We start from the raw sequence: 56,952 nt of genomic DNA on the forward strand, positions 1-56,952 counted from the left end.
AACTGTAACTCCATTAAATACATCAGTATTCGTGCCGCCTACATATTTTTCCCAAGTTATACTGCCATCCGATGCAAAGAGAATTAAAGCGGCATCATTTTTACCTTTTATATCGGCAGGTTGAGGATCTATCTTTTGACTGTCGATAGCTCCTGCTGCAATCACCTCACCGGTAGTCTCCCTTTCTGCGGCATTAATGCTGTCGGCAGTAGTCTCTATACTAGCGCCGCCGTTTCTACCAAACATAGTTGTCCATTTTATAAAGCCTTCACCTGCAGCATTAGCTGGCTGCGCTACAAAACAGCATGGTGCTGCCACCGCACAGGCAGTTACAAAAGCTGCAATCCTCTTTTTAAGACTCGTTTTTCCTTTCATCCTGTGATTCCTTTCTTTTCTCTATTCTGTTAATAATTAGCATTGTCGTATCATATAGTTAGTTAATTTTAGTTAGTCTTTCCTAACTTCTTTATAATTTTAGCTACTTATATTCTCAAGCACAATTCATTTTTTGTTGCACTATAGCAAAAGAAGACCTTTTTAGGTCTCCTTGCATATCTTTTATATTCATGAGTTTAGATTTATCCAAGCATCTTTTTCAAATCTTCTGCAGGTGTGCTGATTGGCGATATATTATACTGGTCCACAAGCAGTTCCAATACCTTTGGCGATATAAATGCTGGAAGGGTAGGACCCAAATATATATTCTTTATACCCAAGTGAAGCAAAGTAAGCAATACTGCAACAGCTTTCTGTTCATACCAAGAGATTACCATGGAAAGCGGCAGTTCGTTAACCGAACATCCGAAGGCCTCCGCCAGGGCTACAGCCACTTTAATTGCGCTGTATGCATCATTACACTGACCCATATCCATTATTCTCGGAAGTCCTGCCACAGTTCCCAAGTCGAGATCGTTAAATCTGTACTTGCCACAAGCTAAGGTTAACACCACAGAATCCTTTGGTGTCATCTTAACGAATTCAGTGTAGTAGTTTCTGCCTGGTTTTGCTCCATCGCATCCACCTACCAGGAAAAAGTGTTTAATCTCTCCGCTTTTTACAGCTTCAACAACTTCCGGAGCTTTTTCCAATACCGTTCCGTGGGCAAAGCCGGTCATCAATGTGCTTCCACCGTTTATGCCTGTAAACAGCATATCTTCTTTATAGCCGCCAAGCTCAATGGCTTTTTCTATCACTGGAGTAAAATCTTTATCTTCTCCGATATGAACCATTTCTGGATATTCCACAACTTCCGTTGTAAACACTCTGTCTGCATAGCTATCCTTTACAGGCATTAGACAATTTGTAGTAAACAGCACCGCTCCCGGAATATCTGCAAACTCCTTTTGCTGATTTTGCCATGCAGTCCCAAAATTGCCTTTAAGATGAGGATACTTTTTCAGCTCCGGATATCCGTGCGCCGGTAGCATTTCTCCGTGGGTATATACATTTACACCTTTTCCTTCTGTCTGTTCCAGAAGTTTTTTCAAATCATACAAATCATGACCTGTAACTACGATAAACGGTCCTTTTTCAACCTTCATCGTTACTGCGGTAGGAATCGGGTTTCCGTACGTTTCTGTATTGGCCCTATCTAAAAGCTCCATACATTTAAGATTTATTTCGCCGGTTTTCATAACCATAGGCAGAAGTTTTCTCAAATCTGCATTCATATCTCCTATGCCTCTTAAAGCTTCAAAGAAAAATCTATCAACTACTGGCTCCCTATATCCCAAAACCGCCGCATGATAGGCATAAGCTGCCATTCCTTTAATTCCGAACAATATCAGCGACTTAAGAGATCTGATATCTTCATTTTCATTCCAAATCTTTTTCATATCAAAAGGCTCGTTGCCTCCGGCATTTTTTACTTCATCTATTAGTGTTTTTAGCGTTTCATCATCAAAATTGACATTTGTGATTGTAGTAAAAAGACCTTTTAAAATCAGTTCTGCAGTTTCTTCTTCCTTATCTTTTGGTGTATTCTTTGCCAAAGTTATAAGGGAGCCTGTCAGATTGTCCTGCAGATTTGCGGTTGTATTTTTCTTTCCACAAACTCCCGCATTAAAGGCGCATCCCTTGCCACCTGCCGTCTGCTCACACTGGAAGCAGAACATCTTTTCATTTATCATATTATTCATACCTTTACCTCATTTTCTTCAGAGCCTTTGCTCTGTTCCTTGTTTTAACTGTGCCCATTATATATCTTCTGACGATAAAGGTATGTTGTAGAAACAACGGATTAAAAATTTAGAAATTAATTTTTTCAGACCATTCTTTTATCAATCTATCAAGATTCCAAGCGGCATTTGCCGGACTGGTGGACGGCAGCTTTATTATATCAACTCCCGTGCTTTCCTTAATGAAGCGATCGTAAAGCTGACACGCCTTGGCACCATTGCCGTAGACTCTCTTTATCCCTGTCTTGTCAAGTAGACCCTTTATGTTGGCGGGAACCACATTCTTTATGGAACTATCATCGGAACCTATAATGTCACATTCGTCGATAACATCCCATATGGCAATACCTCCTTCAAGAAGCATCTTTTTCTTTTCCGCGACCGTTACCGGTACCGCTGCTCCCGTCAAAGCCGCTATCACCTGCCAAAATCTGTTTCTCCCATGACCGTAATAAAAGTCCGTTTCCCGGGACTTTACCGAAGGTAAAGTTCCCAGTATCAGGACTTTTGAATTTTCATTATATATCGGATTAAATCCATGTTTTACATGCACATACTCGCTCATGGCATCTACTCCACTTCACGACAGAGGATTTCAAAGTTTCCAAAAACGCTTTCAGTTACCACATCGCGCATTTGGCTTTTCATCATCTTTCCTATGGCCTTAGCTATTGGGTTGCCACCAAAGCCTATTTCCATTTCAAGATACAAAACAACTCCCCATTCTCCATCTTCCTCAAGGGAGAGTTTTATAATATCCTCTTCCTTTTTAGTATCCCTGTCTCCAATTACCGTTACACTGTGATTTGCTTCATCAAAGGTTGCCTTATATAGAGTGCATGCAGTATCTTTGCCTAAAAGACCTGTAGCATAGGCCTTCCATTGATCATCGGATATTATTTCAACACGGCTGCCCGGCTCTACATCAAGACGATTTACCATCTTTAGCGCTTGCCATGCTGTATCCATACTGTAGCTAAATTTTTTACTATCTTCAAACTTCATATTGCTTCTCCGCTTTGTTTTAAATGTAAATTTTATTTTGTATATTTAATTATATCTGATTTAAAAAGTCCTTTAAAGTGTAATGGTATATTAATTTTTTAATGTAGCGTTACAATAGATGTGAGACTTTCATGATAGAAAAAAGCGATTGAGTCCATTAGAATGGTTTTTACCACAAAATCATCTAACGAAAGGACTTTCAATCGCTATGAATAGTATAACACATTCTCAACGATATTTGCCCCATACAATTGATACCAGATTCCATGCTGTTAAATTGTATCGTGGTGGTAATTCTATACAATTCGTATGCCGTAGGTATCATATCTCCAAAGCCTCTCTGATGCGTTGGAATAAGCGTTTTGACGGTACCAGAGACTCTTTGAGAGACAAGTCCCACAGACCTATTACACCGCATCCAAATTCTCATACTGAATTGGAAATTAAATGGATTAAAGATCTTCATCGTAGAAATCCACATATTTCTCTATGCGAAATGTGCGGTAAGCTTCGTTCTCAAAAGGGTTATTCCAGACATCCTGGCTCTCTTTACAGAATATACAAGTCATTAGGATTTTCTTCTAAAGCCGTTTCTACCAAGAAGAAAAGAAAGCCTCAAAAATATCACACTCCTGATTCTTTAGGAATCAAATGGCAAATGGATGTAAAGTATGTTCCGCGTGTTTGCTATGTAGGTGAAATACCTGATAAGTTTTATCAATACACTATGATAGATGAAGCCTCTCGAGAAAGGTTTATCTATCCTTATCGTGAGCAAAGTGCTTACTGCACTATTGATTTTGTAAAACGAGCAATAGCTTACTTCAAATACAAACCTGAAACTATTCAGACTGATAATGGATTTGAGTTCACATATCCAAGAGAATACCATCGCATACATCCTTTTGATAAATTCTGTAAAAGCTATGGTATCAATCACAAACTGATTCGTCCAAGAACTCCATGGCACAATGGCAAAGTTGAACGCAGCCATAGAAACGACCAAGAAAGATTTTACAATTTCTTGAGTTTCTACTCTTACACAGATCTGAAAGACCAGATGTACAGATATATGTGCCGTTCTAACAAGATTCCTATGTCTGTACTTGGCTAGATATCACCTATTGAGAAACGTTCTCAACTTGAAACTTAATATCTATTAGGCTATCTTTATTTAAGCCATTTTAATGATATCACATGCCTTTTTTCTTTTTTTACGAATTAGGTCTCACATCATTGACTAATGAACAAGTGTAATGGTATATTGAATTTTTAAGGATTATCTATCGGAGGTATCACAATGGATAAGAAAGAATCTCGTGAAGCGGAACGCATCTGGCGTATCGTTAAAACAGAATACGAAAAATACATCAGTTATAGGGACAAAATAATAAAGTCAGGATTAGTTGCCTTACTTACCCTTCCATTTGTCTTTATGTTCCTGATGTTTTTTATGCCTAGCAAAGTTGTATTTTTATGCCTGTGGATCATTTCTTTCATAGCCATCGCCATCATGCTGACTTATGTAGAATACAAAGGCTATTATTACAAACGACTATTTGGCGACAGCGATAAAGATATCAATGCCGATGAAAAAGGAAAGGAGGTCTCCCTATGAAAACCGCATTAGGTATTTTTAAGCGTGATGTTAAAAGGCTTAAAACCAATATCATCGCCGTTATAGTGCTTCTGGGAATATGCATACTCCCTTCCCTTTACGCGTGGTTTAATATAGCCGCAGTCTGGGATCCATATGGCAACACCGGCGGCATACCCGTAGCAGTAGTAAACGAGGATAAGGGCAGCAGCCTTGAAGGCATAAATGTTAACGCCGGCGAAAAAATAGTAACAAACCTCAAAGGAAACCATCAGATGGGTTGGAAGTTTGTGGATAAGGATAAGGCTATGGACGGTATAAAGGAAGGAGACTACTATGCTGTCGTATATATCCCAAAGGATTTTTCCGAGGATATGATAAGCGTAGCCACCGGTACAATAACTCGCCCGGAAATAACATATTATGTCAATGAAAAGAAAAACGGAATAGCTCCGAAAATAACCGACAAAGGAGTCGAAGCGATACAAACTCAGGTCAACTCATCCTTTATAGGCACAGTGACCGGCTATATGACAGATATTCTTAAAGTTGGTGAGGAAAAAGCATCCGTCACAAAGGATGACATTGTGGCAGGTATCAACAAAACCCTGGATAATGCCTCTGCGGATTTGTCGGCACTGTCATCGGGCATAAGCTCATATCAGTCAACCATAGATTCGGCAGTATCTCTCATTGACGCCAACATAACCTTGGCAGGCAGTGTCGATGACAGCCTTTCAGGTGCCGAAAACAGGATAGAAGGTGATTTATCAAAGTTAAAAGAGCAACATGCAGCCATTGATGCCGACAAATTTCCAGATATAGATAAGCTGCTTACAAAGGTGGAAAACGGATTTGATAAGTGTTTGGATGATCTTAAACAAGCCGGTTCCATGTCCTCTGATGCTCAGGATGTTTTAACCAGTCTTAAATCATCGTTAAATTCCGTAAGCGACTCCCTTACCTCCACTAAGTCTGCCGTTGACGGAAGCATTGAGCGTATAGACACCTTTCGCAATAATGAAGATAGTCTGAATATTTCAGACGGATTTGTAGATATCATCAATAAAATAATTTCAAACCCTAAATCCGTCAGCGAATTTATGGCTTCGCCTGTAAAGATAAGTACAGAAAAGGTCTATCCGGTTGCCGATTACGGTTCGGCTATGGCGCCCTTTTATACAACTCTGGCCATATGGGTCGGCGGCATTATCATGGTGGCAATTATGAAAACCCGCGTCAGAGAAGATGATCAGCTTAGAAATATAACTCCCCGTGCGGCATATATAGGACGTTCTCTTATATTTATAATCACGGGCCTAGTGCAGGCATTGATTATCGGACTGGGAAATATATTTTTCTTGGGAATGCAGTGCAAAAACCCTCTGCTTTTCATGGTTACATGCCTCATTACATCCTTTGTCTTTACGCTTATAATATATACACTGACCGTTTCCTTCGGCAGCATCGGAAAGGCCCTCTGCGTCATATGGCTTGTGTTGCAGGTTGCTGGTTCGGGCGGAACATATCCTATTGAAGTGTTACCTCAGTCATTTCAGTATATGTCCCACTTCATGCCATTTACATTCGCCTGTGACGCCATGAGAGAAACTGTAGCCGGCGTTTATACTCCGGACTATATAACTGATATGCTCAAGCTTTTATGCTTTGTGCCTCTGTCACTGCTTCTAGGGTTAGTTCTTAGAAATCCTCTGCGCAGGTTAAACGAGTTCTTTGAGGACAGACTGGAAGATACTAAATTTATGGGATAAAAGCTACCTCATATATCACAAAAGAGAGCATTGGCGTGCTCTCTTTTTATTTTTGATATTTTCTAAGCTTTATTATCTGTTTTTTCTCTTCCCTGTCGCTGCAAAAATTACAGTGCCCAATGCCGATATTATTACAATACCACCTACAACAAGCGGTATACTTTCATCGGATGTTTTCACCGGTGTTTCTGTCACCTTAGCAGTTTCTGGCTTTGTCAGATCAACTGTACCGCCTGAGATTGCAGGAGGTTCAGGATTTACAGACTCACCAGGTTCTGTCGGATTTTGAGGGCTCTCAGGTTCTTGAGGTTTATCAGGCACTGGTGGTTCCTGAGGGTCATCAGGTCCTGTCGGTCCCTGAGCAGTGTCATCTTCTACAAATCGTATGTGGGCTGTAAATTCCGCTCCATTATCGCTGTAATTATATGATATTTCTCTTCCGGGATATACATCTTTAACTATTGCATTTTCAATAACTACACCATCCAGACCTTGAATTGACGAGCTATTTATTGCAGGGTCAAGATTTCTTAAATCATAATCCCCAGTTCCTGCAGGCACCTTTACGGTCACAGGTCTTTGAGTGCTTAGATTCATACTTGACGCATCCTTCATAGCAGTATGTATGGAAACCAGTTTGTCCGAATGCAGATTTACATTTCCTGCCGTAAGAAGAGGATTATTAGTTAAATCCACCGTCTGAATATTGGTTATATATACCAACAGACTTGTAAGCTGCGGATTATGGGATACATCCAAGCTTTCCAAAGGCGTTCCGGAAATCCAAATTTGCTGTAACTGCGGATTGTTTGAAAAATCAATATTTCGCAGGCCTCCTGCAAGATATGCAAAGCTGTTTAGCTTAGGATTTGCAGATATATCTATATCCTTTAATTTATCGCCGCCACATAAAAGATTTGTAAGCTCTGGGTTCCCCGAAAGATTCAAAGTTGACAATCCGTTTTTAAAACATTCCAGACTTTCAAGACAGCTGTTTTTAGTAAGATCAAGTTCGGATATGTTATTATCACTGCAATTAAGGGTCCTTAACTCCGAATTGCCGCCGACATTTAAAGCCGATATAGAGTCTCCGTCACAGTAGAGATTTTCCAATTTCGAAAAATACTCTATTCCTTCCAGGGAAGTTACCGCTCTGTTGTTGGATATCCTTATTTCTGTCACTTTATCGGCTTCACTTTGAGAAAGCTCTCCATTTTTATCGATGTCATCATGGGTCGATACATATTGTCTAAATGCTTCATCGGGAAATGTTTCCTCCGATATTTTCACCGGCCAACTTATCTCTGGCTCGCCTGTGCTTTCCGCCGCCAAAGCCATTATCTCTCCGGAAGACAGACTCCAGACAGAAGTCGTTATAAGCAATGCCGCTGCCATGATTGCGGTTTTTCTCCTTGTGCTATTCATTTTTTCACCTTTTCCTTTCCTATTCACAAAATATCCTTATGCATGCCCATTACCCTTAATCCTCAAATCGAAACAAAAAAGAAGACATCTTTTGATGCCTTCTTTAGCAATATATCTCTACTTTACATATTTCTGATATATTTCCTTCATTTCGGAAAGCTGCTCTTGGCTGAAGTTATCTCTGGCGTATTCTTTAAGGCCCTGTACATTTCCCTTTCTTACCATATCCAGAATGCCGGGCATATCAGTCACCGATACGCTGTCGGTTATCATCTTTTCAACCTTTGCTTTATCCTCCGACGAAACTGAAGATATGATACTGTCGATATCTGTATCCTCCGCAAGCTGCGGATTTTCCTCTATCATCTGCTGGACAACATCCTTTGTAACCATATCAAATGCCTTATCCTTAAGCTTATCATAAAGCACAAACTTAAACGCCAATGCCAACACCCCCAGTATCAGTATCACAGCTACAAGTATTTTCAGTCCTCTTTTGCTTTTTTTCGTCTGTACTGCAGCTCTCATCTGTTACCTTCCTTTCTTATTCTCCAAATAATTTTCTATCTGCACACTTCTTCCAGTGGACAGATTTCTATGCCTTCATCAGTCAATGCCTTTCTTATCTTTTCTACAAAGAGAAGGGCTTTTTCACCGTCTCCGTGAACGCACACCGAATCCGCTTTGATATCGATATCATTTCCTGTTATCGCCTGTACCTTGCCTTCTTTTATCATGCGAACAACTCTGGCAATAGCCTCGTCTTCATCTTCAATCATAGCCCCTGGCTTACTTCTGGCAACCAGACTTCCGTCCTCTTCGTAGGCTCTGTCCGCAAATACCTCCTCTGCGGTCTTAAGGCCCATATCTCTTGCCGCCTTTACCATCTGGCTTCCTGCAAGACCCATAACTATAAGGGACGGATCGTATTCCTTAATTGCCTCACATATGGCTTTGGAAAGCTCGTAATCCTTTCCCGCCATATTGTACATGGCTCCGTGAGGTTTAACATGACTGAGCTTTACCCCTGCTGCCTTGCACATTCCGCCAAGTGCGCTTATCTGATAAAGAGTATAAGCCTTTGCCTCTTCGTGGGAAATATTCATGTTCCTTCTTCCGAAGCCCATAAGATCAGGATATCCCGGATGCGCTCCAGCACCTGTGCCAGCTTCCTTAACCATATTTACGGTTTTCATCATTACAACCGGGTCCGATGCGTGAAATCCGCATGCTATATTTGCCGATGTGATAAGTGGAATAATCCTATCGTCAGAACCGATGGTATATCTTCCGAAGCTTTCTCCAAGATCGCTGTTAAGATCTACTTTATACATAATATCATCACCTTTTCTTAAATTTAAGTTCCCGTTCTGCCGTTATCAGTCAAGGCGCAGCAGCTTTTCTATAAAACCTGTATCCGCCTGACCTTCGCAGAAAACAGGATGTCTCAGTATCTGATACTGGAAATCCAGATTTGTGTTTATGCCCTTTATAACCGTTTCGTCCAAAGCAGATCTCATCTTTTGGAGAGCAGCCTGTCTGTCCGGTGCATGAACGATTATCTTGGCTATCATGGAATCGTATTCTGACGGAATCGTATATCCTGTATAAAGGCCCGTATCAACTCTGACTCCATTGCCTGCCGGCAGATGAAGGGCAGTAATGGTTCCAGGACTAGGCATAAAGTTCTTTTCTGGAATCTCAGCATTTATTCTGCATTCAATGGCATGGCCTTTTATCTGAATATCCTCCTGCTTAAAGCTCAGTTCTTCGCCCATGGCAACTCTTATCTGTTCGATAATAAGGTCTGTGTCCGTTACCATTTCCGTTACGCCGTGTTCCACCTGAATACGGGTATTCATTTCCATAAAGTAATATGTGCCGCTCTGGTCAAGTATAAATTCCACGGTTCCGGCATTGGTATATCCCACGGTCTTTGCCGCCAGCACAGCATCCTTGTACATTCTCTGACGGGTTTCGTCATCTATGGCCGGAGAAGGAGATTCTTCTATCAGCTTCTGGTGATTTCTCTGCACAGAGCAGTCACGCTCACCGAGGGATACAACATTTCCAAAGTTATCCGCCATAATCTGCACTTCCACATGACGGGGATTTAAAACACATCTTTCGATGTACATGGTATCGTCGTTAAATGCGTTTACCGACTCCCTCTGAGCCATATTGAAATTAAATTCAAACTCATCTGCGGAATTGGCAACTCTCATGCCCTTTCCGCCGCCGCCGGAGGAAGCCTTAATCATTACAGGAAAACCGATTTCCTTTGCTTTTTCCGCTGCAGCTTCAACATCCTTTACCGGTTCCTTTGTTCCAGGCACAACAGGAACTCCCGCTTCCATCATTGTCTTTCTGGCGTGGGATTTATTACCCATGCTGTTAATTACATCTGCGGAAGGACCTATAAAGGTTATGCCGCTTTCCTCACACATGCGAACAAAATCAGCATTTTCGGAAAGAAAACCAAACCCCGGATGGATGGCATCGCAGCCCATATTCTTTGCGGCAGTTATTATCTGTTCTTTATTGAGATAGTTGTTTCTTGCAGGACCTTCGCCAATGCAGATTCTCTGATCCGCCAGCTGCACATGAAGGCTGTTTTTATCCTCTTTGGAATATACAGCCACGCTTCTGATGCCCATGTTGCGACATGCCCTGGCTATTCTAACCGCTATCTCGCCGCGGTTTGCTATCAATATCTTCTGAAACATCAGTCAGCCTCCAAATCCTAAAGTTTTCTGATTCTGAAAAGCGGCTGTCCGTATTCCACCTTCTGTTCGTTGCTTACCAGCACCGCTTCTATTTCGCAGTCGAAGTCACTTTCGATTTCGTTCATCAGCTTCATGGCTTCCAAAATGCAGACAGTCTGTCCTGCCTTAACATGGTCGCCAACCTTTACAAAAGCCTTTGCTTCAGGGGATGGAGCAGAGTAGAATGTTCCCACGATAGGGGAAGTGATATACTCTTCACTTGTTTCCTCTTCTACCTGAGGAGCCGCTGCGCTTGCTGCCGGAGCTGCTGCCGCAGGCATTACAGGCATTGCTGCCATCTGAGCCGCTGCGATTTCAGCAGGACCCACCGGATGGCCTTTCTTGTCCATCTTAAGCTTTGTGTCACCTTCTTCAAAGGTAAATTCCATCATTGAGGAATCTTCAAATATCTTAACGATCTTTTCCAGTTTTTCAATATCCATGATTTTCTCCTTTATTTTCAGCTATCTGCCTGTTATTTGTCTGCAAACAGCTTTCCTATTCTCTTGGCAACAAGCCTGCACTCCAGCACCTCTTTGCACGGAGTATATATCTTTTCTCTGAAAGAGCTGAATTCCTTTTCTTCTTTCAGCATCAGCTTTTGCGCCGCATCAACGGTTACCTGCTTAAACCTTATCTTCTGATCTGTCCTGCACTGGGCAAGCTTAGGGATGTCCACGGAAATCACATTAGCGATTTTAGCATATCCTCCCGTAGTCTGTCTGTCCGCAAGAAGTATGATAGGTTTGCCGTGGCTCGGCACCTGTACCGCTCCAAAGGCTATACCGTCAGAAATTATATCCGAGGTATCCTTATAGGCTATAAACGGTCCCTCAAGCCTGCATCCCATTCTGTCAAATTCGCTGGTTACAGTGTATTCGGAATTTAAGAATGTCTCTATGCCTTCCTTTGTGAACTTGCTCTTCTGCGGTCCCATAACCACTCTCAGTGTAACCTCGTCACTACTGAACTCATCCAGGTCCAGACTTCTTGAAAGGAAATACGGAAGGTACCTTCTCTTTATTCTGAACATAATAAGGTCGCCGTCCATCAGCCTTCTTCCCTTAAAGCCGCCTATGCCGCACTTGAGGTTTGTGGATCTGCTGCCCATAACCACCGGTATGTCAAGATAGCTGGAAAATGCTATATATCCTCTGCTGCCGCTTCTGCAACCCTTAAAGGAAAGAATGTCTCCCTTCTTCATGTAAATTGCCGTATACATCTTTACAGGATTGCCGTTTACATGGGGCTGGAAGTCTCCTCCTGTGATTGCAATTATCGTCTCGGAAGTAAATTCCAAGGTAGGTCCCATAAGGGTGAACTCTATTACAGCTTCGTTTTCCGGATTGTCTAAAAGGAGATTTGCGATTTTAAAGGAACGCACATCCATTACGCCCGATACGCTGAAGCCCTGGCTCTGATATCCGGTTCTGCCTAGATCCTGAACCGTGGTCATTATGCCGCTTTTCAATACTCTAACGCCCATGGCTACTCTCCTTTCCTGTGAACGACATACTCATATGTTCCATCGTCCACCTGTTTTTTTATCTTGAGAAATTCCTCTTCGGTCACAGGCACAAATCTGATGTAGTCACCTGCTTCCACTAAAATAGGAGTTTCTCTTTCCGGGTCATAGGTTTTAACCGGCGTCATGCCTAAAAGCTGCCAGCCGCCCGGTGAATTTAATGGATATATTCCAGTCTGGGAAGCTGCTATGCCCACGCTTCCTGCAGGAATACTTATCCTAGGGTTTGCAAGTCTCGGAGTGTGAATCCTCTCATCAAGACCGCCGAGATATACAAAGCCCGGTAAAAATCCCAGCATATATATGAGGTAGTCCTTAGAGCAGTGAATGTCTATGACCTCCTGCTCAGAAAGTCCTGCATTTTCAGCGATGTTTGCTATGTCAGGACCGTATTCTCCACCGTAACACACAGGAATCTCAAAGACTCTCGCTTCGCTGGCTTCCTCGCTAACCTCTATCTTTAAAAGTTCTTCGATTCTCGCCTTTAAATCCTTATATCCGATTACCCTCGGATCGTAATTTATAAGCAGGGAAGCGAAGGCCGGTATAAGGTCCGTCACTCCCTCTATATGCTGTTCCTTTAAAAGATGCACAAAAGCCGTTATCTGAGCGTTAATCTCAGGCGCAATTTTTTGTTCAAACTCGATCAGCAGAGCCGAATCCCCCGCTGTCAATATCTTTGCTTTTTTCATTTAGAACTCTCCTGTCATCATCCCATCGCCGCAATTAGGCAAACAGCTGTCCCAAGCTTCCCAGGGAAGTTACTCCCAGATATGCAGAAGCTATTACAACCACAATACCAAGTATCAGCAGCCATGCAGGATGCTTGTAATCTTCTCCCATAATGGACTTTTTCTTTGCCGCAATCAGGCACACACCCAAAGTTATAGGAAGGATCAGTCCGTTAAGAGCTCCTGCCAGTACCAACAGTGCTGCAGGCTGTCCCAAGAATGCCATTACAATAGTACTAATAACTATGAATGCCACGATAAACTTGTTTTCGTTATCGGCAATCTTCTTGCTGAATGTCTTTAGGAATGATATTGATGTGTAAGCACAGCCTATTATTGAAGTTATAGACGCTGCTAAAAGCACCAGTCCAAAGAATCTGTATCCCAGCTCGCCTGCTCCTATGCGGAAAGCATCAGCCGCAGGGTTTGATGGATCCAGAGTGTGAGCTGCGGAAGTCGCAGTTTCCACAACAACGCCCAGTATTGCCAGGAAGAGGAATACTCTGACGATGGCAGCTATACCCATTCCCATCAGCGAACTCTTGTTAATCTCTCCCAGATTGTTTTCTCCAGTGATGCCTGCATCAATCAGTCTGTGAGCTCCGGCAAATGTGATGTATCCGCCTACTGTACCGCCCAGCAGAGTGAGGATAGCAGGGAACATATCTCCCATGGCTGCAGTCGGCATTACCGTTTCCTTAAGAGCCATGCCTACTGGAGGTCTTACGATAAGGATAACCACAAAGATTACCACTATCATCAGTCCTCCCAGGACCTTTGTAACATTATCCATTGCGCTCATGGCATTTTTAATAAGGAATACCACAACAGCTATACCGCCTGCCAGGAAGTATCCTACCATTTCAGGCAGACCCAGCAGAGTATTAAAGCCAAGAGCTCCGCCTCCAACATTACCGATGTTAAATACAAGACCGCCGGCAACTATCAGGAATGCCACCAGATATCCAAGTCCCGGAAGCACCTTGTTTGCCACGTCCTGTCCTCTCAGTCCGGACACGCAAAGCACTCTCCATACATTGAGCTGTACAATTGCCGCCAGGATTACGGATATGAGAATTACAAAGCCGAAGCTCGCCTTCAGCTCTCCCGTAAACTGGCCGGTCTGAGTCAAAAAGCCCGGACCGATGGCAGATGTGGCCATCAGGAACGCCGCGCCTAGCAGCACGCCCGCGCTCTTTTTATTTTCTTTATTTTTTCCCATCTCTATAAACCGTCCTTTCAATCTTCGTAATAGATATATTATACCCTAACGGGAAAGGTTGAGCAATGCGGCAGAGGGGGAAGGGGTGGTTTTTGTTGAGGTAAATAAAAAGAAAGTCAAATACATAATCGACTCTCTTTTTAAATATCATTTTAAATCGAAAACAATTCGTAATCTGATTTTACTTATTATTTTTCCTGCTTCTGTAAATTGCTCCCGTTACCGCTGTTGTTGTTGCAACTACAAATATAAGTATTAAATCTCTTATCATTTCATTCTCCCACTTACTCTTATATAAATCTACGCCACTATTACCTTATACAATACAAACAATAAACATATACAAATAACTATTTGCACAGCCAGTTTAAAGCCTGCAACTATTTTACTATCTTTCATAACCATACTCCTTTAATGCTAATTATTACTATTCGTTAATCCATCAAAAATATCTTTTACATAGTCTCTATACGCATCCCTCACATCTGCCGGAGCTGCGATTTTTACCCCGGTCCCCAAGCCTGTGAGCCATCCGAAAAACTGCTGACTTACCGTCACGGGAACAGTCACTTTGATATAATCGTCATCTTCCTGTATCACAGTTATATCCCTTCCAAAACGGTCTATCATGACTCCCACAAGTCTGTTTTCGCAAATCAGACTTACATCTCGATCTTCACCGCCGTACATGCCGAAGGTCTTTTTCGCAAAAGCTGCCAGATTGAATTTCTCAAACTTTTCCTTTCCACTGCGTGGCTCATCAGCGATAACCTCAACATCTTTCATCTTATCCACGCGGTAATGATTAAGATGGTCGCTGCTGTCGCTATAGGCAATCATATAATAGTTTTCATCATCCCAAGTCATCGCCCACGGACTTACCACATAATATTCGCCGTTTTTTCTTGGCACCAGTTCCTTCTTTGTATTCCATTCCATGTAGTGGAATTTTATTTTTGTGTCGTTCATAAGGCCTTCCTGGATGCGATCCACATTGTAGTATATGGTCTCATTCCCCGTTTTAGGTCTGTCATATATAAATAGCTGCCTCTTAAGCTGTTTTGACTCGTGAACGCTAGCCAATGTTTCTATCTTTTTGATAAGCTCGTGGGATTTCTTAGCCGTTATAAACTTGGAAGATTGAACAGCATCCACCAAAAGCTTTAATTCCGGCAATTCAAAGTCTCTGGAAGCCAGATAATATCCCGGATTTGCACCGCCATTTAATCTCATGATGTCAAATCCGAAAGCCTCCAGAGTCTCTATATCTCCATATATTGATTTTCTATCCCCAGAAAGTCCGTAACTTTCCAGCTTCTTTATAATATCCGCAGATGATAACGCATGCTCCTCGTCGCTGTATTCTAAAAGCATTTTCATAACATAAAGTGTCCTCAGATTAGTGTTTGATACTGCCATTATTCCTCCTTATGTCTGTTTAAATAATGTCTATCTTTATTCATTATATATCATTCTAATTCAGTGCGCATCCGTCAGATTAAATTAGATTTCCTTTCTGCCTTTATTAGTAAGACGGCATATTGCACCCTGAGGAAGCACATAAACAACTTCCGCCATTGCCTTCTTACCGATCTTATCATAAAGTCTACCGGCGCTTATGCTTTCACCTTGCACAGTCCACGGGCTATTTGCCACATATCCGATACGGCCGAGAGCCTTTACCTTTACCTCGATAGCCTCCTTGTCATGCTCATTGTCCGGCTCCTTTATGAGCTTTACCTTGTCACCCTTTTCAAGGACGCTTGTTCCGTAATAGTGATTCATGCCTGCTATGGTTATATATATTTCTTTCATTTCAAACAACTCCTTATCCATTTATATGTCTATTGCTTTTTTACAATACCTATTATGAGCTTATTTATGTCCTAAAATTTCCACAGTGGCGCAGAAACTAAATTTAGTCATAAAAAAGACAGGGGCTTGGCCCTGCCTTACATTCATTTTCTAATCTACAAACTATAAAGTTGTAGTAGTCTTATACATTCAAGATAATCTCTACTTTTGCTTTCTCCAGTATACCTTGCACGTCTGCGCCAATAAACCATACCAATATGGCCATCAAGATCTGCACTATACCCATCAATCGAAAGATTCCTGTATCTGTATCTGTTTCTGCGCCGCTACCGCCGTATACGACCATTATGATTCCAAGACCTAGCAGTAAGAAACATATTATTATATTAATCCAATGAAGTGTTTTTTTCATTGAGCGCCTCCAAGTGATTGAATATCTCGCATAAATATTATGATACTTTGAAGAGAATTGCTATCTCATGTATGCATTGGAAGCACTCAATTTTACTAAGCGTTGGATTTGAATGTAAATGCAGCGCTTATATAACAATCATCTTCCTCTTGACTTTCAATGCGATTATAAAATTCCATCTCATCGGCGTTATCTACAAGGAATCGGAAGTCATGAACGGCGTCTCCTGCAATTTCAAATAGGACAGCGTACACTTCAATTGTTAGACTTCCAAAGGACTCTCTTTCCAAATATTTACCATTAAGCTCTTCAGCCAATGTCTTAGCTCTCATCTTAGCGGCTTTGACTATTTTCTGTTTTTCTTGGGAAAATACTGCCGGCTTTTTTTCTTCTTCGTTTAAGAATTCTACAAGTTGCTGCCTCATGAGCTCTTCCTCTTCTGTTAACTGAGAAAGATTTTCATCATCACCTAATTTATCCAGCATATCGCACATTTTGTGTGCATACTCTGCTTGAAGCTGGCATTCTACGATCGGCGCAATCATTAAGTCTGCCAATAACGAAACTTTATCATACTCTTTTTGCATGCTAGGGGTCATATCCTCATACTGCATACCTTCCTGTAAGGCTTTTAATAATGCTTTTCTAATGTTTTTGTTCATAGTTGAACCTTCCTTTCTGTTTAAAAAATGGTTTACACTATATAAGTAATGAGAATGCAAAAATGTTGTATGTTTTTTGAAATTTTTTTGTTCTTTTTTGAGTACAATCTAAAAACAAAAGCAGCCTGCGACTAAGAATGTCACAGACTGCCTTTGTGAGTACAACCGTGCTACCACGGTGTTACCCATATTTCGTAGTCATCTGTAGTTTTTCCGCTATAGATGTCCAACGAAAAAGGAGTTGTTCCTGTTTTTACATGATCTACAAATGTTGATTCTCCCCATGCTATGTTACCTTCTGCATCTTTAAACAGAACAGTTACTGCAACGGTATCCATATCTGCACCATCGTTTACTATGTTTCCGGCTATAGTGCTTCCACCAAATTCATCCTTTGTCATTTTGTAATCCGTTGCTTTAAGTTGTGGTTTATCATATAAACTCCCGTCCACATAATCTTCAGTATTTGTTACCATCTCAAAATCAACCGATGATGGCTGCGCCGACACTTCCATGCCTAAGAAGCCATAGCCTATGGTATCTCCGGCAGCAATATATCCGAATACCTGGTCTTCTGTGTTAATAACATTTCCCTCTGCGTCCTTTGCAGTTATACGCAATGTCGGAAATTCCACTGCATAATCTTCATTCGGATTGTGTATTTTTACTCCATAATACAGAAATCCATCTTCCACCATGTATCCGCTCTGCTGCACTTCTAAAGGCGCCTTACTTTCTTCAGTACCACCACATGCAGTTAATGTTACGGCAAGCATGCAAACTGCTAATATTGATATTAGTTTCTTTTTCATAGTTTTTATCTCCCCTCCACTTAAAATCGACTTATGTTTATTTGCTGCTTTTATTATTACATAGGTGATGTCCATAAATTTCCATAGTGATTACATAATTTTACTACACATTTAACCTCATCAATCAGTGTATCAGAATAATTTTCGGCAAATCTAAAGCAACATTTCAAATTTTAATTTCACAATAATTTATATTTGTATATTAAAAATTGTTGATATTTAAGTGATTCTATGGTATGTTATTTTCCGAACACAGTATCAATATTTTGTAGCTTTAAAATTGGTGGACAAATGGATAAAAAGTATGTCATAAAAAATATAATAAATAACAACGACGGTATTGCAAAAACCGCTGATTTTGTTGCTGAAGGGATTACCAATTATGATGTAGCCAATCTATGCAAAGAAGGTTATCTTGAGCGCATCAAACATGGCTATTACCATCTCGCCGAGCAGAAAGATATAAAGGAAGAACAGGTGCTTGCCACACTTCTTCCCGAAAGCATCGTATGTGTGGAATCAGCGCTGTTTTATTACGGTTACAGTGATTTTTCACCTCGACAATGGTCAATTGCCGTTCCCCGTACCTTCTCACGGACAAGACTACATATCGATTCTCTGGCGACAAAGGTGTATTTTATACAACCTACATTGTTTGAAATTGGGAAAACAAGCGGGGATTTCAATGGGGTAGAGCTTGCTGTTTATGATAGGGAACGCACCATATGCGATTGTTTTAAATACCGTACAAAACTAGATAACGAAATATTTAATAAAGCGCTCAATGCCTACGCTGCCGATAAAAAGAAGAACCTGAGCAATCTTTCCAGTTACGCAAAGAAGATGCGGGTTTATAAGAAACTGATGAATGTAATGGAGGTGCTGCTCAATGGCTGATATTGCTGCTTCCGTGCTTGCACGGCTGAAAAACAAAGCTGCTGAAAGCGGCAGGAGTTATCAGCTCTGCTTGCAGCTTTTTTGTCAGGAAGAATTTCTCCGTCGTTTGGAAAAATCCAAATATGCTGAAAACCTCGTGTTAAAAGGCGGACTGTTTCTCTATACTCTGACTGACTTTGACAGCCGAGTGACGGTAGATGTAGATTTTTTGCTTCGACAAATACCGAATACACCGGAACAATTAAGACCCATTCTAGAAGAAATCATAACAGTTCCTACTGACAATGATTTTGTAACATTTGAAATCAAAAATGTTGCTCCTATTGCCGTCGATAAAAAGTATGCGGGAATCAGCGCCTCTATTATTGGCCGAATCAAAAATACAAGAACACCATTCAGTATTGACTTTGGCGTAGGAGATGTCATTGTTCCGAAACCGGAAAAACGCCAAATACCAACACAGCTTCCAGAGTTTGAATCACCAATGATAAATACCTACTCTGTTGAAACTACAGTTGCGGAAAAACTCGACGCTATTTTGAATCTGATGGAGTTTTCCAGCCGAATGAAGGATTACTACGATATTTATTATATTGCCAACAGGTTAGATTTTGATGGCGAAGTGCTTACTGAAGCTCTTAGAAAGACCTTTTTAAACCGTGAACACAGCTTCTCGCTGGAGCAATTCCAGAGAGTTATGAATTTTGCCGATGATGCTGCTATGCAAAAGAAATGGAAAGCATTTGTCAGCAGGATCAATACCAAAACAGACGATTACGGTACCGTCCTGAAAACAATACGAAATTTTATTGAAAAACCGTTCGTGGCAGCAGTAGAAAATAAAATATTTACTAAGCATTGGTCTGCTGCCAACAGTACATGGGCATCTTAATATAGCAGTAAAACACGTAATCTAACTGATGATTCGTATGCTTATTTGCAAGAAAAGCCTAAACAATTTCCTTGTAGTATCGGTATATTTGTAAATATTACTGAATAAACTCCAAACTTTAACTCACGAAAAGACCGTTGAAACTTCAACGGTCTTTCATGTTTATAGGCTATTCAAATTCTATCGTTCCAGGCGAACTTTCGTTATTATAAAGCAATCAGCTTTAAAGATGGATCGTCCAATATCCTTTTCTCCGTGATCCTTCTCGTATAATTATACCATCTTCTGTTAATTTCCTCATCATTCTTTGGACCTTACTTCTTGATAAATCCAATCTTTCTCTAATCTCCGACTGCGTCAGTTCAGGATACTCTAAAAGCAGGTTACACAGCCTTTCTTCTAATTCTGTCAGTCTGTAATTTTCAGCTTCATTTTTTGCCTCACTTTTAGCTTCATTTTCTGAGGCTGAAAAATTCAGATTTTTCAATGTAACAGTAAACTCCACCCGGTCAGAATAGAACACGCCCCGAACAAGGGAACACATCCTCCGGTCATGCATTTGACCTCATTGGAATCCCACCACTCCCAGGATCTCTGCGAGGCGCCCTCATTGGCTGCGACGGCTCACGGCATTTTGTTCATACCGCTTCAACGCTCGGCCTGTGACTGGACGCAAGTATCATTATTGCTTCTGCTTTTCATGGCCTTCGGTGCGGATGCGCCGCACCGTCCGACTCAAAAGGTCGTGTGGCTTATCGGCTTCGCCGACGGCAGAAGGAAGGTAAAGGATGCGCTGTACTATTCGGTTTTCAAAGAACGGGCGGAGGCTATAGAGAAAGCCCCCTCACTTTCCATGCCGAAAAGTTGAGGGGGCTACAACCAAGTTTTTTAATTTTCTAAAAGATTTTTGAGCTTTGCTCTGATTTTTGCGATCCGCTTGCTGATTGCCTGTTGTGATACGCCGTAAATTTCGGCAAGGTCGGTGCCTGAAATATCGGCGTAATAATGGCGGTAGATGAGGAGCTGTTCCTAATCGGTCAGCTTGAGGATGGCTTTCCTGAGCTTGTCCGTCATAATGCTTTCCACTACGGCGTCGCATACATCCGGCTGCTCGGCGATGAGGATGTCCTCGCCGCTGAATTCATCGGTGGTCAGCATATCGTAAGAGAAGTCGCCGTTGTCCGCAGAGCGTTCGTCCAGATATTTCTGTCGACGCTTTGCTCGGTAGAATTCTGCGTAATCCTCTTTGGATACCTCCATAAGCCTGCCGTAGAGAGGCAGGAACAGCTTGTCCGCATATAACGGGCAGATTTGCTCACGGCGACAGAATTCCTCATAGGTCAATTCCGTGTACCCGCCGTTTTCTATGATATAAACCGCTTTGGGTTGTTTTTTCAAGGTTATGTGCCTCCGTTCAATCGTTTTTGGTTGGTTTCAAAAACGATTGATACGGAGGGCTGCGGCAGCCGACAGAGCTGCCGGATTGCCGCTGTTTTAAGGCGTAAAGGCCGCAAAAAGTCAAGCCAAGTAAAATTCCCGTTTTTTCGGTGCTTTTATTGGCGCTTCTCGGATATTGTTTTGAATTCTGTCGACCGGGAAGGTCAAAAAAATATAGGTGTCTGTGTGTCTGCGCAAAGACAGTCTTTGCTATTTCAACACCTGTATCTTTCCTGTGTTATTTCTCATTTCCTACCTTGTCACCGAAGGACGGCGGAAACGCCGTTTCTTACGGCAAAATCCCATATTTTATGTTTTTCAAGCAACGACGCAAGGTACATCGGGTTCACCTCCTGTTCAAGATGGTTTTCTATAAAATAAGAACGACGGCATTTTCGGATTTCTAATGCCTTTAAGTAAATTTTTTGGCGAACTGCCTGTTTTCGCGCTGAAAGGAAACGGCATTTTGTCGAGAGAGTAAAGAAAAACGCTCAGCAAGTAATTTCTTGCTGAGCGTCTTAAAATCATGCTGGAGAGTGACTCCGGTTGTCTATTCTTTTTTCAGGAGACATATTTACCGTCACCGACCTTTATCTTTAACCTTTCAATTTTCAATCAGTTTGCGTGACTGCTTTTTGCGAAAGCGAGAAATGTTCACTTCCAGCATATATTCACATCGAGTTTTTTGAAAACGGGCAGTGACAGTCTTTCGGTCACTGCCCGCTTATCATAATGCTATTTCGGGTTTGTCAATGTTATTTAGTGATCCCTTTCTTTTTTCTCTTGTCTGTAACACCCAACACGGTCAGAACACCACCGCTGGCAAACAGCAGAGCGACCAACAGGAACATATCGCTGCTGTCCCCGGTCTGTGGGCTTTCTGTTTGCCCAGAAGGCTTGCCCTGCTGTTCGGGCTGTTCGCTGGTTTCAAACGGTGTGTTGGAACCAAGGATAGCATACTGGCTCAGATGGGTAGTCTCAAATACCAGGAAGTCTCCTTCCACCACTGCATCAAAGCGTTCCAGCGGGTCACCCAGATATACCGCCTGATAGTATTTGTAGCCCTTCAGGTGGTCGTTCATCGGGATTTTGACCGTCATGGGGTTGTCCTTGATTTCCAGAGCTTTACCGTCTTTTCTAACGCTGATGTCGTAAATGGACAGCAGGCCCGGCAGTTCTTCTTTCAGTTCCGGACGGCTTCCCAGCACGCTTTCCTGCGCGATGGTGTCAGCAAAAAGCTCCGCACCCTCTGGCACACCGTCGGTCAGGGAGATGGAAACGCCGGTTTCGGAAGCAGTCAGATCTTTGGCGCCAGTATCCTCACCAGGTTTTGTTCCAGGATCAGTGCCCGGATCGGTAGAAGTCCCGGACGGGGATACTTTGATCACATCATTGGTGCAGTAGTAGCTATACATGCCGGTCTTCTCAATGACTGTCTTATATCCCTCCGGATAGCCTTCCTTATCTGCGGTAATATCTTCCATGCCATCTACGGGGGTTACAACATTTGCCTCGTACCTTGCATCGGACGGCAGTTCCACCTTGTCAATTGCCTTATATAAGGTGTAATAAGGCGTACCTTCTCCTTCTTCATCATATTTTATATTGCCTGTGCCCCAATAAAAAGTTTCTTCGCCTTTTTTGAGAACTTTCATGGTTTTCGGACTGTCAATTTTTGCCTCAATAGTTTTTCCGTCAGCATCCTTTGTATATTCCGCCGGCCACTTGGTGCTTCCCTGGATTATTTTAACTTCAAGTGCGAGATATTCGTTTCCGCTTGGAAGACCGTTAACTTTCACCAGTTCGGCAATATCGGTTTGACCTTGCGAACCTATAGTTTCATCAGCTTCAAAAAAGTAAACGCCGTACAGCCTGCCATCATTTCCTTTGGTGGCAACCTGCCATGTCCTGGACTCATACGGGGCTTCTGTAATGACTGTTTCTGTCTGCTCATATTCCAATTCCACGCCGGAATCAGCTGTCAGAGCAAGCTTTGTTTCAAAATTTCCTGTGAACGGGATAGATTTAGACGTTGTTGAGATAAACTGTGCCGAATAAGTCGCCATATGCGGAGCATCGGGCATTTTATACGCCGTCACAGTAGCCTCCGAACCAACTTTGAGCGAGCCTTGTGTTCCCTCCGCCATAAACGCAATAGCGGCGCTGGAGGTTTTGTTCTCATTGATGGTCAGGGAGCCGTCTCCAATAATCTCCAGGTTGCCGCCCCAGCCGAAACCGTATACCACCAGCGAGGAGATGTGGTTGTCACCTACCAGCTTAAGCTTCAGGTCATCACCCATCTCGTTGGCGACAAGGATATTGGTCGGGTTGTTGTAGTTGGTCAGGGTAACGGTGTTGCTCGCCTTATCATAAACAGCACCTGATACATCGTCAATCTGGCCGCTGTTGGCAAAGAGCGTCTGATACCCATCCTCCGAATTACCGAGCCTGAGGTATGCAGAACTGTAGTCCCCGGACGAGGGGCCGTTCTCCGCAAACGCCGGCACAGCCATTCCAACAGCCATACAAAGCGTCAGCAGTCCTGCAAGAAGTTTGCGCTTTAGTTTCATGATTGATTTTTCTCCTTTCAAGATAACATTTATGTGAATACACGGGTTTGATCATTCTTTTTGGTGTGTCACCGCCTTTTTCTCTGTGTTCTATGCCATCCGTTCCCCGGCGCGCCGGTTCAGGCAGCCAGGGCGGAACGAATAACCTTCTTTGCCGCAGTTAAAGTTCTTTATGCTTTGGTGAAGACCAAAGCATAAAGAAGGGATATCCCTTCTGCAAAACAACGCTGGCTGCGCCGGGGCGGGCTGTGGTTTTTGCACGAAGCCCGCCCGCAGGCGCTTTTGCCGGTTTTGTTTATTACTCAGCCTTATTTCCCGGCCGCCGCCTTTTTCCGCCTGTAGAACAGCATCCCCAGCACGCCGCCGCAGGAGGCCATCATCAGGCTGATCCACAGCGCCATATCGCTGCTGTCCCCAGTCTGTGGGCTTTCTATTTGCTCAGAAGGCTTGCCCTGCTGTTCGGGTTTGGCTGGGTCGGTGGGGTCGGTCGGCTTTTCGCTGGTTTCAAACGGCGTGTTAGAACCAAGGATTGCGTACTGGCTCAAATGGTCGGTTTCAAACACGAGGAAGTCTCCTTCCACCACCGCGTCAAAGCGTTCCAATGGGTCGCCCAGATACACCGCCTGATAGTATTTGTAGCCTTTCAGGTGGTCGTTCAGCGGGATTTTCACCGTCATGGGATTGTCCTTGATTTCAAGGGTTTCCCCATTCTGGCGGACGCTGATGTCGTAAATGGACAGCAGGCCCGGCAGCTCCTCTTTCAGCTCCGGACGGCTTTCCAGTACGCTTTCCTGCGCGATAGTATCAGCGGAAAGGGTCGCGTCCTCCGGCACACCGTCGGTCAGGGAGATGGAAACGCTGGTGTCGGAAGCAGTCAAATCCTTAACGGTGGTACCGCTCTCAGCGCCTTTAGACTCCCACTTGGCATAGAGGTCAATCGGCGCATAGGGCGCGGCGCCGTAGGGCTCATCCTTCAAATCATTGTAAATGCTCAGATAGGTGATCGGCCCGTCGGTACAGGCTTCGTCCCTGTACCAGCCTGCAAACACCATATCGCCGTTTTCCGGCTTGGGACAGGTCGCTTCCACAAAAAAGTCATCCTGGCCGGAGAATTCCATTGACTGCGGCTTTATATACAAATGGTCGCTGCCGTCCTCCGCAAAGGTTCCGCCGTTGGCCCGCAGGATGACGGCGTATTTCGGATACTCTCCGGAAGGTGTTTTATTGGTCAGGTCATCTTTGTCTACAATCTCTGAATGAAATGCTGCAGTGATAACCACGCTTTTATTGCCGCTCTCGTCCGTCTCGATCGCGTTCCGGACGTCCTCCGCCGTGACGGAGCCTTTCAGCGCCTTATATCCGCCCTTTCCGTCCTTTACCATCCATGCGGCAAACGTATAATAGAAGCCGGCTCCTTCCGGACGATATTCTGGTCCGTCAGGAAGCGGAACAGTAAAGGAAGATGCGTCTGCGACCTCCACATCATAGTACAGATGCGCCATAGTGATGTCTGGTTCAATGCTGGAGATGCTTTTGTCCGCCGGATTGATATCGCCTTCAATGGTGGTATACACCGGCTCATCGCCTGGGTTTTCCACATGTCCGATGGTTCTTGTAGCATAGAACCGTCCGGCATCGGTATCGATATCACCGACATCGACCCAGCCCATTTGATAGTAGCCATATTCCGCGCCGCCGTAGTAGAAGCTGATGGTAAGGGGGTCTCCCGCCGCAAATGCCGGCACAGCCATTCCAACAGCCATACAAAGCGTCAGCAGTCCTGCAAGCAGTTTTCGCTTCAATTTCATAACTGATTTTTCTCCTTTCAAGATAAAATTCATGTGAATAAACGGTTTGATGATTCTCTTTAGGGTATCACCGCCTTTTTCTCTATATTTCTATGCCATCCGTTCCCCGGTGCGTCGGTTCAGGCAGCCAGGGCGGAACGAATAACCTTCTTTGTCGCAGTTAAAGTTCTTTATGCTTTGGTGAAGACCAAAGCATAAAGAAGGGATATCCCTTCTGCAAAACAACGCTGGCTACACCGGGGCGGGCTGTGGTTTTTGCACGAAGCCCGCCCGCAGGCGCTTTTGCCGGTTTTGTTTATTACTCAGCCTTATTTCCCGGCCGCCGCCTTTTTCCGCCTGTAGAACAGCATCCCCAGCACGCCGCCGCAGGAGGCCATCATCAGGCTGATCCACAGCGCCATATCGCTGCTGTCCCCAGTCTGTGGGCTTTCTGTTTGCCCAGAAGGCTTGCCCTGCTGTTCGGGCTTGGCTGGATCGGTTGGCTCAGTCGGGTCGGTAGGAGTGGTCGGGTCAGTAGGATCCGTTGGCTCAGTGGGTTCAACCGGCTCCAAAGAGGAACGAACCTGCACATATTTTTCGTTCTGATACTCTGTGCCGGCAGGATCGCCAATAATTTCCTCAGCCGCAGCAGAATCACCGGCCGCTACAACAGGATCGGTGTAGCCAGATAAGTCAGGTTTCCAGCGCATGGCGCCCTTTCCGCCGCTGGCAGTGACAACCGCTCCGTCGGAGATGGTGAAGTTCCCCTTCTGATCGCCGCCCAATTCACCAAAGATATCTTCCTTGCCAGCAAAGATACCATAGTGCTCGCCGCTTGCAGAAGAGGCATTTACTACGGTTCCGGCTCCGCTGACGATGACATCACCGCAGATGCCGTGATCGTTTACGGAAGAAATATTCACCTTCGCTCCGTTAATCGCCGTAAGGCCAGTATTAATGCCCGGAGTGCCGAAACTGGCATCCTGAGTTGCATTGTTCTTCGCATTCAGCGTCGCGCCGTCCACCGTCAGTCCGCCGATTGCTCTGACTGCGGCATATGGCTGATCCTGCTCGTCGCTGGAAAAGTCAACGGTAAGATCTACAGACGCCCCGTCTTCAATGGTAATGGTATTGTTGCCAAACAGGCCGAAATAGGTGCCGCTGGTGGTCAGGCTTCCGTTTCCTTTGACCGTCATAGCCCCGTGGGAATAAACCGCGGAGTGAGGGAAGTCCCCTTCTCCGGTAATCTGATTCTCACCTTTCAGCACAAGGGTAAAGTTCTCTTCCTGCGCCCATACAGCGCCGAAGCCGCTGGATGTCAGCTGGGCGTTATCCAGTGTCAAGGTGTTGGCCGCCGGATCATAGTACGCCGTGGCGCCGTCACCGTCGGCATCACCCAGAATGTCGCTGGCGTTGGCGCTGGTGACGGTGATGCCGTTCACCTTTACCGCATACGTCTGTACCCCGGATGTTTCTACTTCAGCCTTGCACACCGTACAAACCCCGTTTGCTATCTGATGCACTCCGTACTGGTCTTTTTCGGCGCAGCCCTCTGCCGTGCAGGCTTTCCAGTGATGTGTGCCGTCGCTGGTCCAGTCTTCCGCCCAGACATGCTCGTGCTGCTCTTTGTATACCAGCCTGAGATCGTAATATTTATCCACCACCTCATGTACCACTACCACAGGTCTTCCCTCAGTGTTTATAGACTCTATTGTTCTCGATGAATAAATGCTCTCAAGCTCCGTTTTGACCATCAGGTTATCCCTGGTGACATTCGCCAGCTCAGGAACCGTTGCCTTATTCTTCTCGAAATACTGATAGAGCAGTTCCGTTACTGCCTGTTTCTCATTCTCACTCGTGGTACCATCAGGCTTTATGACATCCGGATTCCCTGTGGCCGTTATGCCCTCATGGTGCAGCTTATTCTCGCTGCCTGGCAGCCCCACATCGACCACTCCCGTATAATGCTTATTGACGGACGTTTTAACGGAGACATCGTAGTACGTTTTATACGATGCTGAGCTCGAACTGCTCCAGCCAGTCCAGTCCGTCACATAGTAGCCCGATAGATTGTCCGGGTCGCCGGTGCCGGAGACGCCCTCTCTCGCTTTTACCTCTACCTCGTAGGTAGGATTGATAACGCCTTCTGCATTTCCTGTGTTTGTAAAGGTGCAGGTGGTCTCCCGCTGAACCGTCTTTGTCTCTACCTTTGTCTTTTCTCCGGCAGTGCCGTCAAAGTGTCCGTAAAGGGTCACTTCATACTCAAAGATATCCAGCCCGCCGGTGGTTTCCGGCTTATCCCAGCTGGCTTTTAAGCCGGTTTCTGTCAGTTCCAGCTTCAGATTTGTTGGCGCAGCCGGTACACCCGCCGCAAAAGCGGTCATTGGCAGCATTCCCAACACCATGCACAGGGAAAGCAGCAACGCCGTCAGTTTCTTTTTTGCTTGCATTTGGTTTCTCCTCCTTGTCAAATAAGATTGCTTATCCTTTGGTAGATACCAAAGGATAGAAGGGATATCCCTTCTTGAAAAAGATACCGGCTGCGCCGGGGCGGGCTGTGGATTTTGCACGAAGCCCGCCCGCAGGCGCTTTTGCCGGTTTTGTTTATTACTCAGCCTTATTTCCCGGCCGCCGCCTTTTTCCGCCTGTAGAACAGCATTCCCAGCACGCCGCCGCAGGAAGCCAGCATCAGGCCAATCCACAGCGCCATATCGCTGCTGTCCCCGGTCTGTGGGCTTTCGGTTGTATCGTCTGTTTTGTCCGGCTTATCCTGTGGCGGATCCGTTGGTGCAGCTGGAGTTTCGTCCGGTTTGGAAGGTTCCGGCTTTGTTTCGCCAGTCGGCGCTAAAACCGTCTGCTCCTTTGTGATAACTTCCGTCAAACCTGCGTCCTTAAAATACGTATCGCACTGCGGGCAGTACCAGTATTCGATATTGCCCGGCTCGGTTGCAGTGGGGGCTTTCCCATCAACCTTTTCCGCTTTGTGTCCGATTTGCACCTTATCCTCAGGCCAGCCGTTTGCCTCCGTGTAGCCGTCAGCTCCGCAAGGCACATGAATGGCGGTGAGGGCGGCGCACTCGTCGAATACCCCATCGCCGCCTAACTCGGGAGCCGTTCTGCCCTCAAAAGTGATACTCTCCAGTTTGTCACATTCCCAAAACGCGCTCTCCCCAATCGTTGTCACGCCGGCCGGAATCGTTATATCGGTCAATCCCATACAACAACAAAAAGCGCTTTCCCTGATTGAAGAAAGCTGGCTTCCCTCCTCAAAGGTCACGCTTGTCAAATCACTGCAAAAATAAAAAGCCATGATTCCAATGGAGGTTACGCCTGCCGGAATTTCTATACTCGTCAGCTTGCCGCAGCCGAAGAATGTACCGCTCTTAATTTCGGTGAGCTTGCTATCTTTTTCAAAGGTTACGCCGCTAAGATTGAAGCACTCCTCAAACGCTTCCATTCCAATCGTTGTCACTCCGGCAGGAATATTTATGTTTTCCAAACCGCTTTCGTAAAACGCGTACTTGCCGATGCCGGTTACGCCGTCAGGGATTTCAATGCTCGTCAAAGACCATGTCATGTAAAACGCAGAGTCCCCAATGGAAGAAAGTCGGCTTCCCTCCGCAAAAGTCACGCTGCTCAGGCTTTTGCAATTGTAGAAAGCCTTTACTCCGATAGAGGTTACGCTGTCTGGAATCGCTACGCTCGTCAAGGTATTATTATGAGAGAACGCAGCCTTCCCAATAGCAGTGACCGGCTTTCCCTCTATCTCGTTCGGAATTACGACGCTCGCTTCGTTTCCTGTATATCCGGTTATCGTCACGCTTTCGCCGTTGATTTCATATGTGAAATCGTCATATGTTAAATCATCGGCTGTGGTTCCTCCCGCCGCAAACACGGTCATGGGCAGCATTCCCAACACCATGCACAGGGAAAGCAGCAACGCCGTCAGTTTCTTTTTTGCTTGCATTTGGTTTCTCCTCCTTGTCAAATAAGATTGCTTATCCTTTGGTAGATATCAAAGGATAGAAGGGATATCCCTTCTTGAAAAGGATACCGGCTGCGCCGGGGCGGGCTGTGGTTTTTGCACGAAGCCCGCCCGCAGGCGCTTTTGCCGGTTTTGTTTTATCTCTCAGCCTTATTTCCCGGCCGCCGCCTTTTTCCGCCTGTAGAACAGCATCCCCAGCACGCCGCCGCAGGAGGCCATCATCAGGCCGATCCACAGCGCCATATCGCTGCCGTCCCCAGTCTGGGGGCTTTCTGTTTGCTCAGAAGGTTTGCCCGGCTGTTCAGGCTTGGCTGGATCGGTTGGGTCAGTTGGGTTGGTCGGGTCAGTTGGGTCAGTTGGGTCGGTCGGAGTGGTCGGATCAGTCGGCTCATCCGGATCTGTGGGATCCGTTACAGGTTTGTAATCAGGGTCAGCCGTGCCGCAGACGGTGCATTTGCCGTCTTTGTAGCTGTGACCGACGGCGAACTCCATCGTCTCATCGTAAACATACTCCCATACGCCCGGCATATCGATCATAGCCCTTACCGGTATCGTTCCTTCGCCGCTTGACGGATCTACGGTTATGACCATGCTCTTCGTTTCTTCGTTCCAATCCACCTCCTTAATCACGCCCGGGGAGTGGAACACTACCCATGGCGCACGTCCGCCTTCCGGCGTGATGAACTTGAGCTCAAAGCTTTCCCCCGGGCAGAACCGGGTCTTTTCCGGGAGCTGAACGCCAACCTGTACGATCTTCTCTTCCGGCCAGAGATTTGCCGCCGTATAACCGGAAGCCCCGTAAGGCACATAAATAGCGGTGAGGGCGGTGCACTCTTCGAATACCCTCTCATTCTTTAACTCGGGAGCCGTTCTGCCTGCAAAGATAATATTTTTCAGCTTGGAGCAATCCCTAAATGCAGAACTCCCAATGTGTTCGACGTTTTTCGGGATTTTGATGCTCGTCAGGCTGCTGCAACGATAGAATGCAATCCCGTCAATGAAAGTAAGGCTATCCGGGAGAGTTACTCTCGTCAAAGCGGTACATTCATTGAACGCACTCCAGCCAATAGAAGTCACGCCATCCGGGATGTCTATGCTCTCTAAACTTTCACATACGGAGAATGTACTCTCTTCAATGGAGGTGATGCCCTCGGGAAGCGTTACGCTCGCCAAATTATCACACATAAAGAAAGCACCCTGCTCAATTTTGGTGACGCCGGACGGGATGTCTATGCCCGTCAGGGCGGTGCAGTTCGAGAATGAGGAATTCCCGATGGTGGTAAGCTTGCTTCCCTCCTCAAAGGTTACGCTCTCTAAGTTTGCGCACCTATAGAACGCATAACCTTCGATTGAAGGAACGGACGCCGGGATTTCTATGCTCGTTAAGCCGCTTCCGCTGAACGCCCACATATCAATGGTAGTGAGACTGCTTCCCTTCTCAAAAGTTACGCTGCTCAGGTTTTTGCAATCGATGAACGCAGACGACCCTATCGAGACAACGCTTGCCGGAATTGTTACGTTCGTCAAGGTATTATTTTCATCGAACGCCCTATATCCGATGGCTGTGACCGGCTTGCCCTCTATTTCGGACGGGATTGTAACGTTCTCTTCGCTTCCTGTGTACCCGGTTATCGTCACGCTTTCGCCGTTGATTTCATATGTGAAATCGCCATATGTTAAATCATCGGCTGTGGTTCCTCCCGCCGCAAACACGGTCATGGGCAGCATTCCCAACACCATGCACAGGGAAAGCAGCAGCGCCGTCAGTTTCCTTTTTGCTTGCATTTGGTTTCTCCTCCTTGTCAAACGAGATTGCTTATCCTTTGGTATCCACCAAAGGATAGAAGGGATATCCCTTCTTGAAAAAATACCGGCTGCGCCGGGGCGGGCTGTGGGTTTTGCACGAAGCCCGCCCGCAGGCGCTTTTGCCGGTTTTGTTTTATCTCTCAGCCTTATTTCCCGGCCGCCGCCTTTTTCCGCCTGTAGAGCAGCATTCCCAGCACGCCGCCGCAGGAAGCCAGCATCAGGCCGATCCACAGCGCCATATCGCTGCTGTCCCCGGTCTGTGGGATGCCGGTGTCGCCGGAAGGATCCTGCTGACCCTGCGAATCGGATGAATCGGTCGGATCAGTCGAATCGGTTGGCTCTCCGGTTCCCGCTGCAGGGATGGCTTCAGTCTGCACATATTCACAGACCGCACAGCCGCGCTCTCTGGAACCTTCTTCGGTCTCGGTGGCCTCTTTGGTTACTTTCCAATCGCCGTAGATATGGTTTGCCACATTCAGCCTTTCGCCGCAGGAGCATTCCTGCCAGTGCTGGGTTTTGTCATATTTCCACGTTTCATCATGGATGCCGTGCTCATGCCCGATCTCCGGGATGATTTCAACCTGCACATATTCACAGACCGTGCAGTCACGCTCTCTGGAACCCGCTTCAGTCTCGGTGGCCTCTTTGGTTACTTTCCAATCGCCGTAGGTATGGTTTGCCACATTGAGCTTTTCACCGCAGGAGCATTCCTGCCAGTGCTGGGTTTCGTCATATTTCCATGCTTCATCGTGAACATCGTGCGTATGAACCGGCAGCGTCTCTGTCTGCGTATATTTGCAGATGGAGCAGGTGCGTTCTCTGGAACCTGTTTCGGTTGTGGTAGGCTCCTTTGTTATCGTCCAATTATCGAAGGAGTGGTCGGCTATATCAAACTTTTCCCCGCAGGAACACAATCTCCAATGCTGGGCGTCGTCCTTTTCCCATTTGTTGTTATGACTGTGTTTATGAACCGGCAAGGTTTCTCTATCCTTGTAGTTACAAGTGGAGCAGGTGCGCTCTCTGGAACCTGTTTCGGTTGTGGTAGGCTCCTTTGTTATCGTCCAATCACCGAAAGTATGGTTGCCCACTTCAGTTTTCTCGCCGCAGCGGCATTCCTTCCAGTGCTGGGTTTTATCTTTCTGCCAGTCGCCGTAGCTGTGCTCATGTTCAAGCATTGGAATGGTTTCGGTCTGCACATAGTCGCAGACCGTGCAGTCACGCTCTCTGGAACCAGCCTCGGTCTCGGTGGCCGGCTTCGTCACTCTCCATTCGCCGTAGGCATGGTTTGCCACATTCAGCTTTTCACCACAGGAACACTCCTGCCAGTGATTAGTATCATCATATTTCCATGCTTTATCGTGAACATCGTGCGTATGGACCGGAATCGTCTCTTCCTGCGTATATTCGCAGACGGAGCAGGTGCGTTCTTTTAAACCCTCCTCCGTTGTGGTGGCAGGCTTGGTTTCCGTCCAGTCGCCGAAAGTATGGTTGGCTACAGTATCTTGATTAACTTCTTTGCAGTAGTAGCATACCTTCCAGTGTGTAGTCGAACCGCTACTCCAGTCGTCGGTATAGTAATGTTGGTGTTCCATGTATCTATCAATCTGCTTATAGCCGCAGGTAAGGCACTGCCTTTCACATACGTCATACTTCGTATTTACATCATAATAGATCAGCTCCCATTCGCCGAAGTTATGGGGGCTCTCTTCAGATTTCTCTCCGCAGCTGCATTCTTTCCAATGCTGGGTTCCATTATTTTTCCAGCCGCCGAAGCTGTGTTCATGGGGGGGGGAGTAGGCCCCTCTCCGCCGCCGGAGCCTTCAAGTGTAGCCCAGTCACCCCATTCTCCTGGGCTGGTAACGTATTCGTTGGGAAACTCTCCGACAATGATGCAGCTTCTCGCCCTTATTTCAACTGTGTAATTTTCGCGAGCCTCCGTCATCAGGCTGCCATTAAACAGATGATATCTCTGTACTGTCAAATCGGGACCGTCAATTATTGTCTCGCCGAGCTTCAACCGAAGCTCGTATTGATACTGGCCGCCGCCCGAGGGCGCGTCCCACTGTACCATGCTTTTAGGGCTCTCTGCCCATCGTATGTTTTGGGGCATACCTGCGCCTGCCGCAAACACGGCGATGGGCACCATTGCCACTACCATGCATAAGGACAGCAGCAGCGCGAGCAAACTCTTTTTTCGAAGCATCTTCATTCCCTCCTTTACAAGTAGAATCAGTTTTTGGTATTTCCGCCGTCCGGTTCGGACGGATCCTTTCCTCCGGCTGGCGGGTTATCCTGTGCCTTCCGCTTTTTCCTGTATAAGAATACAAGCAGCAGCGCCAGCAGGACAGCCACCGGTATCGCGGCCAACAGAACGATGTAGACGGCGTTTCCATCCTTGGTTTTTTGCTGTTCTTACTGTAGCGCCTTTTTCGGGATTTGTGCAGGTCGCTTTAGCGCCAATTTCCCAAAAATTATGTGGCGCACCTGCGCCAATCTGTTTTTTGTGTGAAAATTCCAAAACACCTTGATTGTGCAAAAGGGATTGCCGATCATGACAGGCGGCCTGCTACGTCCTGTAAACTTAATATGTATGCAAGGTTCAGGCCGTACCATCTCATTGGCGCCATCGGTGGGTTCCTCACTGCCCTCACCGCCATTATTAGCTTGGCAGTTTCCACATCGTACTACTTTCTTTGGCGCGTTCAGCGCTACCCGTGACAGCCTCATCAAAGTAGGCAGCCTGATCGCGGGGATAGGTCTTGGCTTTAATATCTTGATCTCAATTCTCCAGATGGCGGGTGTGTATGTTTTTGTTCTGGCTCTTCTTGGGGCTCTCGTTATGATGGCAGGGGTTGTGATCGCCTGTATCAAATTCATCATGCTCTTCCAGAGAGACGCTTTTGTCGTGGTGTTCTGCGTGTTTATTTTCCTGGGGCTTCTGCTGTCTTTATTCTGGACGTGGGCAAGCCTGATAAGCGGCGCTGGGCTGGGTGCCCTGCTGATTTATTTTTACGTCCACAATATCACCTACTAGACAGCTTCTCTCATTCAGGATATTTCCTTGTTTACCGCGGCTGCACCGTGTGGCTGCGGTAAAATGGCATGTGCGGGCGCAAAAAACCGGTAGTTCCCGGATGCGGAACGTAGCTCCAAAAATATACGGTTTTATCCAGGAGAATCCCTGGTTTAGGTCAAACAGGAAGGATTGTATATTCCGCAAAACGTCAGCGAAAAAAGTCTCTAACCGACCGAAATCGTTGAAAATCCATGCCGTTTATAGTATAATAATCTATAATTGTACCATTGCGGAGAAAGGGGGTGGAATGGGACGTATGGTAATAATAAAGAAAAGCTTCACAAATCCAAAATCCATTTATGCGATTCTGCTGCTTGGTATTTTTACTTTTCTATTTCTTGGCGCCGAGTACCTATATGTGAATATGATCTCGCTTACGGCAGGGGAAGAAAAAACGGTGATTGCGCAAAACTACGCGTTAGGAATAAGCGTTGTCGGTTTTTTGCTCTATCCGCTGTTTCATCGCTTTTTGAAAAGGCGGGTACAAATCGTTGGACTTTTTATCCTTGCACTAGCAGCGGCAGTATGCAATTTTTTGGTTCAAAAACATGTTTCTTATTCGTCCACTCTGCTCTCCGGAATGGCATTGTTCCTGTTTCTGGGGATATTGGGAAGCGCGGCCCACTACCTGTTTTTCAAACTGGCGAAGGATCGCACCCATCTGGCGCGTATGGTTGGTATCTCCTATGCCCTTGGGATCTTCCTGCAGTTTCTAAATAACAATCTTGTGGATCTGGAAACTGCGGAAGCCTTGATACTTTCACTCTTTGCCCTTGTAGCGTTAGCGCTGTTGCTGAAGGCAGAAAGGCTTTGCCGCCAGGAAAATGCAGAAGCGGAAGAACTCCCGTCTCCCGCCATAGAGGAGGATGGGAAGGGAACCCGAAAGAAGATCGCCGCCGGCGGACTCCTTGCACTGCTTGTCATCCTGATGGCATGTATCTTCAGTACGCTGGACAACGCGGTCACCATGCATCATACAGCAGGCACTGACATCGGGCAATGGCCGCGGCTTTTGCTGGCGGTAAGCGGCCTTTCTGCCGGCTTTCTTTTTGATATCCGAAAGCGGAAATTTATGGCCATGATGATGTACTACGTCATGCTGATGTCCGTCATCTGTTTGGTAGTACTCAAGCTGGGCGGCCCGTTTTTGATCGGCCTGATCGTATTTTATCTTTCGGCTGGATTTTTCGTGGTATTCTTCACCACCAGCTTTCTGGATTTTGCCCGCCATATGCCCACGCCAGCGCTGTGGGCCGGTATGGGGCGCGCCATGAATAACGTGAGCGCCGCTTTGCTTACCAACGCCTCTGTAGCGCTGCTTGTTTCTGACAGCAATGGCATGGCATCCATCATTCTGGCACTGGTCCTGTTTGTGGCCGTCAGCGTAGTCATCTATCTTTATACAGCCTGGATGCCGGTTTCATCCGGCACCCCCAAGGATATCCCGACAGACCTGGACCCTCAGGAAGCGTTCCGTCTTTTGTCGGAGCTGTTTATCCTTACGCCCAAGGAAACCGAAGTATTTGACAAGCTGGTCAATTCAGAGGAAAGTATTCAGGAGATCGCAGATGGACTGTATCTATCCCGGCGAACCTGTCAGCGGCATATCGCGGCGATCTATGAGAAAGCAGGTGTAAAATCACGCATGGGATTGTACCAGCTCTACATAGAAAAACAGCGCAGGCCATGACAGTCAGAAAGGGATTCGGATGAAGAGGATTAAAATTACCGTTTTGCTGATTTTATTGTGCGTACTGGCGGGGTGTTCCCCAAAAGACACATCGCTTCGGGCCTATTGCACCGAAAGCCAGCAGGAATTTCTGGATCAGTCGCTGGAAGAGCTGCCGGTCGCGCTTACCTATCATCACAACGATAACATCCTGGGACGCTACGAAACGACGGATGAAGAAATCATCTCCGAAATCCTGCAGGCATTACGGGAAACGACCATTGTATCCAAAGCTTTCAGCGGCTCTACAGACAGCCGGATCCTGGAGTTTGAGACAGCGGATGGGGATACCTGCCTCTTCTGGTTTGATGAAAACCGGTTCCATGGCGCCGGCGGAACATCCTATGTGCTTTCCGGCGACGAGGAGATTTGGGATCTGGCGCGGAAAATCCAAGAAACATATCCAGAGTACAGGGAAGCGATGGAGTAAAAAAGGCACATCGCAAAACCAGGCATTCCTTACTTGTATCCAGCTAAGGCTGTGCAAGCAGGGAATGCCTGGTTTATTTATACCCATTTTTCAAACGCAAGGGACTCGGATTTAGCCTCATTTATACTCTTCCCCTTCCACAATGGGCATTGTGATGTTTTCCATGGCTTCTCGCATTTTGGGGTGCCGGATAACAAAATGAATCGCCGGCGTTTTTTCCTTGGACACGATCGCCCAGCTTCCCTCATGGATAAGAATTTGGATATGGCGGAACGCAGGAGATTTGTTTTCCTCAATATGGTAGTTTTTATGCATCTGAGAAAAGCGCTTCATCATCTCCAGATGTTCCCGATATTGCTCATAGGTGTAGACGATATCCTCTTCATAAAAAGCGCCAGCCAAGGATAGCGTCATGGGGTATTGGGCAAACTCATCTTTTGAAAAGTTGGGATACGCTTCAAAGATGGAGTCGTGGGATAGAATTTCTTCCGTCAATTCCCTTTGAAAAGCAATATGTTCCATGATCCTGATCTGGTTTTTCTCCGAAACACGATTGTCCCTCAAAACCTGAAAGACAAGCTCATCGTCGGCCGTGTAGAGCGGCAGGGATGACAGGATTGACCGCCTTGTACCTTCTGTTTTTGCATCAAGCTTTAAAAAGGCATCCGCCGTAAATTTTGAGGATCGGACAGCTTGCGCTGCCCCTTTCGGATACGGGACAGGTACGAAGGATCGTAGCTCAAAAAACGCGCAAGATCGGATACGCTGACGGACAATGTCTTCAGCAGGGTATCAAAATTCAATCTGAGTTTTTCTATCTCGATACCAGGCCCCTGTGCCTGCTCGGAGAGCGCCTGCCGAACCGCTTCCTCTTCCATCTCCCGAATTTTCTTTTCCGCTGCTTTCACGCCAACCGGAATGACCGTCTGGTAAACCTTGACCATCCTCCCATAATTCTGCCGGATACTTTCTGCGGTCACACGGGCCAGATTTGTCCTCATATCCGCAAGTGTTAAAAGCACTCCGTCTACCTTCAGCGCCGGATTGATCTGCCTTTGTACCTTCCCGATTGTTTTCATAAGCTGTGTCATTCCCTTTGCCGGAAAATACTGAGCCTGTACCGGAACAATTACACTATCTGACGCCGCCAGTGCTTTGATTGTCAGCATACCCAAACTCGGCATACAGTCAATCAACACATAATCATATCCGTTTTTCACTTCATTCAGATAGTTTTTCAGCGTCAGTTCCCGGCTCATGGCATTGACAAGCATAACTTCCAGTCCTGCAAGTTCAATGTTAGACGGGATCAGATCAACGCCTTCCTCATGGTGTAAAATCCCGGCGTGGCTATCCATTTCCCGGTCAGCCACAATGCCCTCTAACTGTGTGGCAAGCGTCACAGAAAGATTATCCTGCTCCGGCCACCCTAATGAAGTGGTCAGATCGCCCTGTGGATCAGCGTCTACCAGAAGGACCTTTTTCCCTTCTCTGGCAAGTCCGATCCCTAAGTTGACAGTCGTGGTGGTTTTCCCCGTTCCGCCTTTCTGGTTGGCAATCGCAATTACTTTGCAATTCGCCATAACGGTTCCCTCCTTTCCTGAAAATTTAATAGCCATCTTCCCGTGTAGGGAAATGACTATGTATAAAAATAGGCATGAAAAAACCGGATGATTTTCGCAAATTGAAAACCTTCCGGCTATGTAATATTCCCGCATTTTAAACGGGAATTTCCTGTTCTTCTGTTTCTATCCTCTTATCCTCTATCACATCATAAAAATCAAAAATAAATTCCGACACAAAAGATTCCTGCAGTTCTTCCGATTTTTCCAACTGTGCAATCTCCTGCGGATATTCCATACCGGAAATTCCAAACAATCCTCTTATCATATGGAACGCCTCGCTGATTCTGTCTGTATCCACCAATGCAGTTATGGCGAAATAAACATCATCCATATTCTCAATCCTCTGGCTGTTGGAAAACAGTTTGTCGATCAGGGGCAAGGTATAGGCTCCGGAGATCAGATTAACAGCATTGTTCACATTACTAGCGGATTTTCTCATTTTTTTCATAAATAATTCCTCTCTTTCTCTTTTGGCAGGCAGCCATATATTTATAGAACGCCAAAAAGCCGCCTGCTCTCAGTTAAAAGAACAAACGGCTTTCTGCACATTTCTATCTCTTTATTCATTTTTACTCATTGCAATTTTAGTTCCAAAATAGTACCACGGAGCATATGATAAGCCGGGAAACCCAGTGTTTATGCGGTCTCCCGGCTCCCTGTTTACTATTCGAATTCGACAAAGCCTAATCAATTTTGTTTAGAGATTATTCTCTGTCGTATTCGTGGTGCTTTTGAATATTTGATGTATCCATATTATCCTGCCTATATGGGCTAATGTTATCAATTTGTTATCGGGGTTGATAACACTGGCTCTGAAACTGCGGATAATAACAATATGTTCTGGCTCACATTATAAGCGATTTTGTTTAGAAAATCAAGATATTAAAATCGTTTCCCAAAGACATCTATAACACAAATAGAGCTCTTTCATAGTCTTTAACATAGTATCTGATATTTTTCCTGCCTTTTTGGACAATCGTATGTCCTTCCGCTTCCAACTTTTCTTTCTGAGCTTCTATGCCGCCGGGATATTTGGCGTTTAATTCCCCATTCGCCTTTAAGGTGCGCCAATAAGGTGTTACATCCTTGGAACGCTGATAGCTCGCCCACGCAACAATCGAAACAAATATTCCTGCTGTAATCGGCTCTGTAAAATCGGCTCCATTTTCATTTGCAAAATATTCTCTTATCGCACCAACAGTAAGCAGTTTTCCATACGGCACAAGACGCATAACCTTATCATAATCAATCGGCGGCGCAAAATACATTTTGTTTCCGCCATACTTCTCTATGCTTTTTTCATCTGTGATCGTCTGAAATTTGGGCATATCCTTACTATCATGCAGCATCGCATTAAAATCTTTTTTATCTTCATTTGCCATTGTAAGCACCTCCTGTACACAAGTATAAGTCAATGAAAAAACCTATGCAATGAGACGGTTTTAAAATTTCCGTTTTTAAATTTAATACTCAGTTCTCCAGCTCTGCATCTTAGCTGATAGCAATTTAATCCCTGTTACCTTTTTCTAAATAATATAATTTAAGACTACCAAATATAAGGTATTAACCTGTATTTAACTTTCTTTTTATAATCTGCATATCCGTCAAGTTCGGTTTCAAGTACCTGTTCTTCGTTTTTTATTCTTTTTGCGATAATCAGAGGATAAAAGAGAAACACAACGAAAGAGAGTATTGATCCAAGCATCAATGGCATTGTAAGGAAAAGAATAATTGTTACACTATACATTGGATGTCTGACAATACCGTAAAGTCCTGTATCAATTACCTTTTGATTTTCCTGCACCTCAATCGTTCTGGAGAGATATGTATTTTCCCGTAAGACTTCTGCATAAAGCAAATACGCAATCAAAAATATAGCAGCCGCTATGTAAGGCACTGTTTTAGGAAGCGACAGCCAGCCAAAACGAAAATCAAGCCCTGCCAATACAAAGCCAACAACAAACATCAAGCCGCTAAGTTTTATTACAAGACTTTGCTCGCTTTGCTGTTCCTTAGCGTTAAGACGCTTACTTAATAATTGGGGGTTTTTGAACATCATCACAATACCGGCGACAAACATAGGAACAAACAAAACTCCCATAAGCAACCAACCGTTGGGATATTGCACTGTTCCCGCAGGCAGAAACAGAAGTAGCCCTACAAGAATAATTCCAAGCACAAATTTTATGATTGCATTGCAAAATAATTTTATTGTCATTGTACCGCCCTCCTTTGTCGGCTACTATTATTGTTTTTTCATCTGCCGCAAAAATAAAAGCACAGCCCCTGCAACAGCCACAATGGTATAACCGAGCACCCACCAAAGGTGCGGCAGGATACCCGAATAATCCGCACTAAAGACAGCCCGTTCCAATTCAACAGCATGGATGAAAGGCAAAGCATTTGCGATTTTCTTAAATACGCCGCCTACAAGGTCTACATCAAACCAAATCCCCGACATCCAAGCGGACAAATTGGTAAGTAACGCTCCACAGATACCGCCGACCTGCTTTGAATTAAAAACGCTTCCGCAGATAAGCCCCAAAGCAATATAAAACAATGCTACGGGAATGAGAAACAGCAAGGCATATAAAACAGTGATTGTCAGCTTCAAGCCGAGCAGAGCCGCCGCTATGTAGCAAATAACCCCCTGTGCTACTGCAATCGGTAAAATTGGCAGGGTATAGCCGAAAATAAAATCCGAAGCGGTAAGCGGAGTAGTATAAAGCCTTTGCAGCAATGCACTTTCTCTATCCTTTGAAATAAGGACAGCGGCAAACAAAGTCATAAAGGATAATCCAAATACCGTTATGCCGGGGGTTAGATTGTCAAGCTCAAACATCGGCACAGGAATATTTGCCTGTATTGCAGTAAGCAAACCGATAAGGACAAGAGGAAAGCCTAAGCCAAAAAACAGGTTAAGCGGGTCACGCAGTATTTCTTTTGCCGTTCTACCCGAAAATGCAAGCAATCTCATAATTTTTTACTCCCTTTTACAATAGCAACAAAAGCGTCCTCGAATTTTTCCGTTCCCGCCTTTGCTTTCAATGCCTCCGCTGTTCCGAGCGCAAGCAGCTTGCCGTCCTTCATAATACCGATACGGTCTGCAAGAGCTTCCGCTTCCTCCATATAGTGCGTGGTCAAGATAATGGTTATTTTCCCTTTAAGTGTACGAATGGTATCCCATAAGTCGCTTCGTGCCAGAACATCAAGCCCTAATGTCGGTTCGTCAAGAAAAAGTATCTGCGGCTCGCTGATAAGAGCCATTGCAATGCTTAACCTGCGTTGCCAACCGCCCGATAATTTACCTGCCCTTTTGCTCAAAATAGCGGTTAAATCAAATTGTTCGGAAAGCTCCTTGGTTTTAGCATGCATCTTCTCTTTTGTAAAACCGTGAACACCGCACATCAGCTCAAGGTTTTCCCTTACACTTAAATTTGGGGCAACGGCTGTCTCCTGCGGAGATACGCCTATGATACTTTTCACCGCAGCCACATCAGTAACAATACTGTTGCCGTTCACAAAGGCGTTGCCGCTGTCGGGCTTTGTCAAGCAAGTAAGCATTTTAATTGTGGTCGTTTTTCCTGCCCCATTTACGCCAAGCAGAGCAAATAATTCGCCTTGCCGGGCCGTCAAATCAAGGCCGTCTACGGCGGTTACATCCTTATATTTTTTTGTAAGCTGAACAGTTTTAATTGCCTGCATTGTCTTTTCCCTCCGTATAGCGGTATTTAAGTCCCATATAAGCATCGGTAAGCACTCTGCTGATAAATTCATCGTCCCAATCAAGATAGGAAGTGGCTATCATCGTAGCAATACCGTGAACATAGAGCCACATTTCCAGATGAAACAAATATGCTTCATCTTCACTAATCCCTAAATTTTGCTGTATTAACTGCATAAGGGGTCTGATTTCTTCTTTGTTTTCTTCTATTTTTTCACGGCTTCGGTCACGCATAAAAAGCAGCTTGAAAAGCTCCCTTTCTTCTTTGGCAAAGCGGATATATGCCATGCCGCTTGCCTTATAGGGGGAATATTTTCCCTTAGCCATATCTTCACGCAAATAATTCTGATACAGCAGGTCAGAAGCTATAAAAACCTCCTGCCCGACTTCCTCCATATTTTTGAACAGTCCGAAAATCGGTTTGACAGAGCATCCAAGCTCCGCAGCCAACGCTCTTGCGGTCAATCCAGATATTCCATTCTTCCGTGTTACATTCAAAGCGGCATTAGTTATTTCATCTCTTGTAAACTTAAATTTCGGGGGCATTTGTTCATCTCCTTAAGGCAACATTTATTACGCAACATCTGTTTCTTATTATATGGAAATAGCTGCTTTTTGTCAAGCAGCTATAACAGTGAAACGGAATATGTAACGCTTTTGGGTGTCAAAACGCCCTGTTTAAGCGTTTAAGAGAGCAAAAAAGACGGGTAAGGAGTTTATCCCTACCCGCCACAATTTTACAGTTGTATGCGTTACATTGCGTTATTTGCAGTTGTCATTCTTCGTCTTAAGCGTGTTAATATCACTTCTGCCCTTAAAATGCGATAGGATTTTATCAATCTTTCTTGTCTGTGAATAAACGGCAGATCGCCATAACACCTGCAAACAAGACCCCTGCCACCGGCCACACAATCCAGGTAGTCTCCCATGCGTTTGTTAAAAAGCTCCAGGCAAGGTATATAGCTGTTGCTGACAGCCAGTACGCTGTTGCAATCGTTTCCTTAATGTAGCTTTTCCTTATCTCTTGGGGTGTATATTCACCCTCTTTCAGCAACTTCTGCATACTCGCCCATCGAACGCCAGCTATGATAAATATTCCTGCTCCGATTCCGGCGAGCAGCAAAGTAATTGCCAGCATGATAACGATTAAAAATTCGTTTTCGGTAAACGCACCGACCAGCAGAGGAACGGGGGATAGAATACAGATACCGGTTGCAATCATATTGCTCCTTACATAGACAGGTCTATATTCTTTTTGTCTTTCTTTAACCATTCCCGTTACGCCATATTCTGTTTCAAAAGGTTCTTTATCAATGAAGTCATAGGGTGCATTTTTAAAGCCGCAGTGCAGAAAGATCGCAACTGCAACAGCAACAAAAACGAACAGAGAAACAAGCCCGATCCCTCCGGCGACATTTTCAGATATGGAGAGAGCAACCTCGGACACAGCTCCCAAAAGCAAAAGAGGGATTACCGCAATAACGCAAAGAAAAGTTGCTACGGCAATTTTTACGGACGCAGACTTTCTCCATTTCAAAAAATGATCTGCCTGTGACAAAGTAATCCGTTTCACAGGTATATCTGTTTCATCTGTGAACTCCTCATCTTCCATTTCGTCCTTGAGAAGATAATCGGTCGTCACGCCGAACAAATTTCCAAGCTGAAGAATTTTTTCTAAATCCGGTGTAGTCTGTGCAGCCTCCCATTTGGATACCGCCTGACGGGACACATTCATTTTTGCAGCCAGTTCTTCCTGAGACCAGCCATTTCTTTTTCTCAATCGAATAATCTTATCCGCTAAAATCATAATCATTTACCTCCGTTTGATACTGTAGTGCAATCGCCCTATTTCTATGTATAGGATACTCTTTTCAAAGGTTGCATACCACCAAACGGCGGTTTGAAATGTGTCAACCTGCGGTTGCAGAAGTATTTTTCCATACAATACAAACTATTTCCACGGTCTGCTGTCGGCAAGCCAGCCTTGCTCCGCCCAATACTTTCCGTCAAGGTATTCGGGATCTGATCTATGTATGGATTTCTGCATCATACGGCAGAAGAAAAACTTAAATTTCGTAATCAAATTTGTATATGCGGGCTTTGTATAATCTATATGAGCAAACTTCCGAGACAGCTTTTGAAGCTTTCCCGCAAGCTCGGCTTGTTTCTTTTGCGGCAATTTTTCCCAGACGATATCGCTCATCAATGCACCGGTAAATATCTCGATTTTGGAAATGCCCCACCACGATAAGCTGTGCTTCATATCTTTTGCCGCAGATTTTGCTCCGCTGCCCAAGCATTGTGTTATGATGACAGCTCGTTTTCCAAACATTTCAGGAGCAGGACGGTGCGGTATCCAACGATAGGCAAAATGGTCAAGTAACGCTTTCATTGCACCGGTCGCATGAAAGACATATGCAGGCGATGTCATCACAATCAAGTCCGCTTCCAAAAGTGATTTTTCAATTTTCCTGATATATTCAGCATCCTTGCATTTCTGTTCGCCCTTTAAGATACAGTTTGTGCAGCCAGCGCAGAAAGCGGGGCAATCCTTTGGAAGATAATATTCTGTAATATTCGCATTATCACTAAAGTCTGCTAAAAACATCTCTTTTAGACGATAGGTAACGCCGTGTTTTTCCGTTCCGTTTATCACTGTTATATTCACTCTTTATACCTCCAAAATATCGTGTAAAACTTGTGTGTGAAAATTCCTGCGGTTTTCTTTCTGTCTAAGGTCAATCCCCAATATTTGCGATATAATTTCGTATCGTAGGAACATTTGCTGCATAACGGTAATCAAATACAGCGTTTTTCGTCTTATCGCCGCTTCATCAAGGTCAGGACGGCAGGCTGCAACAAGCGGAAGATATGCCGCATAAGTTCTGTAAGTGTTGTCATTTTCTTTCGGTGACTGCATATCGGTAAGAACAGAAATTTTGGAAATGGCATAATGTTCAAACAGAAAATCAAGGGTTATATTGCCGAGATAAGTGAGCTTCTCAAAAGGAGTAAAGCCGTCTGTTTTCTCTCGTATATTCTGAAAATGCTCAACTGTTCCGTTTATCATACGCTCAATACATTGCTCGATGAGTTGATCCTTGTTTCCAAAATGATAATTTACAAGGCCTAATCCAACGCCTGCTCTTTTGCATATCTCACGGACTGTAACTTCGTCTAAATGTTCCCCTTTTTCCTCAATTAGTTTAATCGTCGCCTGTATAATGGCTTCTTTATTATCCACACTATACCTCCTTTTGAACATTGTTCAAATACATTATGCTGAACGCAGTTCAAAAAGTCAAGAGATTGTGACTAACAAGTGAAGTATGTAACGCTTTTCGGTGTCAAACCGCCCTGTTTAAGCGTTTAAGAGAGCAAAAAAAGACGGGTAAGGAGTTTATCCCTACCCGCCACAATTTTACAGTTGTATGCGTTATAATGCTTTAATTATAGATAATTTCCTCGTTTACAATATCCATTGCTCTATTACGAATACTGTTCATTGTCTGTACCCACAGCATTGAATTTTCTGCCTTTAGCTGTTCGGTTAAGCCCTCTCGCTCCGCTATCTGTTTTACCAGCCGAAGAAACGTATCTTCCGCCTGCTCGTCAATATCCACAAGATAGCTGTTCAGCTTGCCGCTTGTAAGCAGGTTGGTATAAAGCACCTTGCGGTGCTGTTTGAGATAGCGCAAATGCCGCTGCCCCCATACGCCGATAGGCTTGGTTTCTTTTTCGGCGGGTAAAGACAGACAAGGAAGAAAATAATCTCCCTGCCGTATATAAGTGCCGCCCAGTTCTTCAAAAATCATCTTTGCCATTTTGTTTTCCTCCTGAAAAATGATTTATCTTGAGCGTGTGTAATCACGCTTTTGACCTTTGAGATTTCTCGCCTGTTCAAGCAAGCTGTCTATCTGTTTGTGTCCGAATACTCTGCGAAGCAGCGAATAATCTTTGTTTTCAGCCCTCAGCCTTGTGTTTTCTTCGGTAAGCTTACCGTTAATTTTTGAGAGCTTTTCGTTTTCACGATATAGATTTCCGTTTGTGATGTTCAACCTGTGATAACTGTCCAACGCCTTGAAATATCGTGCAAATAAGGTGCTGATTAAAGATTTAAATCGGGCTACAAGCGGCTCAACAAACTTTGTCTTGTAGCTCCTTGCCGACATCATCGCAGAAGGCTCAGGGAGCTGATATTCAGGCCCGTTCATGATACTCTCATCAAGATTTTGCAACGCTCTTTCGCCATTATCAAAGTTTTTAATACGGTCAGCCATAACACGAAACTCATCTTTTTTCTCGACAAGCTTATCTTCAAGAGCGTTAATTTCCTTTTCTCGCTCCTGCTTTTTGTAATCCAAAACAGAGAGATGTTTTTCATGAGTCCCCTTGTGTTCCCACTCAATTCCGTGGCGTTCCATAACAAACGCTAAGGCGGATTTTTCTGCCCTTACCCATTGATTCCACTCGGTATCTCCACGAGTACCGCCCTTGAAGCCCTGTGCTGCAAGCGCCTGTTTCAACGACACTCTTGTATCCAGTCCACGCTTGCTGCCGGTGGTAAAGGGAACAAAATCAATGTGCAGATGCGGTGTTGCCTCATCCATATGCAGATGAGCCGAAAATACTTTTAACTGCGGATTTCGCTCCTGAAACCCACGATAGTATTCATCTAAAATCTGTCGGGCAAGCGTCCCGTTTTCGCTTTCAGCGCTCATATTTTCCTTATCGCCTATCTGCAAAATCAGTTCGTGAAACGGTTTTTCCTGTTTGGAACTGCGGATTTTTTCATAGTAGTTTTCTATCTTTCGGTCAGCTCTTGTCTGCCTGTCGTTGTATCTTTTCAGCGCATCATCGAATAATTCGTGATACACTTTCCTTATCGGCTCGTTGCAGTAATCTATATTGAGATGAGTGCGGTTGCCGTCTACATTCTCCGCTTTGAATTTGCGGCTGTTGTGGTTGACTGAGCCTTTTCCGACCATTGCGCTGATCGTTCTTTGCATAAATTACACCTCCAATCTCTTAAAAATCGTTCTTCCTCGGTTCTGTTACTCTTGCCAAGAGTAACGCAAAAGCACTTTTGACAGGCAAGCCCGTCAAAAATGCAACCTGCAAGCAGGTTTTGCGCTCTCCGAGGGGCAAGGGCTGTCCTTTGAAAAGGACACCCTTGCAACCCCGTCCAAACTTTATCACTTCCCGAAAAAGAAACATTGCAAGGTTGCAGATGTGCCTGCCTTTGCAATGTTGCAACCTTGAAAAACCTCACTCCATTTTTTCGGGAAGCTGCCAGTACCACTGACTGCCTTCCTTAACCGATTGGACATTCAGTGATTTCTTTGCTTCATCCAGCACACGCTTGGAAATGCCTGCCGCCCGTGCTTTTTTCAGCAATGCCTGCTGCGGATATTTGCCCTTTGAAAGATACTCAAGGATTAAATTTTCAGCCTGTTCGGATTTCTTCTCTTTTGGAATACCGCTCAACAGATCGTCAACCGATATATCGTAATGACCGAGCCAGCGAAATCCGTTTTCCCTGTCCAGCTCAAAAGCAATCGCTTCGCCCTCTGGAGCAAGGGAGGATTTGTCCTGTACCATCACTCTGGCCTGTGGATTGTCTTTAATTCTCCCGACAATCAGAACACTTCTCGCCGAAGCCTGAAAGTCAATCGAACCAAGTCCACGGTAGGAAGATTTATTTCCGCTGCCTTTGTTCATATGACCAACAAGCAAAATAGAACAGTCATATTTTTCTGCGACTCGTCCGAGCTGTGCCATCACATTACGGACTTCGTTAGCGTTGTTCATATTGATATTCGCACCAACATACGCCTGAATCGGATCAAGGATTACCGCCCTTGCACCGACTTCTATAATTGCTTTTTCAATTCGTTCATCCAGCATACTGAGTGCAGCTTCCGATTCATCTATGACTTTAATTTGCGTACAGTCTGCCTCAGCGGATTCCAGTCTCGGCTTGATGGTATCTTCCAGTCCGTCCTCGGCAGTTTGATAGATAATCTTAACAGGCTCACGCTTGGCATCATCGTAGGGCAGCGGCTCTCCTTTCGAGAGAAGCGCCGCCAGTCTTAACGCCAAAGTTGTTTTGCCCTCGCCGGGATCGCCCTGAATGATTGTGATTTTCCCGTATGGAATATATGGATACCAGAGCCAATTTACTTCCTTGCTCTGTACTTCGTCCATACTGATGATTTTCAGTTCAGCCATTCCTGTCACCGCCTTCCAGAAGAAAAGCATTGATATTTCTGCCTTGATTGGTTATACTATTATTGGTTACATGGAGTGACTGCCTTTCATCTGCGCCAACAGATGATGTTCGGGCGGTCATTTCTTTTTGCTTATTCATTCTGTTCCTCTCCTTTCAAGCCGCCGAGAATGACGGAAATCAGCTCAATGACATTGAGTAGTTCCTCATCTACACCATTTCCCACTTCAATCCTCTGTAACTCCGTAAGGACGGCGGAAAGCTCCTGCTTCAGAGCCTTATACACCCTCGGATTGCCCTGCACCACCACATCCTGATTGAGACAGCGACGGTAGCAGTATTCCTGCTTCGGCAGTCCCGATAAGGCGACCGCTTTGTTAATGCGTTCATTTTCTTCGGGCGATACCCGAAATCCCACCGTGATATTTCTCCAACGGTTTTTGTTGTCTCTGTTCTTAGCTGACATTTTCAAAATCTCCTTTCCCTAAATCGTCTAATCGCTTCGCCATTTCCGTCTGTTTGGACGGGAACAGATGAGCGTACTGATAAGTGATTTCAATGCTTTCGTGTCCTACACGGTCGGCAATCGCCACCGCCGAAAATCCCATATCGATCAGCAAACTGATATGGCTGTGACGAAGGTCATGAATACGGATACGCTTCACGCCTGCGGCTTTTGCACCTCTGTCCATCTCGTGATGAAGATAGCTTTTCGTTACTGTAAAGATACGGTCTTTCTTTTTGAGTCCGTAGAGCATACCGAGATATTCCTGCATTTCCTCACAGAGAAAATGCGGCATTTTAATGGTACGGTTGCTTTTCTTTGTTTTCGGCGTAGTAATCACATCTTCCCCGTGCAAACGCTGATAGGATTTGTTGATCGTGACCGTTTCCTTGTCAAAGTCGAAGTCCGAAGGAGTCAGCGCCAGCAGCTCGCCCTCACGGATACCGCACCAGTAGAGCATTTCAAAGGCGTAAAAGGAAACGGGCTTGTCCATCATCTCAAAGGCAAACTTCTTGTATTCCTCTTTCGTCCAGAACAGCATTTCCCTGTGTTCCTCGCTTCCCATATTTCCCACCTTTGCGGCGGGATTGGAACGCAGCTCGTAGTAACGCACAGCATGGTTGAAGATAGCGGAAAGCTGATTGTGCAGCGTCTTCAGATAAGTCTGTGAGTACGGTTTTTTCTTCTCGTCACGATAGGCAAGCATTTCATTCTGCCAAGTGATGATTTCTTTTGTAGAAATCTCGCTGATTTTTAGCTTGCCGAAAAAGGGCAGTATCTTCGTGCGGATAATATGCTCCTTCGTCAGCCAGGTGTTTTCCTTCAGACGGTTTTTCACATCTCGGATATACAGCTCCGTAAAAGCCTCAAAGCTCATATCAAGGTCAGAGGAATTCTGCAACTGGAACATCCGCTCCCATTCCTGCGCTTCTTTCTTTGTGGCAAAGCCACGCTTGCATTTCTGCTTGCGCTCGCCTTTCCAGTTCACATACCTTGCCATCACATACCAAGTACCGTTGTCCTCATTTTTAAATACCGGCATTATTCCTTCTCCTTTCCGGCTCCGTAGAGCCTTTCATAAAAATACTGGCGGTTGACACGTCCCGCAATCGTAATAAATCCCTTTGCTTTCAGCTCCTCGTTCAGCTTCCTGATGATCTTATAGGCATAGGGCTTGGATACATTGAGTTCCTGCGCCACATCATCGGCACGGATAAACCGGTTTTCCATATACATCACCTTCCCTTCTGTTTTTCAAATTCATTTATTTCGTGTCGGAATACTTTCTTGCCGCCTTCCGATTCGCCCGGGCGGATGTGCCATTACCGTGACACACGACGGATATTTTATTAAGCTTATTTGCTTAATGCTTTTTCATTATACTAAGCATATTTGCTTTTGTCAAGCGGTTTTGGAGAAAATATTAAACTTTTTTGTTTTATTTTCTCTTGACTTTCACTAAACATATCTGCTATACTGGTCGTAGAATGAATTGACGACCAGTTCAAGGTTCTGTCAAGCAGGAGAGGGTGGAGATTTTCGCAGAAAATACTACCCGGCGCTTGACAGGCTCTTATACTGGTTGCAGATACATAAGCAAGGAGTGTAAACACTATGGCGATTGGTGAGAGAATCCATTTTTTCAGACTTCTGCGTGGTATGACGCAAAAATATCTTGGTACGGCTGTCGGCTTTCCCGAAAGGAGCGCCGATGTGCGCTTGGCGCAATATGAAACCGGCTCCCGCAAACCGAAGGCGGATTTAACGGCTGCACTGGCGCAGGCGCTTGATGTTTCCCCGCAGGCTCTTGATGTTCCTGACATTGACAGTCAGATCGGTCTTATGCACACCTTATTTACCCTTGAAGATGTTTATGGGCTGACCGTCAGCGAAACAGCCGGAGAGGTTTGCCTGAAAGTCAATAAGGACAAGGGCAAAGAGGCTTACGAGCTGCTGCAAATGCTCTATGCTTGGAAAGAGCAGGCGGACAAGCTCTCTGCCGGTGAAATCAGCAAGGATGATTATGACCGCTGGCGTTACTACTATCCGAAATACGATACCACACAAATCTGGGCGAAAGTTCCTTCGCAGGAATTAAGCGACGCATTAGTCGAAGTATTCAAAGATAAGTTAAAATAGAGTCAGCAGGAGGTTACAGCATGAAACGATATAAAATAGCTGCTTGGTTAATGATAATTCACGGTGGATTTATGGAAATCGGTGGTGTTTTATGTGCCCTTCCTGCGCTAATTTTGGGTTCTGGCAAATTTGACATCGGACAATATTTTTCTTTTAAGCTCCAATATTTCCAAGACAACCTATATATGATTTTATTTATGGGTGCGATTTTCGGTGTTATGCGAATCATCGGTGCTATAGGACTTCTAAAAAATAGAATGTGGGGACTCGCCCTTTCCGTAATAAACTGTGTTGTTACTATGATATTGATGATGTTTATGCTTCCATTTGGCATACAAGATGGACTGCTTGCCTGCATCGCTTTAGTTTTAATTTTGACACAGTATTTTGGCAACCGAAAAATCATTGAATAATTTCCTTTCTCTTTAAAGCAAGTTGAAAGAACGACAAAAAGCCCTTAGCTATGATTTACTACCCACAGCTAAGGGCTTTCTAATATGGATTTCTTTTGCCACACAACCGCTTGTCAATCATTCTGTAACCCATAAACCACCGGATTGCAAGAATAATGGATCTTGTATGGCTGTTATCAAATTGTTATCAAAAGACTTCTGTAAACGCCGCAAACCCGCATAAATACTGGGTTTTTACGGTACTTCGTTTTATTCAAACTCTATCGTTCCAGGCGGCTTGCCGGTGCAGTCGTAGAGCACTCGGTTAACGTGTTCCACCTCATTTACGATTCTTGTAGTTGCTCTTTCCAAAACTTCCCACGGCAGCTTAGCCGCTTCAGCAGTCATAAAGTCGCTGGTGAGCACGGCTCTTAAGGCGATGGCATAATCATATGTTCTGAAGTCGCCCATTACGCCCACTGAACGCATATTAGTCAGTGCAGCAAAGTATTGGCCGATATCCCTTGCGATGCCTGCCTTTTCCACTTCTTCACGGTAGATGGCATCTGCATCCTGAACGATTTTAACCTTTTCCGGTGTAACTTCACCGATGATTCTTACTGCGAGGCCAGGACCTGGGAACGGCTGTCTATATACCAGGTACTCAGGAAGTCCCAGCTCAAGACCTGCCTTTCTAACCTCATCCTTAAAGAGCTCCCGGAGAGGCTCGATGATGTCCTTAAAGTCCACATGTTCAGGAAGTCCGCCAACATTGTGGTGACTCTTGATTGTGGCACTGCTGCCAAGGCCGCTTTCCACGATGTCAGGATAGATTGTACCCTGTACCAGGAAATCAACGGCGCCTATTTTCTTAGCTTCCTCTTCAAATACTCTGATAAAGAGTTCGCCGATTATCTTTCTCTTCTTTTCAGGATCATCAACGCCGGCAAGGGCTTCATAAAATCTGTCCTGAGCGTTAACCCTGATGAAGTTAAGGTCGTAGTTGCCTTCCGGTCCGAAAACCGCTTCAACCTGGTCACCTTCGTCCTTTCTCAAAAGACCGTGGTCAACGAATACGCAAGTCAGCTGCTTTCCTACCGCTTTACTCATCATTACCGCAGCAACAGAGCTGTCAACACCGCCGGAAAGGGCGCAGAGCACTTTGCCGTCTCCCACCTGTTCCTTGATGTGCTTTATTGACTCTTCCACGAAGGAATCCATCTTCCAGTCACCGGAGCAGCCGCAAGCATCTTTTACGAAGGCTTCGATAACCTTCATGCCTTCCACTGAGTGCATTACCTCCGGATGGAACTGAGTTGCGTAAAATCCCTTTTCAGGACATTCCATGGCTGCCACAGGACAAACAGGTGTATGGGAAGTAACTTTAAAACCTTCCGGTGCCTGCGAAATGTAGTCTGTGTGGCTCATCCACATTATGGTTTCCGGAGAAACATTTTTAAAGAGCACAGAATTGCTGTCCGTTGCAACTGTTGTTTTTCCGTATTCGCTTACAGGCGCTGTCTCAACCTTTCCTCCCAGAGCATGGGCCATAAGCTGCGCTCCGTAGCAAATGCCGAGAACAGGGATGCCCAGTTCAAAAATTTCCTTATCGTAAGGAAGGGCGCTGTCCCCGTAAACGCTGTTAGGGCCGCCTGTAAAGATGATACCCTTAGGTGCCATCTCCTTTATCTTTTCAACGCTGAATGTATAAGGCTGGATTTCGGCATACACGTGCAGTTCTCTGACACGTCTTGCAATCAGCTGGTTGTACTGACCGCCGAAGTCCATTACCAGTATTTTTTCGTGTTTCATTTTTATCCCCTTATTATCATCAGAAGCCGCGGCAATATACCGCGGCCGCCTTAATATCCTATTTTATACCGGAAGAAGTTTCCTTTGTGATTACGTCGTGGGCTCCGCCTTCCACGATGGAAGTTGCGGATACAATTGTAAGTTTTGCCTTCTTCTGAAGTTCTGGTATTGTCAGAACGCCGCAGTTGCACATTGTGGATTTAACCTTCTGCAGTGACTGCTTAACGTTGTCTGAAAGCATTCCGGCATATGGTACATAGGAATCAACGCCTTCTTCAAAGCTCAGCTTAGCATCGCCGCCCATGTCATATCTCTGCCAGTTTCTAGCTCTTGCAGAACCTTCACCCCAGTATTCCTTAACATAGCTTCCGTTAAGGTTAATCTTCTGACCTGGCGCTTCTTCAAATCTTGCAAAATATCTTCCCAGCATCAGGAAGTCAGCTCCCATGGCCAGAGCCAATGTCATGTGATAGTCGTATACGATACCGCCGTCGGAGCAGATAGGGATATATATGCCTGTTTTTTCAAAGTATTCGTTTCTCGCTTTGGCAACATCCTGTACCGCTGAAGCCTGTCCGCGTCCGATACCTTTCTGCTCTCTTGTGATGCAAATGGAACCGCCGCCGATACCGATTTTTATAAAGTCAGCACCTGCCTCTGCCAGGAATCTAAAGCCTTCGCCGTCCACTACGTTTCCGGCACCTATCTTAACGCTGTCGCCATACTTTTCTCTTACAAACTTAAGAGTTTCAGCCTGCCATTCGGAATAGCCTTCCGAAGAGTCGATGCACAGTATATCGGCTCCCGCATCCACCAGAGCAGGGATTCTTTCCTCGTAGTCTCTTGTGTTTACGCCGGCTCCCACGATGTATCTCTTGTGCTCATCAAGGATTTCATTAGGATTTGCCTTATGGCTATCGTAGTCCTTTCTGAATACAAAATGTGTAAGTCTCTGATTATCGTCTATTACAGGAAGGGAGTTTAGCTTGTTGTCCCAGAGAATATCGTTGGCTTCACTGAGAGTTGCTCCCGCCTTTGCATATATGAGTTTTTCAAAAGGAGTCATAAACTCTGACACTTTAGTATCCGGATCCATACGGCTTACTCTGTAGTCTCTGGAAGTTACAAGACCTACCAGCTTGCCTTCAGCTGTACCGTCTTCTGTTACCGCCGTTGTGCTGTGTCCTGTTCTTGCTTTGAGTTCCAGCAGATCTCTGAGGGTCTGGTCCGGTCTGATGTTAGCATCGGATGTTACGAATCCTGCCTTTGTAGACTTTGCCTTTCTTACCATTGCGGCCTGATCTTCTATGCTCTGAGAGCCGTAGATAAAGGATATGCCGCCTTCTTTAGCCAGTGCAACTGCCATCCTGTCATCGGATACCGCCTGCATTACAGCGGATACCAGAGGGATGTTCATGGTGAGCGCTGGCTCTTCGCCCTTTTTAAACTTTACAACAGGTGTCTTTAAAGATACGTTGTCTGTTCTGCATTCCTTGGATGAGTAACCAGGAATCAGCAGATATTCGTTGAAAGTTCTTGACGGTTCATTGAAAAACTGTGCCATGTGTCCTCCTTAATTTATATCCATTACTCAAATAACTTATTAATTTATCTTTCCAAATCCACTCTTTCGTTAATAATTCATTTTATATGAAAAGACTGAAATTGTAAACAATTTAAAGACAATTCAGCGTTAAAATAATTCGTGACAGCAAACACTTAAGAATTGCCGGTATACTGGAGATTGTTATCGGTGCTGTTATGCTTATATTTACATGGCAGCTGGCAGAAGCAGGAGACTTTTCCGATGTTATCGACGAAGGTCTTGCAAGCAAGGCTCTGATACTCGGTCTGATTCTTTTTGTTATGAATCTGTGGGAATTCTTTATCTACGCAAACGATGTGACACAGATAATACTGCACGCCATCACTTTGATTGTGCCGTATTACTACCTGCCTAACGCATTCAGAAACATCAGATCTTAATTTTAGGGTTATCGGACAAAAAAATCGGGGATTTATTTCCCCGATTTTGGTCTTAATCTTTCTACTGAATCTTCATCTTTTCTCTTTTTCTTATCATGGAAATAGTAAGCAAACAGAATAACGCCTACTGCAATCAGTACTATTCCCACTATCTGATATGGTTGCATATTGTAAAACACCTCGTTTCTTTCATGAAATATCATTATCATGAAGCCTGCGACCAAAAACGGCCCCAAAGCAAAATAATCCTTTAAATTCTTTTTTCCGGTTATGAGAAGTACAAGACCATACATTCCCGATGCGGTTATTCCCATTAGGGCCCCTGTAACGGTTATTTTATATCCGCAAAAGAGTCCAACAGCTGCGGTTAGCTTTATATCGCCGCCTCCGAATGCTCCCGGCACAATCACATTTGTCAAAAGCATAAAGATTGGAACAATCAGCATTCCTGCAAGCTCATCTGCAGGGCTGTCCATTGTAATTATGCCCGTTACAAGGATTAGCAGATTTAGTCTATCCGGAAGCCTGCGAGTCTTAATATCTATAGCCGCTTGAGCTATAAGCAATCCCGTTACAGCTGCAACAAGATATATATTATTCACTATTTATATACGTGAATGGTCCCCTTATCCGATAACCCCGACACTTTGCTTTCTTCTGCTGCCAGTTTAAGATTTTCCAGTATTTCTTCGGTAAATTCCTCGCCCGGACATATAAATGGTATTCCCGGTGGGTAAGGTATTACCGTAACTGCACTTACCCTGCCTTGGCATTTATCCAAAGCTATTTCTTCGGTTTCATTTCCGTGTTCCTTTACAGAGCCGGGCTTTGGCAGTTTCCATGCTTTACGCTTTTCTTTGCACGGCATATCCGTTGCAATTTCTATCGTATCGTCTAACGCCGATAAAAGTTTTTCATAATCGCTACGCTCATTTCCCATGCCTGTCATGGCCATGAGAATGTCGCCTGTGTAAAGCTCAGAGTCTATACCTTTACTTCTCAGATATTCATCGAGAGCTTTGCCACTTACGCTACCACCAGCCACCTTTATGTTCAGCTTTGTCCTGTCCGTATCCAATCCGGAAATGACTTCTACTCCGTCAATATCTTTGATTTTTTTATAAAAAAGATCCAAATTTTCCTTCCACTGACCAAATAGCTCTTTGCCGTGACTTTTTATAATCTCAGCATTTACAGCCAGGGATGCCATGAGAATATATGAAGGGCTCGTGCTCTGAAGCATATTCAGATTTTCCCTTAGCAGCCTTTGATTTACTCTATCCGATACCACATTGAGCAAAGCGCTCTGGGTGAAGCTACCCAGGGTCTTATGAATGCTGTTGATGACAATATCAGCACCGCCTGTTTCTGCAGATACAGGTAAATCTTCATTTAAGCCAAAGCCTTCAAATAGTTTAAGATGCGCTCCGTGGGCCTGATCCGTAATCAGTATCCTTCCTCTTTTGTGCACCTCATCTGCGATGGCTCTGACATCACTGCATACACCGTAATAGTTAGGGCTTGTAATAAGCACCGCCTGTATGTCTTTATCCCTATCCAGAGCCTCTGCCACATCTTCGGGATTTATCTTACCCATAATCCCAAAATCCTCATACATTTCCGGCTGAAGATATACGGGCGTTATATTGCCCAGCTTGAGTGCCGAATATGCAGATCTGTGGCTGCCTCTGGACATAAGGGTTTTTTTACCCGGCGCCGCCGAACTCAGCATCGCCGCCATAACGCCGGCGGTGCTGCCGTTGACCAGCAGGAAGCTCTTTTCAACTCCGTAAAGCTTCCTGTAGTCCTCCTCCAGCCCCTTTATAATGCCTTCCGGGCTGTGGAGGTTGTCGGCGCCGGCAATTTCCGTAATATCCATATCGGCGACAGTTGCCATATTCCCTAAAAATCTGTCATATCCAAAGCGTCTGTAAAGTCTGCCGCCCTTATGACCGGGCATATGAAAGGACACTCTGTCGCCCTTTGCGTGTTCTGTCAAAAATTCCAGTAA

Annotated in this window: 61 protein-coding genes (2 of these 61 running past the window's edge); 12 read left to right on the forward strand and 49 right to left on the reverse strand. The window is 45.0% G+C overall.

The genetic code is table 11. The annotated features are described in order from the left end of the window. The 4 genes from INF20_RS03535 to INF20_RS03550 form a co-directional block, all read right to left on the reverse strand. Nucleotides 1-375: the 5' end (the start) of a hypothetical protein gene (locus INF20_RS03535; protein WP_226385069.1), read on the reverse strand. Its footprint begins 3,045 nt before the window's first position; 375 of the gene's 3,420 nt are visible here — the first part of the coding sequence; the start codon lies at nt 373-375; its stop codon lies beyond the left edge, outside the window. Between the two features lie 203 nt (nt 376-578). Further along, nucleotides 579-2,138, reverse strand: coding sequence for a hydroxylamine reductase (gene hcp / locus INF20_RS03540; protein WP_404812917.1), 1,560 nt, complete (start codon nt 2,136-2,138; stop codon nt 579-581). A gap of 109 nt (nt 2,139-2,247) precedes the next feature. Further along, nucleotides 2,248-2,742 (reverse strand): DNA-deoxyinosine glycosylase, encoded by a 495-nt coding sequence (locus INF20_RS03545; RefSeq protein WP_226385019.1) that lies wholly within the window; start codon nt 2,740-2,742, stop codon nt 2,248-2,250. A gap of 5 nt (nt 2,743-2,747) precedes the next feature. Further along, entirely contained in the window at nt 2,748-3,182 is a 435-nt protein-coding gene (locus INF20_RS03550; protein ID WP_226385020.1) for a hypothetical protein, read from the reverse strand. A 208-nt stretch (nt 3,183-3,390) separates the two neighbouring features. Between INF20_RS03550 and INF20_RS03555 the strand changes: the two genes are divergently transcribed. The 3 genes from INF20_RS03555 (at nt 3,391) to INF20_RS03565 (ending at nt 6,551) form a co-directional block, all read left to right on the forward strand. Continuing rightward, nucleotides 3,391-4,296: a DDE-type integrase/transposase/recombinase gene (locus INF20_RS03555; RefSeq protein ID WP_226385021.1), complete on the forward strand. Its 906-nt coding sequence runs from the start codon at nt 3,391-3,393 to the stop codon at nt 4,294-4,296. Between the two features lie 186 nt (nt 4,297-4,482). Beyond that, nucleotides 4,483-4,800 carry a hypothetical protein gene (locus INF20_RS03560; RefSeq protein WP_226385022.1) on the forward strand — a complete coding sequence of 106 codons (318 nt, stop codon included), beginning with the start codon at nt 4,483-4,485 and terminating at the stop codon, nt 4,798-4,800. Further along, nucleotides 4,797-6,551, forward strand: a complete 1,755-nt coding sequence (locus tag INF20_RS03565; RefSeq protein ID WP_226385023.1) for a YhgE/Pip domain-containing protein — start codon at nt 4,797-4,799, stop codon at nt 6,549-6,551. Before INF20_RS03560 ends, INF20_RS03565 begins: the two co-directional genes overlap by 4 nt. A 72-nt stretch (nt 6,552-6,623) precedes the next feature. Here the strand turns inward: INF20_RS03565 and INF20_RS03570 are convergent, their stop codons facing one another. From INF20_RS03570 to INF20_RS03630, 13 genes are all read right to left on the reverse strand, one after another. Beyond that, on the reverse strand, nt 6,624-7,976 hold the full coding sequence (locus INF20_RS03570; RefSeq protein WP_226385024.1) for a leucine-rich repeat domain-containing protein: 1,353 nt from the start codon (nt 7,974-7,976) through the stop codon (nt 6,624-6,626). 117 nt (nt 7,977-8,093) lie between these two features. Next, complete coding sequence (locus INF20_RS03575; RefSeq protein ID WP_226385025.1) at nt 8,094-8,504, reverse strand: hypothetical protein; 411 nt, start codon at nt 8,502-8,504, stop codon at nt 8,094-8,096. 35 nt (nt 8,505-8,539) lie between these two features. Then, on the reverse strand, nt 8,540-9,310 hold the full coding sequence (locus tag INF20_RS03580) for a LamB/YcsF family protein (RefSeq protein WP_226385026.1): 771 nt from the start codon (nt 9,308-9,310) through the stop codon (nt 8,540-8,542). Nucleotides 9,311-9,355: 45 nt separating this feature from the next. After that, nucleotides 9,356-10,702 carry an acetyl-CoA carboxylase biotin carboxylase subunit gene (accC, locus tag INF20_RS03585; RefSeq protein ID WP_226385027.1) on the reverse strand — a complete coding sequence of 449 codons (1,347 nt, stop codon included), beginning with the start codon at nt 10,700-10,702 and terminating at the stop codon, nt 9,356-9,358. A 17-nt stretch (nt 10,703-10,719) separates the two neighbouring features. Continuing rightward, nucleotides 10,720-11,184 carry an acetyl-CoA carboxylase biotin carboxyl carrier protein gene (accB, locus tag INF20_RS03590; RefSeq protein ID WP_226385028.1) on the reverse strand — a complete coding sequence of 155 codons (465 nt, stop codon included), beginning with the start codon at nt 11,182-11,184 and terminating at the stop codon, nt 10,720-10,722. A gap of 32 nt (nt 11,185-11,216) precedes the next feature. After that, nucleotides 11,217-12,227: a 5-oxoprolinase subunit C family protein gene (locus tag INF20_RS03595; RefSeq protein WP_226385029.1), complete on the reverse strand. Its 1,011-nt coding sequence runs from the start codon at nt 12,225-12,227 to the stop codon at nt 11,217-11,219. 2 nt (nt 12,228-12,229) lie between these two features. Further along, on the reverse strand, nt 12,230-12,958 hold the full coding sequence (gene pxpB / locus INF20_RS03600) for a 5-oxoprolinase subunit PxpB (protein ID WP_226385030.1): 729 nt from the start codon (nt 12,956-12,958) through the stop codon (nt 12,230-12,232). A 34-nt stretch (nt 12,959-12,992) separates the two neighbouring features. After that, a complete protein-coding gene (locus tag INF20_RS03605) occupies nt 12,993-14,219 on the reverse strand; it encodes an NRAMP family divalent metal transporter (RefSeq protein WP_226385031.1) in 1,227 nt (408 codons plus the stop codon). 417 nt (nt 14,220-14,636) lie between these two features. Continuing rightward, a complete protein-coding gene (locus INF20_RS03610) occupies nt 14,637-15,638 on the reverse strand; it encodes a helix-turn-helix transcriptional regulator (RefSeq protein ID WP_226385032.1) in 1,002 nt (333 codons plus the stop codon). Between the two features lie 84 nt (nt 15,639-15,722). Continuing rightward, nucleotides 15,723-16,034, reverse strand: coding sequence for an HIRAN domain-containing protein (locus INF20_RS03615; RefSeq protein WP_226385033.1), 312 nt, complete (start codon nt 16,032-16,034; stop codon nt 15,723-15,725). A 181-nt stretch (nt 16,035-16,215) separates the two neighbouring features. Further along, nucleotides 16,216-16,446, reverse strand: a complete 231-nt coding sequence (locus tag INF20_RS03620; RefSeq protein ID WP_226385034.1) for a hypothetical protein — start codon at nt 16,444-16,446, stop codon at nt 16,216-16,218. A gap of 95 nt (nt 16,447-16,541) precedes the next feature. Further along, nucleotides 16,542-17,108 (reverse strand): hypothetical protein, encoded by a 567-nt coding sequence (locus INF20_RS03625; RefSeq protein ID WP_226385035.1) that lies wholly within the window; start codon nt 17,106-17,108, stop codon nt 16,542-16,544. A 170-nt stretch (nt 17,109-17,278) separates the two neighbouring features. Further along, a complete protein-coding gene (locus INF20_RS03630) occupies nt 17,279-17,920 on the reverse strand; it encodes a hypothetical protein (RefSeq protein ID WP_226385036.1) in 642 nt (213 codons plus the stop codon). A gap of 291 nt (nt 17,921-18,211) precedes the next feature. Between INF20_RS03630 and INF20_RS03635 the strand changes: the two genes are divergently transcribed. Both INF20_RS03635 and INF20_RS03640 read left to right on the forward strand, forming a co-directional pair. Next, a complete protein-coding gene (locus tag INF20_RS03635; protein WP_226385037.1) occupies nt 18,212-18,817 on the forward strand; it encodes a type IV toxin-antitoxin system AbiEi family antitoxin domain-containing protein in 606 nt (201 codons plus the stop codon). Continuing rightward, entirely contained in the window at nt 18,810-19,709 is a 900-nt protein-coding gene (locus INF20_RS03640; RefSeq protein ID WP_226385038.1) for a nucleotidyl transferase AbiEii/AbiGii toxin family protein, read from the forward strand. The genes INF20_RS03635 and INF20_RS03640 overlap by 8 nt, the downstream gene beginning before the upstream one ends. A 223-nt stretch (nt 19,710-19,932) precedes the next feature. Here INF20_RS03640 and INF20_RS03645 read toward each other — a convergent pair whose 3' ends face one another. Beyond that, nucleotides 19,933-20,196: a winged helix-turn-helix transcriptional regulator gene (locus tag INF20_RS03645; RefSeq protein ID WP_226385039.1), complete on the reverse strand. Its 264-nt coding sequence runs from the start codon at nt 20,194-20,196 to the stop codon at nt 19,933-19,935. Nucleotides 20,197-20,319: 123 nt separating this feature from the next. On the opposite strand from INF20_RS03645, the gene INF20_RS03650 reads away from it, so the two are divergent. After that, on the forward strand, nt 20,320-20,577 hold the full coding sequence (locus INF20_RS03650) for a hypothetical protein (RefSeq protein ID WP_226385040.1): 258 nt from the start codon (nt 20,320-20,322) through the stop codon (nt 20,575-20,577). Between the two features lie 20 nt (nt 20,578-20,597). Here the strand turns inward: INF20_RS03650 and INF20_RS08030 are convergent, their stop codons facing one another. From INF20_RS08030 to INF20_RS03695, 9 genes are all read right to left on the reverse strand, one after another. Continuing rightward, a complete protein-coding gene (locus INF20_RS08030) occupies nt 20,598-20,726 on the reverse strand; it encodes an HTH domain-containing protein (RefSeq protein WP_083582714.1) in 129 nt (42 codons plus the stop codon). 12 nt (nt 20,727-20,738) lie between these two features. Further along, complete coding sequence (locus INF20_RS03660) at nt 20,739-21,107, reverse strand: hypothetical protein (RefSeq protein ID WP_083582569.1); 369 nt, start codon at nt 21,105-21,107, stop codon at nt 20,739-20,741. Nucleotides 21,108-21,901: 794 nt separating this feature from the next. Next, nucleotides 21,902-23,716: a sortase B protein-sorting domain-containing protein gene (locus INF20_RS03665; protein ID WP_226385041.1), complete on the reverse strand. Its 1,815-nt coding sequence runs from the start codon at nt 23,714-23,716 to the stop codon at nt 21,902-21,904. Between the two features lie 308 nt (nt 23,717-24,024). After that, nucleotides 24,025-25,524: a hypothetical protein gene (locus INF20_RS03670; RefSeq protein ID WP_226385042.1), complete on the reverse strand. Its 1,500-nt coding sequence runs from the start codon at nt 25,522-25,524 to the stop codon at nt 24,025-24,027. Nucleotides 25,525-25,832: 308 nt separating this feature from the next. Then, complete coding sequence (locus INF20_RS03675; protein WP_226385043.1) at nt 25,833-27,953, reverse strand: carbohydrate-binding domain-containing protein; 2,121 nt, start codon at nt 27,951-27,953, stop codon at nt 25,833-25,835. A 167-nt stretch (nt 27,954-28,120) separates the two neighbouring features. Next, the gene (locus tag INF20_RS03680) at nt 28,121-29,470 is read right to left on the reverse strand and encodes a leucine-rich repeat protein (RefSeq protein ID WP_226385044.1); all 1,350 of its coding nucleotides are present in this window, start codon (nt 29,468-29,470) and stop codon (nt 28,121-28,123) included. A gap of 168 nt (nt 29,471-29,638) precedes the next feature. After that, nucleotides 29,639-31,273 carry a leucine-rich repeat domain-containing protein gene (locus INF20_RS03685; protein WP_226385045.1) on the reverse strand — a complete coding sequence of 545 codons (1,635 nt, stop codon included), beginning with the start codon at nt 31,271-31,273 and terminating at the stop codon, nt 29,639-29,641. Between the two features lie 167 nt (nt 31,274-31,440). Beyond that, nucleotides 31,441-32,886 (reverse strand): LPXTG cell wall anchor domain-containing protein, encoded by a 1,446-nt coding sequence (locus tag INF20_RS03690; protein WP_226385046.1) that lies wholly within the window; start codon nt 32,884-32,886, stop codon nt 31,441-31,443. An 80-nt stretch (nt 32,887-32,966) separates the two neighbouring features. Beyond that, on the reverse strand, nt 32,967-33,497 hold the full coding sequence (locus INF20_RS03695; protein WP_226385047.1) for a hypothetical protein: 531 nt from the start codon (nt 33,495-33,497) through the stop codon (nt 32,967-32,969). 348 nt (nt 33,498-33,845) lie between these two features. Here INF20_RS03695 and INF20_RS03700 point away from each other — a divergent pair, with 348 nt between their 5' ends. From INF20_RS03700 to INF20_RS03710, 3 genes are all read left to right on the forward strand, one after another. Then, complete coding sequence (locus INF20_RS03700; RefSeq protein ID WP_226385048.1) at nt 33,846-34,328, forward strand: hypothetical protein; 483 nt, start codon at nt 33,846-33,848, stop codon at nt 34,326-34,328. 289 nt (nt 34,329-34,617) lie between these two features. Further along, nucleotides 34,618-36,060, forward strand: coding sequence for a response regulator transcription factor (locus INF20_RS03705; RefSeq protein WP_226385049.1), 1,443 nt, complete (start codon nt 34,618-34,620; stop codon nt 36,058-36,060). 19 nt (nt 36,061-36,079) lie between these two features. Then, nucleotides 36,080-36,529 carry a hypothetical protein gene (locus INF20_RS03710; protein ID WP_076779351.1) on the forward strand — a complete coding sequence of 150 codons (450 nt, stop codon included), beginning with the start codon at nt 36,080-36,082 and terminating at the stop codon, nt 36,527-36,529. A gap of 117 nt (nt 36,530-36,646) precedes the next feature. Here the strand turns inward: INF20_RS03710 and INF20_RS03715 are convergent, their stop codons facing one another. From INF20_RS03715 to INF20_RS03800, 18 genes are all read right to left on the reverse strand, one after another. Then, nucleotides 36,647-37,051, reverse strand: a complete 405-nt coding sequence (locus tag INF20_RS03715; RefSeq protein ID WP_076779353.1) for a hypothetical protein — start codon at nt 37,049-37,051, stop codon at nt 36,647-36,649. 131 nt (nt 37,052-37,182) lie between these two features. Next, nucleotides 37,183-38,112, reverse strand: a complete 930-nt coding sequence (locus INF20_RS03720) for a ParA family protein (RefSeq protein ID WP_318959501.1) — start codon at nt 38,110-38,112, stop codon at nt 37,183-37,185. Nucleotides 38,113-38,248: 136 nt separating this feature from the next. Then, nucleotides 38,249-38,602, reverse strand: a complete 354-nt coding sequence (locus INF20_RS03725; protein WP_076779364.1) for a hypothetical protein — start codon at nt 38,600-38,602, stop codon at nt 38,249-38,251. Between the two features lie 457 nt (nt 38,603-39,059). Then, nucleotides 39,060-39,536: an MGMT family protein gene (locus INF20_RS03730; RefSeq protein ID WP_055273812.1), complete on the reverse strand. Its 477-nt coding sequence runs from the start codon at nt 39,534-39,536 to the stop codon at nt 39,060-39,062. Nucleotides 39,537-39,700: 164 nt separating this feature from the next. Further along, nucleotides 39,701-40,372: a methyltransferase family protein gene (locus tag INF20_RS03735; protein WP_055273814.1), complete on the reverse strand. Its 672-nt coding sequence runs from the start codon at nt 40,370-40,372 to the stop codon at nt 39,701-39,703. A 27-nt stretch (nt 40,373-40,399) separates the two neighbouring features. Then, a complete protein-coding gene (locus tag INF20_RS03740; protein WP_055273816.1) occupies nt 40,400-41,131 on the reverse strand; it encodes an ABC transporter permease in 732 nt (243 codons plus the stop codon). Beyond that, nucleotides 41,128-41,859, reverse strand: a complete 732-nt coding sequence (locus tag INF20_RS03745; protein WP_055273818.1) for an ABC transporter ATP-binding protein — start codon at nt 41,857-41,859, stop codon at nt 41,128-41,130. The genes INF20_RS03740 and INF20_RS03745 overlap by 4 nt, the downstream gene beginning before the upstream one ends. After that, complete coding sequence (locus tag INF20_RS03750; protein ID WP_055273820.1) at nt 41,846-42,424, reverse strand: TetR/AcrR family transcriptional regulator; 579 nt, start codon at nt 42,422-42,424, stop codon at nt 41,846-41,848. Before INF20_RS03750 ends, INF20_RS03745 begins: the two co-directional genes overlap by 14 nt. Nucleotides 42,425-42,713: 289 nt before the next feature. Next, nucleotides 42,714-43,685, reverse strand: coding sequence for a helix-turn-helix domain-containing protein (locus INF20_RS03755; protein WP_055273822.1), 972 nt, complete (start codon nt 43,683-43,685; stop codon nt 42,714-42,716). A 144-nt stretch (nt 43,686-43,829) separates the two neighbouring features. Beyond that, nucleotides 43,830-44,534, reverse strand: coding sequence for a flavodoxin family protein (locus INF20_RS03760; RefSeq protein WP_318959502.1), 705 nt, complete (start codon nt 44,532-44,534; stop codon nt 43,830-43,832). Nucleotides 44,535-44,549: 15 nt separating this feature from the next. After that, complete coding sequence (locus tag INF20_RS03765; RefSeq protein ID WP_055273826.1) at nt 44,550-45,122, reverse strand: TetR/AcrR family transcriptional regulator; 573 nt, start codon at nt 45,120-45,122, stop codon at nt 44,550-44,552. Between the two features lie 202 nt (nt 45,123-45,324). Further along, nucleotides 45,325-45,702, reverse strand: coding sequence for a TnpV protein (locus tag INF20_RS03770; RefSeq protein WP_055273827.1), 378 nt, complete (start codon nt 45,700-45,702; stop codon nt 45,325-45,327). Nucleotides 45,703-45,726: 24 nt separating this feature from the next. Beyond that, complete coding sequence (locus INF20_RS03775; protein ID WP_226385050.1) at nt 45,727-46,887, reverse strand: plasmid recombination protein; 1,161 nt, start codon at nt 46,885-46,887, stop codon at nt 45,727-45,729. Between the two features lie 259 nt (nt 46,888-47,146). Continuing rightward, entirely contained in the window at nt 47,147-48,109 is a 963-nt protein-coding gene (locus INF20_RS03780) for an AAA family ATPase (RefSeq protein WP_226385051.1), read from the reverse strand. Beyond that, entirely contained in the window at nt 48,102-48,248 is a 147-nt protein-coding gene (locus INF20_RS03785) for a hypothetical protein (protein WP_156500714.1), read from the reverse strand. Before INF20_RS03785 ends, INF20_RS03780 begins: the two co-directional genes overlap by 8 nt. Beyond that, nucleotides 48,241-48,573, reverse strand: a complete 333-nt coding sequence (locus INF20_RS03790) for a plasmid mobilization protein (protein ID WP_066557118.1) — start codon at nt 48,571-48,573, stop codon at nt 48,241-48,243. The genes INF20_RS03785 and INF20_RS03790 overlap by 8 nt, the downstream gene beginning before the upstream one ends. Beyond that, nucleotides 48,563-49,654: a site-specific integrase gene (locus INF20_RS03795; protein WP_066557120.1), complete on the reverse strand. Its 1,092-nt coding sequence runs from the start codon at nt 49,652-49,654 to the stop codon at nt 48,563-48,565. The genes INF20_RS03790 and INF20_RS03795 overlap by 11 nt, the downstream gene beginning before the upstream one ends. Beyond that, on the reverse strand, nt 49,654-49,842 hold the full coding sequence (locus tag INF20_RS03800) for a helix-turn-helix domain-containing protein (protein WP_055273915.1): 189 nt from the start codon (nt 49,840-49,842) through the stop codon (nt 49,654-49,656). Before INF20_RS03800 ends, INF20_RS03795 begins: the two co-directional genes overlap by 1 nt. A 384-nt stretch (nt 49,843-50,226) precedes the next feature. Here INF20_RS03800 and INF20_RS03805 point away from each other — a divergent pair, with 384 nt between their 5' ends. Together INF20_RS03805 and INF20_RS03810 are read left to right on the forward strand one after the other, a co-directional pair. After that, nucleotides 50,227-50,751, forward strand: coding sequence for a helix-turn-helix domain-containing protein (locus INF20_RS03805; protein WP_055273835.1), 525 nt, complete (start codon nt 50,227-50,229; stop codon nt 50,749-50,751). Nucleotides 50,752-50,771: 20 nt separating this feature from the next. After that, nucleotides 50,772-51,164 carry a hypothetical protein gene (locus tag INF20_RS03810; protein WP_055273837.1) on the forward strand — a complete coding sequence of 131 codons (393 nt, stop codon included), beginning with the start codon at nt 50,772-50,774 and terminating at the stop codon, nt 51,162-51,164. A gap of 249 nt (nt 51,165-51,413) precedes the next feature. Here the strand turns inward: INF20_RS03810 and guaA are convergent, their stop codons facing one another. Further along, a complete protein-coding gene (guaA, locus tag INF20_RS03815; RefSeq protein WP_226385052.1) occupies nt 51,414-52,955 on the reverse strand; it encodes a glutamine-hydrolyzing GMP synthase in 1,542 nt (513 codons plus the stop codon). Nucleotides 52,956-53,013: 58 nt separating this feature from the next. Beyond that, a complete protein-coding gene (locus INF20_RS03820) occupies nt 53,014-54,519 on the reverse strand; it encodes an IMP dehydrogenase (RefSeq protein WP_226385053.1) in 1,506 nt (501 codons plus the stop codon). A gap of 197 nt (nt 54,520-54,716) precedes the next feature. On the opposite strand from INF20_RS03820, the gene INF20_RS03825 reads away from it, so the two are divergent. Further along, a complete protein-coding gene (locus INF20_RS03825; RefSeq protein ID WP_226385054.1) occupies nt 54,717-54,941 on the forward strand; it encodes a hypothetical protein in 225 nt (74 codons plus the stop codon). 32 nt (nt 54,942-54,973) lie between these two features. Here the strand turns inward: INF20_RS03825 and INF20_RS03830 are convergent, their stop codons facing one another. Both INF20_RS03830 and INF20_RS03835 read right to left on the reverse strand, forming a co-directional pair. After that, nucleotides 54,974-55,543 (reverse strand): prepilin peptidase, encoded by a 570-nt coding sequence (locus INF20_RS03830; protein ID WP_226385055.1) that lies wholly within the window; start codon nt 55,541-55,543, stop codon nt 54,974-54,976. Then, nucleotides 55,543-56,952 carry the 3' portion of an aminotransferase class I/II-fold pyridoxal phosphate-dependent enzyme gene (locus tag INF20_RS03835; protein ID WP_226385056.1) on the reverse strand. Its footprint extends 6 nt past the window's final position, so 1,410 of the gene's 1,416 nt are visible here — the last part of the coding sequence; the start codon falls outside the window, past its right edge; it ends in the stop codon at nt 55,543-55,545. Before INF20_RS03835 ends, INF20_RS03830 begins: the two co-directional genes overlap by 1 nt.

The organism is Gallibacter intestinalis (genome assembly GCF_014982745.1).
Classification (GTDB): domain Bacteria; phylum Bacillota; class Clostridia; order Peptostreptococcales; family Anaerovoracaceae; genus Gallibacter; species Gallibacter intestinalis.

Excerpts from the sequence above, each read along its gene's own strand:
- INF20_RS03730 (WP_055273812.1), bottom strand. The coding sequence starts at position 39,536 with ATGGCAAATGAAGATAAAAAAGATTTTAATGCGATGCTGCATGATAGT.
- INF20_RS03665 (WP_226385041.1), bottom strand. The coding sequence starts at position 23,716 with ATGAAACTAAAGCGCAAACTTCTTGCAGGACTGCTGACGCTTTGTATG.
- INF20_RS03630 (WP_226385036.1), bottom strand. The coding sequence starts at position 17,920 with ATGAAAAAGAAACTAATATCAATATTAGCAGTTTGCATGCTTGCCGTA.
- INF20_RS03610 (WP_226385032.1), bottom strand. The coding sequence starts at position 15,638 with ATGGCAGTATCAAACACTAATCTGAGGACACTTTATGTTATGAAAATG.
- INF20_RS03770 (WP_055273827.1), bottom strand. The coding sequence starts at position 45,702 with ATGGCAAAGATGATTTTTGAAGAACTGGGCGGCACTTATATACGGCAG.
- INF20_RS03690 (WP_226385046.1), bottom strand. The coding sequence starts at position 32,886 with ATGGAACACCAACATTACTATACCGACGACTGGAGTAGCGGTTCGACT.
- hcp (WP_404812917.1), bottom strand. The coding sequence starts at position 2,138 with ATGAATAATATGATAAATGAAAAGATGTTCTGCTTCCAGTGTGAGCAG.
- INF20_RS03680 (WP_226385044.1), bottom strand. The coding sequence starts at position 29,470 with ATGCAAGCAAAAAAGAAACTGACGGCGTTGCTGCTTTCCCTGTGCATG.
- INF20_RS03755 (WP_055273822.1), bottom strand. The coding sequence starts at position 43,685 with ATGATTTTAGCGGATAAGATTATTCGATTGAGAAAAAGAAATGGCTGG.
- INF20_RS03580 (WP_226385026.1), bottom strand. The coding sequence starts at position 9,310 with ATGTATAAAGTAGATCTTAACAGCGATCTTGGAGAAAGCTTCGGAAGA.
- guaA (WP_226385052.1), bottom strand. The coding sequence starts at position 52,955 with ATGAAACACGAAAAAATACTGGTAATGGACTTCGGCGGTCAGTACAAC.
- INF20_RS03635 (WP_226385037.1), top strand. The coding sequence starts at position 18,212 with ATGGATAAAAAGTATGTCATAAAAAATATAATAAATAACAACGACGGT.
- INF20_RS03675 (WP_226385043.1), bottom strand. The coding sequence starts at position 27,953 with ATGCAAGCAAAAAAGAAACTGACGGCGTTGCTGCTTTCCCTGTGCATG.
- INF20_RS03740 (WP_055273816.1), bottom strand. The coding sequence starts at position 41,131 with ATGAGATTGCTTGCATTTTCGGGTAGAACGGCAAAAGAAATACTGCGT.
- INF20_RS03735 (WP_055273814.1), bottom strand. The coding sequence starts at position 40,372 with ATGACAATAAAATTATTTTGCAATGCAATCATAAAATTTGTGCTTGGA.
- pxpB (WP_226385030.1), bottom strand. The coding sequence starts at position 12,958 with ATGAAAAAAGCAAAGATATTGACAGCGGGGGATTCGGCTCTGCTGATC.
- INF20_RS03605 (WP_226385031.1), bottom strand. The coding sequence starts at position 14,219 with ATGGGAAAAAATAAAGAAAATAAAAAGAGCGCGGGCGTGCTGCTAGGC.
- INF20_RS03560 (WP_226385022.1), top strand. The coding sequence starts at position 4,483 with ATGGATAAGAAAGAATCTCGTGAAGCGGAACGCATCTGGCGTATCGTT.
- INF20_RS03685 (WP_226385045.1), bottom strand. The coding sequence starts at position 31,273 with ATGCAAGCAAAAAGGAAACTGACGGCGCTGCTGCTTTCCCTGTGCATG.
- INF20_RS03705 (WP_226385049.1), top strand. The coding sequence starts at position 34,618 with ATGGGACGTATGGTAATAATAAAGAAAAGCTTCACAAATCCAAAATCC.
- INF20_RS03640 (WP_226385038.1), top strand. The coding sequence starts at position 18,810 with ATGGCTGATATTGCTGCTTCCGTGCTTGCACGGCTGAAAAACAAAGCT.
- INF20_RS03555 (WP_226385021.1), top strand. The coding sequence starts at position 3,391 with ATGAATAGTATAACACATTCTCAACGATATTTGCCCCATACAATTGAT.
- INF20_RS03775 (WP_226385050.1), bottom strand. The coding sequence starts at position 46,887 with ATGCAAAGAACGATCAGCGCAATGGTCGGAAAAGGCTCAGTCAACCAC.
- INF20_RS03825 (WP_226385054.1), top strand. The coding sequence starts at position 54,717 with ATGCTTATATTTACATGGCAGCTGGCAGAAGCAGGAGACTTTTCCGAT.
- INF20_RS03795 (WP_066557120.1), bottom strand. The coding sequence starts at position 49,654 with ATGCCGGTATTTAAAAATGAGGACAACGGTACTTGGTATGTGATGGCA.
- INF20_RS03565 (WP_226385023.1), top strand. The coding sequence starts at position 4,797 with ATGAAAACCGCATTAGGTATTTTTAAGCGTGATGTTAAAAGGCTTAAA.
- INF20_RS03715 (WP_076779353.1), bottom strand. The coding sequence starts at position 37,051 with ATGGAACATATTGCTTTTCAAAGGGAATTGACGGAAGAAATTCTATCC.
- INF20_RS03620 (WP_226385034.1), bottom strand. The coding sequence starts at position 16,446 with ATGAAAAAAACACTTCATTGGATTAATATAATAATATGTTTCTTACTG.
- accB (WP_226385028.1), bottom strand. The coding sequence starts at position 11,184 with ATGGATATTGAAAAACTGGAAAAGATCGTTAAGATATTTGAAGATTCC.
- INF20_RS03695 (WP_226385047.1), bottom strand. The coding sequence starts at position 33,497 with ATGCTTCGAAAAAAGAGTTTGCTCGCGCTGCTGCTGTCCTTATGCATG.
- INF20_RS03550 (WP_226385020.1), bottom strand. The coding sequence starts at position 3,182 with ATGAAGTTTGAAGATAGTAAAAAATTTAGCTACAGTATGGATACAGCA.
- INF20_RS03810 (WP_055273837.1), top strand. The coding sequence starts at position 50,772 with ATGAAACGATATAAAATAGCTGCTTGGTTAATGATAATTCACGGTGGA.
- INF20_RS03625 (WP_226385035.1), bottom strand. The coding sequence starts at position 17,108 with ATGAACAAAAACATTAGAAAAGCATTATTAAAAGCCTTACAGGAAGGT.
- INF20_RS03805 (WP_055273835.1), top strand. The coding sequence starts at position 50,227 with ATGGCGATTGGTGAGAGAATCCATTTTTTCAGACTTCTGCGTGGTATG.
- INF20_RS03710 (WP_076779351.1), top strand. The coding sequence starts at position 36,080 with ATGAAGAGGATTAAAATTACCGTTTTGCTGATTTTATTGTGCGTACTG.
- INF20_RS03575 (WP_226385025.1), bottom strand. The coding sequence starts at position 8,504 with ATGAGAGCTGCAGTACAGACGAAAAAAAGCAAAAGAGGACTGAAAATA.
- INF20_RS03615 (WP_226385033.1), bottom strand. The coding sequence starts at position 16,034 with ATGAAAGAAATATATATAACCATAGCAGGCATGAATCACTATTACGGA.
- INF20_RS03745 (WP_055273818.1), bottom strand. The coding sequence starts at position 41,859 with ATGCAGGCAATTAAAACTGTTCAGCTTACAAAAAAATATAAGGATGTA.
- INF20_RS03720 (WP_318959501.1), bottom strand. The coding sequence starts at position 38,112 with ATGGCGAATTGCAAAGTAATTGCGATTGCCAACCAGAAAGGCGGAACG.
- INF20_RS03545 (WP_226385019.1), bottom strand. The coding sequence starts at position 2,742 with ATGAGCGAGTATGTGCATGTAAAACATGGATTTAATCCGATATATAAT.
- INF20_RS03785 (WP_156500714.1), bottom strand. The coding sequence starts at position 48,248 with ATGAATAAGCAAAAAGAAATGACCGCCCGAACATCATCTGTTGGCGCA.
- INF20_RS03670 (WP_226385042.1), bottom strand. The coding sequence starts at position 25,524 with ATGAAATTGAAGCGAAAACTGCTTGCAGGACTGCTGACGCTTTGTATG.
- INF20_RS03595 (WP_226385029.1), bottom strand. The coding sequence starts at position 12,227 with ATGGGCGTTAGAGTATTGAAAAGCGGCATAATGACCACGGTTCAGGAT.
- INF20_RS03570 (WP_226385024.1), bottom strand. The coding sequence starts at position 7,976 with ATGAATAGCACAAGGAGAAAAACCGCAATCATGGCAGCGGCATTGCTT.
- INF20_RS03790 (WP_066557118.1), bottom strand. The coding sequence starts at position 48,573 with ATGTCAGCTAAGAACAGAGACAACAAAAACCGTTGGAGAAATATCACG.
- INF20_RS03725 (WP_076779364.1), bottom strand. The coding sequence starts at position 38,602 with ATGAAAAAAATGAGAAAATCCGCTAGTAATGTGAACAATGCTGTTAAT.
- INF20_RS03800 (WP_055273915.1), bottom strand. The coding sequence starts at position 49,842 with ATGGAAAACCGGTTTATCCGTGCCGATGATGTGGCGCAGGAACTCAAT.
- accC (WP_226385027.1), bottom strand. The coding sequence starts at position 10,702 with ATGTTTCAGAAGATATTGATAGCAAACCGCGGCGAGATAGCGGTTAGA.
- INF20_RS03750 (WP_055273820.1), bottom strand. The coding sequence starts at position 42,424 with ATGCCCCCGAAATTTAAGTTTACAAGAGATGAAATAACTAATGCCGCT.
- INF20_RS03820 (WP_226385053.1), bottom strand. The coding sequence starts at position 54,519 with ATGGCACAGTTTTTCAATGAACCGTCAAGAACTTTCAACGAATATCTG.
- INF20_RS03700 (WP_226385048.1), top strand. The coding sequence starts at position 33,846 with ATGACAGGCGGCCTGCTACGTCCTGTAAACTTAATATGTATGCAAGGT.
- INF20_RS03780 (WP_226385051.1), bottom strand. The coding sequence starts at position 48,109 with ATGGCTGAACTGAAAATCATCAGTATGGACGAAGTACAGAGCAAGGAA.